Here is a 57671-nt window from a genome sequence, read left to right as displayed (position 1 = left end):
ATCAAATTTTGATTTTCAATTATCTAAATCTACAAAATTAGCAGCAAATTTTAATGGTATTTATGGTGTAACCACCTCGCCACCACCAAATGCAAGAGAAGGCTTATTTTCTGGTACCTCTCAATATTCTGGTGACTCTCCAATACTTCAATATGAAGACGGTGTATATGGAACTCGTGATGCGCGATTTAGAACTTCAAACCCTTACTTTGAGCTTAATTTTAATGGTGTAGAATCAAATCCGGTTACAACTATAAATATGGATTATGTTTTAACACAAGAATTGGAAGTGATTACTAAAGGCTTACAGTTTACTGGACGTTTAGCGTATGATAATACCTTTAGAACCCGAGGAAAAGAAGTAAATGATAGTGGAAATACAACCAAAATAATTGGTAAGGATTACTATCTTTTAGGAGGTTCTTATGATTTTGATTTAGGAGAATATACCGTTCTAGAAGATGGTAGAACAGTAAGTGACTTTACAGCATTTGAAGACCCAGCTAATGCGGGAGTTGCAGGGTTTGGTTTTATAAAAGAACCTAATACATATGATGCTGAGACTGTTCGTGGAGGTAGTTTTATTGGCCAAGCTCAACGTAATTTGTATTATGAAGCAGCCTTAAGATATAATAGGTCTTTTGATAAACATAGTTTTACAGGATTGGCCATGTTCAGTCGTCAATTTCGTGAAAGAGGTAGTAATTTTCCTGAAAAGAGAGAAGATTGGGTTGGACGTGTAACCTATGATTTTGACAGTAAATATTTTATAGAAGTAAACGGTTCTTATAATGGTTCAGAAAAGTTTGGTCCTGGTTTTAGATTTGATTTTTTCTCATCGGGAGCTGTAGGTTGGATGATATCTGAAGAAAACTTTTTAAAAGATGTAGATTGGTTAGATCGATTAAAAGTAAGATATTCCTATGGTACCGTAGGTAATGATAGAGTTGATACAGGCAGTACTTGGCCGTATTTAACTCTGTATGAATTTTGGGGATGGGGTGGTAATAATTTAGATGAAGGTTATTATGGTTATCCTGATGGGTATACCGTTAATGACCCAAATAGAAGGTATGAGGAAGGAAACCCTGGAAACCCTAATTTACGTTGGGAAATAGCTGTTAAGCAAAACCTTGGATTCGATTTTGCAGCTTTTAATAATAAACTGAACTTGACTGTTGAGCTTTTTAAAGAAGAAAGAGAAGATATGCTTCTTGGAGCAAATGAAAGACAAAATACTGTGCCACCACTTTTTGGTAGACCAGCGCCTGCTGCAAATGTTGGGCGAGCAAAATCTCACGGTGCAGAAGTTTTAATAACCTATAGAAATACAATAAATAACGAACTTAATTATTGGGTCTCTGCCAATTGGGCTGTAGCTAGAAGTGAAGTAATATTTAGAGAATCTACAGAATTAACATTACCACATCAACGACCAGAAGGATTTCCTATAGATCAAACATTTTCTCCTTTAAGAGCAGGTTTTATAAACAGCTGGGATGATTTGTATAGTTATACTGGAGGGCCTAATGATGTTGCTAATGAAAACATATTACCAGGAGATATAGCTTTAATAGACTTTAATTCTGATGGAAGATATGATGGGGCTTATGATAATCCAGCTTATGGTTACCCAACATATCCACAAAACAACTTTGGTTTTTCATTTGGTGGTGATTTTAAGGGCTTTGATTTAACTATTCTTTTTGCGGGTGCTTACAATGCAACACGTCGCGTACAGCCTTCTGTGTTTTTAGCAGACAATTTATTTCTTCCTGATTTTTTAATTGGTGAGACATGGTCTCCTGAATACAATAACAGTAATCCAGGTTTCCCGGCACTTTCGTTAGATTCTAAATTGTACACACCTACTGGTGAGTTTCATGAAAAAGATGGGTCTTTTATAAGATTACAATCTGCACAAATAGGATATTCATTACCTCAAAAATGGGTTAAACCTTTAGGGATGTCAAACTTTAAGTTTTATGTAAATGGAAGAAATTTATTCCTCATTACTAATATGCCTGATGATGGTGTTGGTTTAGATAGACCAGGAAAAAACTATCCTACTAGAAGGCAAGTAAATATAGGTTTGAATGCTCAGTTTTAAAAAAAAGAAATGATAAAAAAATTAAAATATTAAATAAAATGAAACAGGTTATAAATATACCACGTTTAGCTTTAGGGCTAATGCTTTTAATTTTTGGTTGTGAGGAATATTTAGACATTCCTCCAGAAGCGGCAATTACTGAAGATCAAATTTTTGGAGAATATTTGAATTTTCAAGGGTTTCAAGATATCTTGTTGAGAAACATAGTAGATTATAACAGGCATGGTGCTAGGGCATCACACTCTGTTGGAGGAGAAGCACTATCACCAGAAGGGCAAAGTGTAGATCAAGCAAACAGAGGTAATTATGGGTATATTGTAGAAAACCGAGGTATTTACCCTGCGGCAGAATCTCAATTATTTCTAGGTGGGCTTTATCTAAGATTTTTTGAAAACATACGTGTTGCAAATATGTGTTTAATGCAATTGGAGTCTGAGCGTGAAACTCAATTAACACAGGAACAAAAAAACTGGATAAAGGGGCAGGCTTTATTTTTTAGAGGGTATTATTATTATGAGATTATAAGAGGTTTTGGATCAATGCCTTATATTGATGAAGTGATTTCTTCTGAAAATCAGAATATGCAACGTTATTGGACTTACGAGAAAGATGGTAAGACTTACAGAAATACACAAGCCTGTTTTGAAAGAATTGCTGAAGATTTTCAAGAAGCTTCTACATTATTACCTAGTGTTTGGCCTACACCTAATCAAAATTACGGTCGTCCTACAAGTGTTGTGTGTCTTGGTTTTAAAGCTAAAACGCTACAATTTTCTGCAAGCCCTTTATTTAATGAAGAAGCTACAGGGTCATTATCTTATAACACCGAACTACTAGATAGGTCTGCACAGGCTTGTATAGAGACTATTAATTTAGCAAAAAGTATTATTGGGCGCCAGCCAGAAGGGATGCCAGTTGTAAATGCTGATGGTTTAACACCTTGGGAAAACTACAGACAAGTTTTTACAACTTCAAACGGCGTACAACCTGGAACTCAAGAAGTATTATTTAGCAGACCTTTTCAAGTAACTGGACCTAACCCGGTAAGTCAATCGGCTGCTAGAAGTCATAGTATTAGACAATTAACAGGGCAGCAAGCAGCTTCTGGTTCTCAAATGTATCTCGATAAATTTGAAATGAGTGACGGTTCACGATATAGTTTAGATTATGATGATGACCCATTAAGAAGGTGGGATGATAGAGACAAACGATTCCGTTTTACATTTTATGTTCACAATGATAGAATAGATAATGTAACGCTTAACCTTTCTGATGCTAAGATGAAGGAAGATGATACAAAGAATAGTAATGCGATGCGGAAATATTTAGATGAGGGTGTGACTAGAACAAACCCTAAACAAGCATCTTATTCTACGCCACTTTTACGTTTATCAGATATTTACTTGACTTATGCAGAGGCTGTATATGAAAGCACAGGAAGTTATACGGCATCAGCACTAGGATCAAGTATGAGCGCAGAAGATGCTGTAAATATAGTAAGACGTAGAGCTGGTCAGCCAGATGTAGCAACAGTCCTACCTTTTTACGCTGGAAATCCGCTACCTAGAAGTTGTGAGTTATCTACAGATTCTCCATTTAGGTTGTTATATCGTAATGAAAGAAATGTAGAATTAGCTTATGAGGGTGTGTACTGGTTTGATATTAGACGATGGAAAAGAGCTGGATTAAAAGACGGTATTCAAATTCAATCTTTAAGATTTGACCTTGCTAGTGGTAACACTAATACTATTGACGATAATTCTGTAAGACGTGAAGATAATCAACCTTATGTGTTTAAAAATCAACATTATTTGTTGCCTTTTCCTGTTTCTATAACAAGGTTTTCTCTTGATTTCCCACAAAACCCAGGATGGTAAACTTAACTAAATAAACCAATTAACTAATATTATGATTAAAAAAATAATTAGTAAAATTATCTATACATTACTGTTTTTTGTATTATCACATGGGGTATATGCACAAGATAGTATTGCGGTTAAACAGGTAGAAATACCGCTTTACGATAAAGAAATAAAACAAGCCTTTAATACTATTACACAACGGCAAAAAGCAGGTTCTGTAGTTATTATAGATGTACAACAGGAACTTAAACGAGATCAGGTCAACTCAGTAGGTGAGGCTATAAACGGTAAAGTTCCCGGTGTTTTTGGAGGAACCAATATCTGGGGTAATGGAGGTGCTACAATTTTAGTAGATGGAGTTCGTCAAAGCTCATTCTATATAAATAGTATGAATATGCTAGAAGTTGATAGTATTGTAATTTACAAAGATGCCTTATCAACTTCCATGTTTGGAGCTCAGGCAGATAATGGTATCATTGTGGTAACAACCAACCGAGGAAAAGCAGGTACGCATGAGGTAAGAGTGTCAGCGCAATATCGATATTCTGAGCCAAGAGCATTGCCAAACTATTTGAATGCTGCAGATTATATGAGCCGTTTCAATGAGGCATTATTTAATGATGGTCAATATGCAGATCCCGATGATTTTGTGCCTAGATACTCTCAGGAAGCTATTAACGCTACTAGAAGTGGTGAAAATCCAGCGCGGTATCCTGATAATGATTTTTATTCAGATAGATACATAAAAGAGAGTACAAGAGACATAAACATATTTGCAGATGTAAGGGGTGGAAGCGAGAATGTACGCTATTATGCCAATACAGAATGGACAAATAATAATGGATGGCTTAATACACCACAATCAGACAATACAAATCGTTTGAACTTTAGAGGTAATCTTGATTTTAAAGTGAATGATTATATAGAAATGAGTGTAAATACCACAGGTAGATTTCAATTCAACACAAGGCCTCAGGCTAATAGTATTTGGGGATTTGCTAGTAATGAATTGCCAAATAATTATCCAGTGTTATGGGATCCAAATTTAATTAACGATGATGTACTTAGAGAGAGTATTCTTGGTAGGGCTAAACTAGTTGATGGTCAATTATTAGGTGGTAACTCAACATTTTTAGATAACGTTTATGGTGAGTTTACACGTAATGGAAAGAGAAAACTTATGGATCGTGAGGTGCAATTTGGTATTAAACTTGATATTGATTTAAGAGGGATTACTCCAGGGCTTTCTGGTAAATTTTATGGTGGAATGAATTTTTTCAACAGTATTTTTACGCGTCAAGATCCTCAATATAAAGTGTACCAGCCTATATTTAGTGCTGAAGGCAATGTTGTTGACGTTTCGGAATTTAATCAGGATGTGGAAGCTAACAGGTTTAATATTGATGAAAATAATTCTGAATTTTTTAGACAAACAACGTATTATGGAACTTTAAATTATGACAGGACTTTTGGTAAACACGCTATTTCTGCAACAGGTCTAGTAAATACAGATATTGTGTCTGTTGAAGAAAATTTACAAAATCAGGTGTTTTTTAATACAGCATTAACAACAAATTATATGTTTGATAAAAAATATATAGTTGAACTAAGTTTAGTAGGAGTAGGAAGCAGACGTCTTAGTGAGAATAAGCGCATAGAACCGGCGTTTTCTGCTGGATCTGCTTGGGTGATATCTGAAGAAAATTTCATGCCAAAAACGTCATTTATTGACTACTTAAAAATTAGAACATCCTATGGTGTTTCTAAAAATGATAATTGGACAAACTTTCAAGATGATTATTTTTTATATAAAAATACGTTTAGACAGGGTGGAAGCCTTACATATTTTAATGGGGCTGGTAGGAATAATGAAACCACTTTAACTACCGCTGCAAATGATATAGTATTGCAGAAAAGAAGGGATTTTACTTTAGGAATGGATGGTTTATTTTTTGATAAAGCTATGAGTTTACAATTGGGCTATTTTAATAGTGAATCTTTGGACAATCTTACGCAGATGAATTTTAGTACTCCAGAACTTTTAGGTTATGATAATAGAATAATCGAAAATTTTAACAGTACGCAAACCCAAGGTATAGAGCTAGGGTTAAGTTACCAGTTTAAACCTACTTCTGATGTAACTATGACTGTAGGTGGAAACATGCTTTACATTAATCCTCAATGGACAAAGAGAGAAGAGCCATTTTATCAAGGTGTTGACAGAGCACTTCTGAGAGAAGGAACAGCTTCAGATGCCGTGTGGGGTTTAAAATCTGATGGGCTTTATGCTGAAAATGATTTTACCAGAAGTATTAATGGAAACCTTGTACTAGTAGATGGACTACCTAAACCTGATTTTGGAGATATACAACCCGGAGATATAAAGTATTTGGATCAAAACGATGATGGTATTATTAATAATCTTGATCAACGTATTATTGGTCACGGACTTCGTACACAGTACAGTTTATATGTAGATTTTCATTTTCAGAATTTCGAGTTTTATATGCTCGGAATTGGAACTAGTGGCGATAGCAATTTCCGCAGTGGATCTTATTTCCGTGTAGATGGTAATTCAAAATATTCAAACCAAGCTAATTTAGCTTATGGTCCAAATAATAAAAATGTAAATGCTTTGCATCCAAGACTATCTACTAATAATATTGACAATAATAATAGGGATTCAGATTTTTGGATTTTTAAAAACGATACTTTTACTATACCTACAATGCAACTTACTTATAAGTTTGAAGGTTTAAAGGAAACGTCGGCACTTAGAAATTCAAGAGTTTTTGTAAGAGCAAATAATGTTTTGATTTTAGGAGCAAATAAGGAGTACACCGAAATTAGTATTGGAGGTGCTCCAAGAACTAGTAGTCTTACATTGGGTTTAGTAGCCTCATTTTAATCAATTAAACTAAAAACAGAATGAAAAATAAAAAATATTTGATATTAATCTTAACAGTAATACTTGGGGTGTTCAATTCTTGTGATGTTTTAGAACCTGAGGATGAAAATATATTTTCTATAGAAGATGTTAGGAACACTGTAACGTTTGTAGAAGGACTTTTGATAAATGCATATCGTAAAGTGCCAGCGTCTCATGATAATTTTACATTGGCTTACGCCTCTGATGATGCTGTAAATAATGACCCTGGTAGTGGTGTAAAAGCTGTGGTGCAAGGTGGTTGGACTTCGGTTGCAAATCCTTTTAGTGTATGGAATAGTTCTTATGAAAGCATATTTTACATCCATTCATTTTTAGAGGAAATGGAAGGGATTGATTGGTTTCCAAGAAACGAAACTACTTCGGCACTTTTTGATGAGAAATTAAGAGGCGAAGCTTATGCTTTAAGAGCTTGGAATTATTTTCATCTATTGCAAGCACATGCTGGCCGTGGTAAGAATGGTCAGTTACTTGGTGTGCCCATAGTAGACAGAGTATTAGAAAATTCTCCGGAATATGAAATACCACGTGCAACCTTCAACGAAACTATAAAATTTATTATCGATGATTGTGACCGTGCTATTGAAGCACTACCCGGTAGATGGCTACCTACTGGTGATGCAGATGCAGACCAAGCTATTGGGGAAAGAAATACCAATAGGATTAATGGTCATGTTGCTAGATTAATAAAAACTAAGGCTTTATTATATGCTGCTAGCCCAGCCTATTCAGATGGCACCTATACTTATCAAATGGCTGCAGAAGCTGCTGTTGGTCTTATGGATGATAATAATGGAATTTCAAGTAGTGATTTTGGTAGAACCAAAACTAAATTTTATAACGAAGCAGTAGTCCCTGGAACAAATAACGTTCATGCAGATGTCATGTGGTATTCTTTTCGTCAAACAGGAGAAAATGGCTGGGAACGTACTAATTTTCCACCTTCGCAATTTGGTAGAGGTTTAACCAATCCTACACAAGAATTAGTAAACGCATTTCCTCTTGTAGATGGTACACCAACACCTGCGGATAAAATTAATTCTAATGACCCTTATTCTGGTAGAGATCCCAGATTATCTGAATACATTATGTATCAAGGTTCTCAATACAGAAATGAACCATTAAATACAGTTGTGGGATCTCAAGATGCTCTTGGAAGTCAAAATTTAGATGCTACTAAAACAGGCTATTATTTAAAGAAGTTTATGAACGTAAAGGTTGTGAATTTAGCTCCTGGAATTAATTCTTCAGGTATTCGGTATTATACCTACGCGCGTTATACTGATGCACTACTTATGTTTGCTGAAGCTGCTAATGAAGTTGGTGGACCAGATGCTATTATTGGAGGTTACAGTGCGCGGGCAGTTATTAATGCTATTCGTGATAGAGCAGGTATCACGTCTACAGCATATGTTAATGGTTTAAGTACAGCAGAAATGACGAACTTGATTCGTAATGAGCGCAGACTTGAATTGTGTTTTGAAAAACAACGTTTCTGGGATATACGTAGATGGAATTTAACGTCCCTTATGAAAAATCCAGTAAGTGGTGTAATTGTTACAAATAACGGAGGCGAATTAGATTATGAATATATTGAAGTTGAAGGTAGAAATTTCTCAGATTTTCAAATTTATGGACCAATTCCATTTAATGAAACACTTAAGTATGACATTGTTCAAAATCAAGGATGGCAATAATTAACATATGAATAAGAAAACTATTAAAATAAAAACTATTAAAATGAAAAAATATATATAATACTGGGCTTAATTATAGCCATAGTAAGCTGCACTAATACTGATATTGAATTTGATGATTTCGAATTTCAATCTGTGTATTTCCCTTTCCAAACACCTATAAGAACAATTATGCTTGGTGATGAGGTAATAGGTGATAATTCTATTGATATAGAACGTGCTTTTAGTATAGGTGCTACTATGGGCGGTGCTTATAAAAACACTGCAGATATAGAGATAGATGTTGAGTTAGCTTCAGATTTAGCCCTTAATATAACAGACGGTGATGATAATCTTCTTGAAATATTACCTCCAAGTTATTATAATGCAACATTCGATAAAATAACAATTCCAGCAGGTAGTTTTATTGGGAAAATGCGGGTTGATTTAACAGATGCTTTTTTTGCAGATCCTTTAACAACTGGCTTGCATTATGTAATTCCTGTTAAAATGACTGCGGTAAAAAGAGCAGATTCAATTCTTCAAGGATTTCCTGCTGGTGGTGTGGTTAATCCAGATCGACGTGTTAGTTCAGATTGGCTTTCGGGCCAAGAGCCAAAAGATTATGTGCTTTTTGGTGTTAAATATATAAATCCAACTCATGGTGCTTATTTGTATCGTGGAAGAAGTGTTAACATAACTGATCCTACTGCACCAAAAGATACCATTAGCTATAGTACACGTTTTCTTGATGATAATATTGGAATAAAGTTAAGTACGGCTTCTTTAACTCAAAGTAAAACTGATAAAGTTGCTGGTGGTGGTCGATATGAGGAAAGAAGGGGTGAACAGTATTCTATGGTTTTAACTTTTGATGAAGCTAATAATGATGTTACAGTGAGATCATTTGATGGTACAACAGATATAATTAGCGGAACAGGTATTTATTATTCAAAAGCTGATCAAAGAGCTGAGAGTTACAATGGTAAAAGACACAGAACTATTTATCTTGACTATACTTTTGAAGATCGTGGTCAATCTTATCAAGTTAATGACTCATTGGTGTTTCTAGATACTGATATTAAATTCGAAAAATTTTCAGTTAAAGTCACTCAATAATTAGTCAATTTTCGGTATTCTAAAAAAATAAAAATAAATAAAAATACATGAAAAATTTGAAATTAAAATTTTATTATTTTCTAATGATTGTTCCTCTTTTGGTAATCAATACGTCGTGCGATAAACCTAACGGTGTGGAAAGTGCAATGTTCGTTGCACCTGGTTATGTTCTTGAAGATGATACCGTTTACGATCCAGAGGACAGCGTATACAAATCTTATAATGGTTTAGTTATGGCTGGCTACCAAGGTTGGTTTGCGGCTGAAGGCGATGACTCTAATAGAGGATGGTATCACTATCGAAATGGCGCATGTGGTGGTTTTACAAACTCATGTAGTTCAATAGATATGTGGCCAGATATGACTGAATATGAAAATAAATATATAACGCCTTATAAAAATCCTGATGGTTCGGATACGTTTCTTTTTAGTTCTTTTGATGAACAAACTGTTGATACACATTTTAGATGGATGCAAGAAAACAATATCGATGGTGTACACATGCAACGGTTTTTAGCTGAAGTAATTGATAATGAAAATGGTAAACGTCATTTTGATAGGGTGTTACGACATGCTTTAAAAGCAGCAAAAAAGTATGGGAGAGCAATTAGTGTCATGTATGATTTAAGTGGAAGCAATAGTGATAGGATTCCTTTATTACAAGAGGATTGGAATGAATTAGTACGTAAATTTAGACTAAATAATAATATTGAAAATCCAACCTATTTATGGCATAACGGTAAACCTATGATGTCTATATGGGGTGTTGGTTTTGATGGAGATAGAGATTATAGTACTGAAGATGTTGATAAACTTGTAGATAATTTAAAAGGACCTAATGATGATAAGGTTTCTATCATGCTTGGTGTACCATACTATTGGAGAGAACAAACTAATGATACTGAGCCTGGTCCAGAATTACACGATATAATCAGAAAAGTAGATATGATTATGCCTTGGGCTGTAGGACGTTACAATTCACCTACTAGTTACAGAAATGTAAGTAAAGTGGCTGGAGACGTACAATGGGCTGCAGAGAACGATGTAGATTATGTGCCTTTAGTTTTTCCTGGTTTTTCATGGGGGAACTTAAAGAGAGAGCCTAATTATTTTAATTCAATCCCAAGATTAGAAGGTGAGTTCTTATGGGCACAAGTTGATGGAGCTAAGGCTGGTGGTGCTCAGAGCTTATATATGGCCATGTTTGATGAAGTTGATGAAGGAACTGCCATTTTTAAGGTTAAAAGAGAGAATGAAGTACCCGTAGTTGAAGGTAATGATGGCTATAAATTTGTAGGCATTGAAGAAGGTTTAAAATCTGATTATTATTTGTGGTTAACTGGTCAAGCAGCTAATTGGTTTCATGGTGATGATTCTTATAATAGCACGAAACCAATACGTAATTAATTTGAATAACATAATTTTAAATACAAGTAAGCCCATTTTCTTGCTTGTATTTATTTTTTTGTTTTGTAAATATAAAGTAAAAGATGAAAAAAAGTTGGAGAAATACGATATTTATAGGAACGGCCCTTGTATTAGGCTTAATGGCCTATTCGGTTACTGCTAAAAAAGAGAATAAAGTGGATCCTGTCGATTATGTAAATCCTTATATAGGAAACATAAGTCACTTGTTAGTGCCCACATTTCCAACCATGCATTTACCAAATAGTATGTTGCGTGTATATCCAGAACGTCGAGATTTTACAGCAGATTTATTAAATGGATTACCTTTAATAATTACAAGCCATCGTGGAAGTTCAGCCTTTAATCTTAGTCCTTTTCAAGGAGAAGAAGCAGATTTAAAACCCGTAATAGATTATAGTTATGACAATGAAAAATTAACTCCTTATTCCTATAAAGTTTATTTAGATGAACAACAAACCACCGTTAATTTTGGTTTGTCACATCAATCGGCGATGTATGAAATTGATTTTGCTAAGGATGAAGATGCTTACTTGATTGTCAATTCCAGAAATGGATTTATGGCATGGGATGGTTCTGCATTATCAGGATTTCAACTTATAGAAAATGACACAAAAGTTTACTTGTATATGGTTTTGGAAGAGCAGCCAGAAACAGTCTCTGCACTTAAAGATAGTTTGTTAAATGGTGAAACAAGTACTGAAGGAACAGATGCCTGCGTCGTTTTAAAATTTCCTAAAAACATTAAAAAATTAAATATCCGTTATGGTATTTCATTTATTGATGAAAATCAAGCCAAGCGCAATTTAGAACGAGAAGTTAAAGCTCAAAACATAAAGTCACTACAAACTTCGGCACGTCAAATCTGGAATGATGCTCTAAATAAGATTGAAGTTGAAGGTGGTGATTACTCAGATAAGTCTGTGTTTTACACATCACTATATCGCACTTACGAAAGACCCGTTTGTCTTTCAGAGGATGGCAGATATTACAGTGCTTTTGATAATAGCGTTCATGAAGATAATGGCCGTCCATTCTACACAGATGATTGGATTTGGGATTCGTACAGAGCACACCACCCTTTAAGAGTTTTGATTGACCCTAAGACCGAAGAAAATGTTATAAATTCATTTATAACTATGGCTGAACAAATGGATCATTTTTGGATGCCTACATTTCCAGAGGTAACAGGCGATAGCCGCAGAATGAATTCCAACCACGGTGTGGCTTCTGTGATTGATGCCTATAAAAAAGGATTGCGAAACTTTGATTTAGAAAAAGCATACGAAGCTTGTAAAAATGCTATAACTCAAAAAACCTTGGCGCCTTGGTCTGGAAAACCGGCAGGAGAGCTGGATGCATTTTATAAAGAAAAAGGTTATTTTCCTGCGTTACATGAAGGCGAAGAAGAAACCGTGCCAGAAGTGCATGTTTTTGAAAGCAGACAGCCTGTGGCAGTAACTTTGGGAACGTCTTATGACGAATGGTGCCTATCCCAAATAGCAAAAGAATTGGGAAAAAATCAAGAATATCAACATTTTCTTAAGAATTCTTTTAATTACCAAAACTTATTCAATCCAGAAACTGAATTTTTCCATCCTAAAGATGATCAAGGCAATTTCATAGAACCCTTTGATTATAAATTTTCAGGTGGCATGGGTGCCCGCAAATTTTATAGCGAAAATAATGGCTGGACTTACCGTTGGGATGTGCAACATAACATAAAGGATTTAATAAATCTAATGGGTGGAAATGCCTCTTTTTTGGACAATTTAAATAGTATGTTTATTGAACCTTTGGGTAGGAGTAAATACGCTTTTTATGCACAATTGCCGGACCAAACCGGAAACGTAGGGCAGTTTACTATGGCAAATGAGCCTTCGTTACACATTCCTTATTTATATAATTATGCAGGACAGCCGTGGAAAACTCAGAAACGGATTCGTACGTTATTAGATCAATGGTTTAGAGATGATTTAATGGGCGTGCCAGGAGATGAAGATGGGGGTGGAATGACAGCTTTTGTAGTGTTTTCTCAATTAGGATTTTATCCAGTAACACCAGGTATACCAATGTATAATATTGGTAGCCCTGTTTTTGAAAAATCTATAGTGCATTTAGAGAATGGAAGTGATTTTACAATAAGCACAAGAAATTATGCTCCAGAAAATAAGTATATACAATCTGCTAGATTGAATGGGGAAGTTTGGGATAAGCCATGGTTTTCACATAATGATATTGCTAATGGAGGAACTTTGGAATTGATAATGGGGAATAAGGCTAATAAAAATTGGGGTAGTGCGATTAGTAGTGCTCCTCCATCAATAGATTAAAATTTTTAATTAAATATTGATTATAAAACATAAGTGAATCAAATATTATATTCACGAGTGATTTTTTTTATTTGTTTAGATTAGTTTTAGTTTATAAATTGAGTTCAATTAATCATAAGAAAAAAGTAATGATTGGAAGTAAATTAAAATATTAAGAAGATATTTTAGTTGTATTGATGTTAAGCTATTAATAGTCAATAGTATGAAAGTATGATTCAGCGTTATGTAAATTAAGTGAATTTAAGTAGGAGAATAGTCTATAGTATATTTATTCTACAATTTCAAAAGAAAAAGGTTTAGTCGAACTTTATAAATTAAATAAAATGAATTTAAAAACAAATGCGCTAATACTGTTGGTTTTTTTAATTACTTCATGTGTTTCAGTAAAAACTATCAAGGAGAATAACAAGCCAAAAAATGTAATTTTATTGATTAGTGATGGAACAGGATTGTCTCAGATTTCATCTGCATTTTATTTTAAAGATACAAAAGCAAACTACGCTAGATTTGATAACATTGGACTCATAAATACATCATCTTCAAAACAAGATGTTACAGACTCGGCAGCAGGAGCAACAGCTTTTGCTTGTGGCGAGAAAACATTTAACGGTGCCATTGGAGTTTCTAATGATTCTTTAGCTTTAAAGAATTTAGTTGAAATAGCTCATGATAATAATATTAAAACAGGCCTCATTGCAACCTCTTCTATAATTCACGCCACACCTGCTAGTTTTTTTGCGCATCAACCAAGTAGACAAATGAATAAAGAAATAGCGGGAGATCTCGTAAAATCAAGTGTTGATTTTTTTGCAGCTGGGGGAACAAATTTTTTTAGTAATGATTTAATAAAAGGATTAGAAGCTAAAGATTTTTATATAAATAAAAACGGTTTGGATGATTTTAATAGTATTAAAAATTACAAAAAAGCAGGTTATTTACTAGCACCTAACGAAATGCCAAAAATGTCGGAAGGAAGAGGTGATTTTCTTTCAAAAGCTACTAATTTGGCTATTGATTTTTTAGGAAAAGATAATAAAGGTTTTTTTATCATGGCAGAAGGTTCTCAGATTGATTGGGGTGGTCATCAAAATGATGGCCCTTATTTAGTTTCTGAATTAATAGATTTTGATAATACTATTGGGAAGGTTTTGGATTTTGCACAAAAAGATGGAAATACCTTAGTTATTGTAACTTCAGATCATGAAACAGGAGGGTTTACACTTTCAGGAAAAGAGAAAACAAAAAAAGATGGATCAAAATATAGAGATTATACAGAAGTAGGTATGTCTTTTTCAAATGGCGGTCACTCAGCAACATTAATTCCTGTTTTTGCTTTTGGCCCTGGGGCTGAGCAATTCATAGGGGTTTATGAAAATAATGAGATATTCGATAAAATATTAAAAGTTACTAATTGGAAAACAAAGAATTAGCTTATATGAATGGCAAGTTTTTAGTTGGTTTGTTGTGTTTGCTGTTAACAGCTTTGTCTTGTTTTAAAAAGGAACAGGAGCCATTTACTTTTGTACAACTTTGTGATACCCAACTGGGTATGGGTGGTTATGAACATGATATCAAGTCATTTAAACAAGCGGTAAGCCAAATAAATGAATTAGAACCTGATTTTGCTGTGATTTGTGGAGATTTGGTCCACCATGCTTCAGATAGTTCTTATGCTGATTTTAAAAGTATTTTAAAAGGTTTTAATATACCTTGTTACCTAGCTCCAGGAAATCATGACGTGGGGAATACTCCAAATGATATTACATTAGCTTACTATAGGGATGTAATAGGTAAAGATTATTTCACTTTTAAAAATAGGGATATAACATTTATGGTTACCAACACTCAGTTATGGAAAGTTAATGTAACTCATGAATCTGAAAAACATCATGAGTGGTTTAAGCATACTTTAGATAGTTTAGGAAAGAAGGATGCTTCCATTTTTGTAATTGGGCATTATCCCATATTTTTAAAAACGCCTGACGAGAAAGAGGTTTATTTTAATTTACCATTAAATACTCGCAAAGAAATTTTGAGTCTTCTTAAAAAGAATAAGGTTAAGGCATACTTGTCAGGGCATAAACATGAAACGGTAATTAATCAATTTGGAAATATACAATTGGTTAGTGGCGAAACTACAAGTAAAAATTTTGATAAGCGGCCATTAGGGTTTCGGTTGTGGAATGTGACTTCTGATAGTGTTTCTCATAATTTTGTGGCATTGAAGGAAAAGGAATAGTAAATGAAGATAACAAATACTTAAGGGTAAATTTTTAAAAATGACTTTATACCATTTTTTGATTAAAATTACTGTAAAAAAAATGATGATTTTTTTCTTTATAGAAAACAGAAAAATAAAGCATAGCCGCAGTTACGGTTTCTTTTATGTTGAAATAGAAAGTAAAAAAGGGTATTTTGTTACGGTCATTTTAAATAAGATGTGGTATTATATCGAGGGGTTTTATCATTTTATTTAAAGATTTAATAAACTTGCGGTTAAACGAAATTGTGTTGTACTAAAACTTATAAATTTTCTACTTATTTTTTCTGTTTTGTAATTCTTTTGAGATGTGTTTGTTGATATGAGTCCTTTAGATTTGAAATTTGATTAGTATTTAATATTAAACTAATTTTAAGTTTGTTTTAATCAACTCTCTAATTATGACTTTAAAAGAGGCGTAGGTTTAAATTTTTTATAGGACGACAAGACGTGTTAAAAATATCAGAATAAATTAGAAAACAAATTCTATAATACGGGATTTTACTATTATTTCTTCTATTTTAATTTTTTTCATTGAAAATTATTTCAGACCCTTAAAATTATTTTTTTATTAATGAAATATTAAGCTTCTCGGTTTAATTAGCATAAAAATTAAAATACTTAATCCATTTTTTTTAATGAAGAAAATTATAATTATTGCAGTCCTATCTTTTTATGCTACAACAACGTCTTTTGCTCAGGAAGATTTTACAAAATACGTTGATCCTGCTATTGGAAATGTAGCCCGGTTTTTAGTGCCAACTTTCCCCACTATGCAACTTCCAAATCAAATGTTGCGCATGTTTCCCGCTAAATCAGATTACATTTCAGATGAGGTAGCGGCATTTCCACTTCAAATAGTGGGGCATCGAAATCGCCCTGGTTTATTTCAAATGAAAGTTTCATTAGGTACAATAACTGATGATTCTTGGAATAAGAAAATGAATATAGATCATGACTTAGAGATATACCATCCTTGGTTATATAGTACCTATTTAATTGATGATGATATCAGGGTTAGTTTTACCCCTGCCAATAAATCGGCTATATACAAAATCGAATTCCCTGAACGTGCAGATAAAAATATATTAATAAAAGGGTCTAATGACATGACGGCTTTTTTAAACAACGAAAATGCTTTTGCTTTTACTGAAAAAGTAAAGTATACCACTAGGGGAACAAGTCCAGTAACTCGTGTTATGTCAGTTTACGTGTATGCAATAATTACAGACTCTAATAATAAAGTAATAAAAGGCACTATAGGAAATACTTCTAACAGTAAGTTTTCTATATCCTTTCCAAAAGAGGCACCTTCAGAAGTTCATATTAAATATGCCGTTTCTTATATAAGTCATGAGCAGGCTAAAATAAATTTTGAAAAGGAATTAGCATCTAAAGGATTTGATGATGTAGTGGTATTTGGCAAAAAAGCATGGGAAAAAGTGATTAATCAAATAGAAGTTGAAGGCGGTGCAGAGGCGCAGAAACGTACTTTTTATACGGCATTATATCGCACGTATGAGCGTATGATTAATATCAACGAATACGGAAAATATTATAGTGGCTATGATGGAAAAGTTCATGAAAGCAATCGCCCATTTTATACAGATGATTGGGTGTGGGATACCTATCGGGCAGCCCATCCATTGCGTACCATTTTAACTCCCGAAATGCAAAATGATATGCTAAATTCATACACCTTAATGTACGAACAAAGCGGATGGATGCCAACGTTTCCACAAGTGCACGGCAACCACATGTGCATGAACTCATACCATTCGGGATCCTTGTTTATTGATGGTTATAGAAAAGGTTTAAAAGATTACGATGTTAAAAAAGCTTATGAAGGCATTAAAAAAAACATGACTCAAGCTACTTTTATTCCATGGCGCCAAGGCACTCCTAAACTGGAGATTGATGATTTTTATCACGAGCATGGTTATTTTCCGGCGCTTCATCCCGGAGAAAAAGAGACCATAGCCATGATGGATGATTTTGAAAAACGTCAAGCCGTAGCGGTAACATTAGGGATTAGTTACGATTTCTGGGCATTGGGTGAATTGGCAAAAGAATTAGGAAAACAGGACGATTATAATAAATTTTCAATAAAAGGAAACGATTATAAAAAATTATGGCATAACGAACATAGATTATTTATGCCAAAAGACGACAAGGGTAATTGGATTGATATTGATCCAAAATCTGCAGGGGGGGCAGGATATAGAGATTATTATGATGAAAATAACGGTTGGACCTATGCTTGGGATGTACAGCAAGATATTGATGGATTAATAACACTGCTCGGTGGAAAAAAAGAAGCTGAAAACAGATTAGACCAATTGTTTAGAGAACCACTAGGAATGAAAAGAAATTTGTTTTATGTAAACGGCTCAAATTCTACGGGTCTTGTTGGTCAATTTTCCATGGGTAATGAACCTTCGTTTCATATTCCATATTTGTACAACTATTTTGGAGCGCCATGGAAAACCCAAAAGCGCACCCGATTTTTGCTGGATGTATGGTTTAAGGATACTATTTTTGGAATTCCAGGAGATGAAGATGGTGGCGGCATGACGGCCTTTGTTGTTTTTACCTCAATGGGATTGTACCCTACAACCCCTGGCTTACCTTTTTATGATATTACAAGTCCCGTATTTGAAAAAACGACTATTAATCTTGAAAATGGTAAGAAGTTTGTCATACATGCTAAAGGCGCTAGCAGAACTAAAAAATACATTCAGAAAGCATTTATTAATGGACAAGAAATTACAAGTCCGTTTATTACACACAAACAAATTATGGACGGCGGTACATTAAAACTTGTTTTAGACGAATTACCAAATAAAGCGTGGGGGAAGAATGCGAAAATACCAAAGTTTTAATAAACAAATTAATAAGAATTTAATCCAACTCTGAGTACGCGATAAAAACAAAAAAGTGTCGCATTGAGCGCAATTGAAAATGCTTATAAAAACGATGTTTACAATGTCTTCGACTGCGCTCAGACTGACGATACATTATCAAATTTTTGTCATTCACTAAAATAAAACTATAAAAAATAAAAATTAGAATGAAAATTAAACTAGTTACCAAACTAACAACTTTGCTACTTGTTCTTGTGTTGGCAAGCTGCAAAAATGCTTCGAAAACGGATTCGAAAGATTTAACTACTAAAAAAGAAGTGACCGCGTTGGACAAACCCAATATATTATTCATATATATGGATGATATGGGCTATGGCGATCCACAATGTTATAACCCCGAATCTTTAATCCCAACACCAAACATTGACAAGCTCGCCAAACAGGGTATGAGATTTACAGATGCGCATACCGCTGCACCAATTTGCGGACCAAGCAGATATGGTTTGTTAACGGGGCGTTATCCTTGGAGAAGAGGACCAAATGGACATGGAAATGGAGGAAAGTTTGACGATGTTGGTATAGAATCTGGTCGGCTTACATTGGCTTCTTTACTTAAAAAAAATGGTTATAATACAGCACAATTGGGTAAATGGGGACTTAGCCATAACTATTCTGACGCTGTTAAACCTGGCAAGAAACCAGGAACAAAAGAGGCCTATGATTTTCCTAACAAAAAACTTTCGGGGCCTCAATTATTTGGTTTCGATTACACATGGACAGACACTCATTTATATCCTAAAATAGGGCATGATACCATTCGAGGGATGGATCCCATAAGTGATAGCAAACTTGTTTTTGAAAACAGTCTGCCCCTAAACCCCTCTCTTGAAGTAGAAAACCCTTATAATTTATTACCTAACAGTGGTAATAAGGTTATTGAATACATGGAAGTTTATGTCGGAAAAAAAGAGAATCCAAAATTCAATCAAGATAAAAGCAAGCCGTTTTTTATCTATTGGGATTCTGTTGGTCCGCACGCACCTTATGTTCCTTTAGAACAATTTCAAGGCAAATCTAAGGTAGGGCGCTATGGCGATTATGTTTATGAAATTGACTATTTTATTGGTAAAATGCTTGACAAACTAGAAGAATTAAAGCTTGCGGATAATACGATTGTTATTTTTTCTTCTGATAACGGACCCGATAAATATACTTATGAGCGCATTAAGGATTTTAAACATTACAGTTTGGGTAAATGGCGTGGTGTAAAACGCGATGCCTGGGAAGGCGGCAACCGTACACCATTTATTGTCCGCTGGCCAGGTAATGTAGAAGCCAACACGGTAAATAACACAACATTTTGCTTAACGGATATGATGGCCACTTTTGCTGAAATTGTAGGCGATACAATTCCTGAAAATGTTGGTGAAGATAGTTTTAGCATGCTTTCTTTGTTAAAACCAACTACTAACGAATTTAACCGTCCTCCTATTATTTATCATAACACAAAAAGAAAAATGGGTATTCGTGCGGATGATTGGGTATATATGGATGCCCCATCTGGTGCCGTAGAGGAAGACCCCGAATGGTTTAAAAAAGAACGTGGTGTTATACCACACAATCAAGAGGTGGAATTATTTAATTTAAGTGAAGACCCCCAACAGACTAAAAACGTAGCTATAGAATACCCAGAAAAAGTAAAAGAGCTCAAGAAAACGTTAGATGACATGATTGAAAAAGGGAATAGCCATTAATTATTTTGAATGAGATGAGATGCTGAAACAATCCCGATAATTATCGGGACAATATGACGTCAAAATGATTCATTATTACTAATTACGGTCATTCAAAAAAAATATTGAATGAATAACCAAAATAAGTGCCATCTTAATTTTAAATTAAATCATCAAAGAAAATATGCAATTAGAAAATTCGAAAAGAAGTATTAAAACCCTTTTTATTTTGGGTGGATTAGTTTTGTTACTTATGCCTAATGTTGTTGGTTCACAAACCAAACATGCCATATCAAGTAAGTACTTGAGCTATAAAGGGTTGGTAATGGCGGGTTATCAAGGTTGGTTTAATTGTGAAGGCGATGGAGCAGACCGGGGGTGGACACATTATAGCAAAAATGGCAAATTTGAAGATGGAAGCTGTACCATTGATTATTGGCCAGAAATGGACGAATATAAAGTAAAGTATAAAACACCTTTTAAATTCCCCGACGGATCTCCTGCGTATGTTTTCAGTTCTTATGATGAAAGTACCGTGGATCTACATTTCAAATGGATGAAAGAATATGGCGTGAGCGGTGTATTTATGCAACGTTTCTTTTCAGTATTAACAGATGAAAAACGTAAAAACCATAGTGATAAAGTATTGGCTTCTGCTATTAAAGCAGCCAATAAATACGGTGTTGCCATAGCGTTGATGTACGACCTTGGAAGTATGGACGATTCTAAATACCAGTTGGTTATTGAAGATTGGAAACATCTGGTTGACGATTTAAAACTGACCAATCAAGGTGCCGAAACCACCTATCTCTTTCACAATAAAAAACCCTTAGTTGCTTTTTGGGGCATTGGTGCAGGAACACGGGAATCTGGACATATTCCAGAAATATTTGACATCATGGACTTTTTTAAGAACGATCCGGTTTATGGAGGTTGTTCCATTCATTTGGGCATTCCTTCACGTTGGAGAACATTGGGCTCAGATACTGATGGCGACCCACGATTACATGAGGTTATAGAGCAAGCCGATGTGGTGCATCCTTGGCTTGTTGGAAGATATAATGAGAAGAGTTATGAAGCATACCGTCAAAATGAAATTATAGAGGATGTTAAATGGAGTAAAGCCCATGATAAATTCTATGCGCCAACAGTTTTTCCAGGTTTCTCGTGGTATAACATGAAACCGAATGAGGTATCCGATAAAATACCGAGAAATAAAGGGGCTTTTTATTGGAAACAAATTGCAGGTGCTATTGAAAGTGGAGCAGAAATGCTGTATGTCGCCATGTTTGACGAAATTGATGAAGGCACCGCCATTATTAAAATTTCGCATACAGTTCCTGTTGGAACAAGCATTTTTGTACCTAATGATAAGGAAGTGCCAACAGACCATTATCTCTGGTTAAGTGGTATGGCAGGAAAAATGTTGCGTGGGGAAATCCCTTTTTCTAAAGAAATGCCTGTTAGAGAAAATAATTAATGCGTGTTCATTAAATTTAAATAATCCATGTCTTTTAATAAATTATTCAAAATAGGTGCACTGTTAGTATTGGTTTTAGTATTTGGTTGTAAAGAGACAAACAATGTAACTGCAAAAAAATCAACTAAGAAGCCAAACATATTATTTATAATGACAGATGATCATGCATTATCTGCCATAAGTGCTTATCAAGGCTTTTTATCTAATTTAGCCCCCACTCCTAATATTGACCGTATTGCAAATGAAGGCATCCGTTTCAATAACATGTTTTGCACCAATTCTATTTGTGGTCCTTCAAGAGCTTCTATCCTTACAGGAAAATACAGCCACGTTAATGGCTTTTTTAAGAATGAAGGCGGAGGGGATTTTGATAGTTCACAGCAAACTTTTCCAAAGTTATTGCAACAGGCAGGATATGAAACTGCCGTTATTGGCAAATGGCATTTAGGAACATCACCTAAAGGGTTTGATTATTACAAGGTTTTATTTAATAAAGAAGGACAAGGCTCGTATTACGATCCTGTTTTTAGACTGACAGGAGATAGTTTAATTACAGCAAAAGGGAAGTATTCTACAACAGTAATAAAAGAAGATGCATTAAATTGGATAAAAAAGAAAGAAGCAAGGAGAAGCCATTTATGCTCATGTATCAGTTCAAAGCACCACACAGACCATGGGAACCTGGACCGGGATATGAAAATTATCTAGATAGCTTGACCATTCCACATCCCACTACTTTTAATGATGATTACGAAGGCAGGAATGCTGCAAAAGAGGCGTGGATGCGGATAGACGGGCATATGAATAGAAAAGATGTTAAAATAGAAGCACCACAAAGTTTATCTGAAGAAGAACTTATAGCATGGAATAGTTTTGGAAATAATGATGGCGAGTTTTGGACTCCTGATAAAAATATGACTGACGTAGAACGAAAAGAATGGAAGTATCAGCGCTATATTAAAGATTATTTACGCTGTGTGAAGGCTGTAGATGATGCTGTTGGGGAAATGCTTAATTATCTTGATGAAAGTGGTTTAGCTGAAAACACCATCGTTATTTATACCTCCGATCAAGGCTTTTATTTAGGAGAACACGGTTGGTTTGATAAACGCTTTATGTATGAAGAATCATTTCATATGCCTTTGTTAATGCGTTACCCAAAACATATAACCCCAGGCTCGGTTAATAATGATTTAGTACTAAATATAGATTATGCACCAACTTTACTGGAAGCTGCAGGCGTCAGCATTCCCGATGACATACAGGGTAAAAGTTTATTGCCAATATTTAAAAACAATAAAGAGCCATTTAGAGACGCTGTTTATTATCATTATTATGAATACCCATATTGGCATCATGTACAGCCACATTATGGTATAAGAACAGATAGATATAAATTGATTCACTATTATTATGATATGGATGAATGGGAATTATTTGATTTGAAGGAAGATCCTAATGAATTAAATAATATTTATGATAATACCCAAAACCAAGATCTTATAGAGCAATTAAAAATAAGAATAAAGGAACTCATGCATGAATACAAAATAAACAAAAGCATGGATGAGCTTAAAGAAATGACAGAAATTCAAATACCCAGATTATATAAAAAAGAACCTGCTAATTAATTATTTTATAAAAATACTATGAAACAACAAACATTTATAATTTTAACATTAAGCCTAATCTTATTTTTAGGATGTTCATCCTCATCAAAAACGAAAAACCCATTTAAAGCTGATGCTCAATCAACAGAAAAACCAAATATTATTATTTTTGCTGTTGATGATATGAATGATTTTATTAATCCTTTGGGTTACAATCAAGCCATAACACCTAATATGGATAGGTTAGCTGCGGCAGGTGTAACATTTACAAATGCACATGCACCAGCATCATACTGTGCACCTTCTAGAACGGCTATTTGGACTGGACTTCAATCTACATCAACAGGTTGTTACACAACTGAAGTTTACTTTTATGATTTCCCCAATTTAGTACCTATGCATGAATCTTTTCAACAAGCAGGTTACAAAACCTATGGTGCTGGAAAGCTATTTCATCATAGGGCAGGTTATATAGATTTAGATGGATGGAATGAATATTATGCGAGAAATGAAGAAATCAGGAATATAGGATTTGAAACAGGTTATCATGGTGATGATTTACCACGACCGACCCCATACCCCTATAGCCCCTACTACACAAAAACAAATAAAGAAATGACTGGCGGTAAATTTTTAGAATTTGGGCCCATTACCGAAAAAGATGTTCCTAATATGATGGGGGTAAAACGCACCAAGTGGATTTGTGATTTATTGGCTAAAAAACATGAAACGCCATTTTTCTTAGGCTTAGGATTATACACACCACATTTTCCAAATTATGCCCCTCAAAAATACTTTGATATGTATGATTTAGACAAAATTCAAGTTCCTGAGTTGTTTAAAGATGATTTAAATGACATTCCAGAACCAATGAAATCTAAAATGACTAACCGAAGCAAGATTCAGAAAACTTTGGATGAAATTGGGGCAACCAAAGAAGCTGTCAGAGGATATTTAGCAGCAGTGTCCTATGCGGACGGATTGTTAGGAGAAGTTTTAGATGCTTTAGAGAAAAGTGCTTACAATGACAATACAATTGTAGTATTTTGGAGCGACCAAGGTTATCACTTGGGCGAAAAAGGTAATTGGGGAAAGCATACATTATGGAGTGAAACTTCTAGAGTACCCTTTATTATTGCAGGTAATAATTTACCAAAAGGTAAACGCGTAGATACTACTGTTGGACTTATTGATATATACCCTACACTTTCAGAATTATGTAATCTTCCTAAGCAGCACAACATGGATGGCGAATCTATCGTCCCTCTTCTTACAGGAAAGGTTGAAAAAGATAGAGATTTGTTTATCCCATATCATGAAAGAGGTAGTTATTCTGTAATTAATTCAAATTATAGATACATATATTATAAAGAAGGGGGAGAAGAGTTTTACAATAGAAAAGAAGATTATGGCGAACATTACAATTTGATTAATGATGAAAAGAATAGAGTGATCATTAATGAAATGAAAAAAGCAGTCCCTAAAGAATTTAGAAAAGCTGCAACATCAAAAAATAGTTTAAAACTAGTTTTTGATGATGGCGGAACTTACCATTGGGAAAGTAAGAAGGGTGAAAAACCTCAAATGACATTGTGATAAATAATTATTTAAAGGAATATAATTTTATGATGAGAAATATTTTATTTCTATTGTTTATTGTATGCAATACAATAGATGCTCAAGTAATACAACGCCCTAATATTCTTTTCATCATGTCAGACGATCATACTGGCCAAGCTTGGGTTGTTTACGGAGGTATTTTACAAGATTATGTACACACGCCAAACATTAAACGTTTAGCTAATGAAGGTATTGTATTGGATAACTGTTTTGTGTCGAATTCTATATGTACTCCTAGCAGAGCCACGATTTTAACAGGGCAGTATAGCCATATTAATGGTTTAAAAACTTTAGGAAATGGTTTGGATCCTAGTTATAGCAACATTGCTAAAGAATTGCAAAAAGGAGGTTATCAAACTTCAGTAATTGGTAAATGGCATTTAAAACAAGAACCATCTGGTTTTGATTACTATTGTGTTTTACCTGGTCAAGGACGATATCATGACCCTGTTTTAAAAACAAAAGAAAACTGGAAAGATTTCAACAAAGGCGGTAAAATATATAAAGGATACAGTTCGGATATTATTGCAGATATGACTATGGATTGGATAGATAATCGAGATAAATCTAAACCATTTATGGTGATGTGTCATTTGAAAGCAACCCACGAACCTTACGATTACCCAGAGCGTTTTAGCCATTTGTATAGAAATGATACAATACCTGTTCCCGAAACTTTTTATGATAACGGACCGGAAACTGCGGGACGTTCCTTAATTGGTCAATCTATAGATAATTTAGGAGAACGTTATGTATTCTCCACCAACAACCTAGACAAGCGTAGTGACTATATGCAATACCCAGAATTACCGTTTTCATTAGATGGTTTAAGTGCAGAAGACGCTAGGATGAAAACGTATCAAAAGTTTGTTAAAGACTTTATGCGTTGTGGAGCAGCTGCAGATGATAATATTGGGAAATTATTGGGTTACGCAGAAAAATCAGGTTTAGCTGAAAATACGATTGTTATTTACACGGCAGATCAAGGTTATTTCTTGGGAGAACATGGATGGTTTGATAAACGTTTGATTTTCGAAGAATCAATGCACATGCCTTTCGTAATTCGGTATCCAAAAGAAATTAAAGCAGCATCAAGAAATAGTGATTTAATAGAAAATGTAGACTTTTCTGCTTTGTTTGCAGACTATGCTAACATACCCTATCCAGATAATATGCAAGGGCGCAGTTTGAGGGAGAACTTAAAAGGGAACACACCTACAGATTGGAGGCCCTATAGCTATTATCGTTATTGGCAACACGAACCGGACAGACCTGGTCATTTCGGAATCAGGGGTAAGCGCTATAAATTGGCCTTTTACTATGGTAAAGGTTTGAAAGGTAAAAATCATGAAGAACCTAATGAAAATACAAAATTTTGGGATTTTTATGATTTAGAAAAGGATACTAATGAGCTTCACAATGCTTATAAAGATTCAGAATATCAAGATATAATAAATAAGATGAAAGACGATCTTATCAAAAAGCGAGAATCCTTAGGTGATACAGATAAGGAAGACACTCAAATTCTTGACATAATGTCTAACTACTGGAATTCTTAATTTGTTTACATATGAAATATAATTTAGTTCTTTTAATAGGTATGGTGTTTTTTTTAAATACCGTTAATGCGCAAGATGAAAATAAAAAACCGATACGTTTGGCAGTTGTGGGTATGAGCCATGGCCATATCCCGTTTATTTTAAAACGACCGAATAAACGGGACTTCAATTTGGTAGGTTTTTATGAAACCAATGATTCATTAATATTCAAATTGTCAGAACAATTTAATCTAAATTCTAAATTAATTTATAAGGATTTAGAAAAAATGTTAGATGAGGTTAAGCCAGAAGCGGTAGTTGCTTTTGGCTCTGTATACGACCATCTTATGGCAGTAGAGGCTTGTGCACCTCGTGGTATACACGTGATGGTCGAGAAACCTTTGGCGGTTAATATGGAACATGCCAAAAAAATGGCTCTTTTAGCGAAAAAGCATAACATTCATTTATTGACTGATTATGAAACATCTTGGTATCCATCACTTGCTAAATCCTTCAGTTTAGTGTTAGAAGAAAATTTTGTAGGACAGCTGAAACGAGTAATTATAAATACTGGGCATAAGGGGCCCAAAGAAATTGGCTGTGATAAATATTTTTTAGAATGGTTAACAGATCCCAAATTAAACGGTGGCGGAGCGATCGTAGATTTCGGTTGCTATGGAGCTAATATAGTTACAGCATTAACAAAAGGAGAAAAACCAATATCAGTAAGTGCCGTTACTAGACAATTGAAACCCAAAGTTTATCCGAATGTTGATGATGACGCTACTATTGTCATTTCCTATCCCAGTTTTCAATGTGTAATTCAAGCTTCTTGGAATTGGACTTTCAGTAGAAAAGATATAGAGATATATGGTAAGGAAGGATATATTAAGTTGGATAAGAATCAAATAACGACTAGAAAATCAGAAAATCAATCAGAAGAAACAAAATCAATTAAAGAAATTAATGTAGATAATTATACCGATCCTTTTACATATTTCGGAGATGTAATTAATAAAAATATAAAAATGGAGCCTTTCAGTCTTTATTCAATTGATAATAACATAAGAGTAGTAGAAATTTTAGATTTGGCAAGAAAATCAGCTCAAGAAGGGAAGGCCATACCATTCAAATAGAAAATATAAACTATAGAGATTATGAAGAGCGACATCGATAATGATCAATATTAATTTATTCAGGGGTATATGATTTTGCTTTAAATAAGCTTAATAACCATAATTTTATAAATTCAATGAATGGGTTAAGAAATTGAGGATGAAATTATAATTTGTATATATAATTCGTTTGAGTTATTAACATAACTTTTGTATCTTGTTCTAGTAAATATAGTACTATGAAAGAATTTAAAGGACAAAATATACTAAACTTTGTAAAAGAATTGCCAGACGATGATGCATGTAAAGCTTATTTAGTAAAAATAAAATGGCAAGATGGTTTTAAGTGCGTGAAATGTGTCAGCGAAAAGGGTTGTCTAAAGCAAGATTACAAATACCATTGTTATGGCTGTCAACATGTGGAAGGTTCCACGGCAAACACCTTATTTCATAATGTTAAGTTTGGTTTACAAAAAGCATTTTGTATTGTTTTTGAAATGAGTACAAGTAGTAAAAGCTTATCAAGTGTTCAAGTAGGAAAGCGCTATGGAATAAGTCAAACAACCTCTTGGTTTTATATGCAAAAAGTACGAACAGCGTTGGAAATCAGTCAGAAATATCCTTTATCAGAACTAGTACATGTAGATGAGTTTACCGTTGGAGGAAAAGAAGAAGGTAAGCAAGGTAGAAGTTATGACTCTAAAAAGAAAAAAGCATTTATAGCAGTTGAGTTAACATATAAACAAAGAGTTAAGCGAGTCTATATAAAATCAATAGATGACTACTCTTGTAAATCTTTAACACCAATTTTTGAAGAGCATATTAATACAACTGCAAAAATATTTACGGATAAATGGAGAGGTTATGAACCATTAAAAAAAGTGTACGATATTACTCAAGTTAAAAGTAACAAAGGGAAGAGTTTTAAAACGTTACATATTATAATTCATCAAACAAAATCATGGTTAAGAACAATGCCAACACATGTTAGTAAAAAGCATATTCAAAAATATTTTGATGAGTTTTGTTACAGAATTAATCGCTTACAATCTAAAGAGTCATATTCAATAATCTAATCATCAAGATGGTAAACAATAAACCGCTATACCACAAACAGATTATACAGTAGCTAAATTAATAACTCAATAAAATTGAATAAAAAAATTGGTTTAAATTAATGAATTTAGGCAAATAATTAAATGTAAAAAGTTTAAAACAGTTCAGTATTGAAGAAAGGTGGATACTGGATAACAATCGTACTTAATCTTTCAAATTTAAATAAAGAAAAAACTCAAAAAAAATGAAAAAGTTTAAATTATCATATTGGTTAGTATTGGCAGTGTTCTCCATGTTAGTTACTAATACAACTTCCTGTAGTAGTAGCTCAGATGAACCAGAAAGCCCTATTCTGGTCATTCCTGATGAAGAGCAAGAACCAGAGGGACCAACTGTTTTCGATGAGGCAAATAGTGTGTACAAAGCTTATACAGGGTTAGTCATGGCAGGATACCAAGGTTGGTTTTCAGCAGAAGGAGATGATTCCAATTGGGGCTGGAATCATTATAAAAACACACAATATGGAGGTTTTACAAGCTCTTGTAGCTCGATTTATATGTAGCCGGACATGATGGAATATCAAAAAAAATATATCACGCCATACAAGAATGCTGATGGCTCAGATACCTATCTGTATAGCCCGTTTGATGAACAATCTGTTGATTTAAATTTTAAATGGATGAAAGATCACGGCATCGATGGCGTTCATATGCAGCGTTTTTTATCAACAATATCAAGCGAAAGTGGAAAACGGCATATAAATAAAGTACTAGAAAACGCATTAAAAGCCGCTAAAAAGTATGGTAGAGCCATCGGTGTGATGCACGACTTGAGCGGAAGTTCTAGTGCTAGGGTTGCTAGTTTAGAAGCTGATTGGAATGAATTGGTAAGAACATTCAGACTAAACAACAATATAGAAAACCCAACCTATTTGTGGCATAACCGTAAACCTATGATGTCTATCTGGGGTGCTGGGTTTAGTGGTCATAGTAGAGAATATACTACTGAAGATGTCAATCAATTAGTAGATAAGCTAAAAGGTCCGGAAAACAAAGTATCTATCATGGTAGGGGTGCCTTATCGCTGGAGGACTTTGACAAATGATGCCGAAAACAACCCCGCTTTACATGATTTAATTAGAAAAGCGGACGTCATTATGCCGTGGGCAGTAGGGCGTTATAGTTCTCCTAGTAGTTATGATCCTAGTTACGTGGCGCAAGATGTTATTTGGGCAAACAATAATAATGTGGATTATGTGCCATTGGTATTTCCAGGGTTTACTTGGGGGAATTTAAAAAGAGACCCTACTAAATTCAATCAAATACCAAGATTGAAAGGCGAATTTTTATGGAAACAAGTAGCACAAGCTAAAGCAAGAGGTGCCAAAAGTTTGTATGTCGCCATGTTTGATGAGGTAGATGAAAGTACCGCAATCTTTAAAGTAAAAAGAGAAAATGAACTACCCGTAGTAGAAGGTAATGAGGGTTCCAAATTTGTTGGATTAGAAGAAGGCTTAGAGTCTGATTATTATCTCTGGTTAACAGGAAAAGCAGGAGAAATGTTACGTGGTAAAATTCCTTTTTCAACAACGATGCCAATAAGAGAGAATTAGAGACTATTATAAAACTAAAATATAAAACTTTAAAAATAGAAAAATGAATAAAAATAGTATCCAATCAATCGTTCTAATACCAATCGTTGTTTTTTTCTTAACAGGATTAAATAGTTTCGCACAACAAAACAAAAAAAACCTTCCAAATGTAATTGTATTTGTTGCAGATGATTTTGGTTATGGTTCAACCAATGTTTACGGTGCACCAGAATCTTTAATTAAAACTCCAAACATTAACAAATTGGCCGAAGAAGGGATTCGGTTTACAAATGCATTTACTACGGGTTCAGTATGTACACCAACACGATATGCACTTATGACTGGTGAATATTCTTGGAGAACAAGTCTTAAAAAAGGAGTGGTAGATTCAAATGACCCAGCATTGATAGATGTAAATAAAAAAAGCCTTTCAAAATACATGCAATCTTTGGGCTATAAAACAGCGCAGGCGGGTAAATGGCATCTCGGATTTAAAGAAGAGAAGTTCGAAAACCTTTTAGGTGATATATATCCAGGACCTAACGATTATGGTTTTGATTATAGTTTTGCTTTACCTAATAATTTAGATGATGTGCATAAAGTATATATTGAGAATAATAAAATCTACGGCTTGCGTTCTGATAAAATTTGTGCTTATGGCATGTCATTCTACGGAAAACAATATACAGGCTATGATGCACCGCAAAGAGTTACGGAGCAAGTGACAGATGATTTGACAAAGAAATCAATAGCATGGATGGAAAGCCTTGACGGTAGCAAACCCTTCTTTTTGTACTATGCCGCTGCCGCCGTGCATCATCCTATTGTACCTAGCCCGCTAATGCGAGGCAAAAGCAATGCAGGGGCTTATGGCGATTTTATTCAAGATATTGATAGATCTTTAGGCGATTTGATAGCGTACTTGGAAGCTAAGGGCATTAGGGAAAACACGCTCATTATTTTTGCCAGTGATAATGGAGGCGATATTCCTGAAAGGAAAGGCATGATAATGCCAGAGAATTTTGCAGTAAACAAAGGCTTAAAAATCAATGGCGATTTAAAAGGCGATAAGCACACCATTTGGGATGGCGGTTTTAAAATTCCTTTTATAGTTAATTATCCTAAAGAAATAAAAGCAAATCAAACTGCAAATGCCACTGTGTCAACAATTGATATTTATGCTTTTCTTGCAGATTATATAGGCAATAATATAGGTTTAACTAAACAAGATGCTCCAGATAGTTATAGTTTTAAAACGGTAGTTGAAAATACTTCTACTAATTACCAGCGTCCGCCATTGGTTCATAGAGATGCTCAAGGACGAAAAGCCGTTCGTTTTGGATCATGGAAATACATAGAAACTAAAAACGAGAATTCAAAAAACCCAACCGATAAAAAGCAGCTTTTTGACTTGACTCAGGATGAGGCTGAATCAAATAATATAGTTTCTAAAGAATTGGAAAAGACAAAAGATGCCGAAGAATATCTTAAACAGGTTATGGCACATGCTTCTAAAAGTATTTGGAAAAAATAATAAAAATTATAATTCAATTAATCCATAAAAAATGAAATTTAATCTATCGATCATAGCAATTGCAATATTATCTTTCTACGTAACCAATAGCTTTGCCCAAACCAGTAAAAGACCCAATATTATTTTCATCATGACTGATGATCAGAGTGCTATAGTGCCGAAAAAAGAAGATGGCAAGAAGGTTCATCTTGAAGGTGAGACGGTACAATCACATCCATTTGGCTTTAATGGCGATTCTGAGGTGCATACCCCAATTATTGACGCATTGGCAAATCAGGGCATGATTTTTAATAACGCATTTGTTTCAAGTTCCGTTTGTTCTCCAAGTCGATATACCATGTTAACTGGTAGGTACGCGAGTAGATCTGAAGGCCCTTCATTTATGAAACTACATCCATACGGAAAAACGACACGAGTTGAGAATAACACCGAATTGGAAATGAATCGCGAAAATTTACCGCGTTTGTTGCAAAAAGTAGGATATAAAACAGGTTTTGTTGGGAAAAGTCATATAATTGATCATGATCTTTTAAATCAAAAATGGGACTCAGATAGAGAAGGTCTACTAAGCTATGAGCAAGATGCCGATCCAAAAGACCCAGAAATAAATGCAGCTATGAAACACAATCATAATTTTTGGGCTGGTCAAATTAAAAAATATGGGTTTGACTATGCGAATGGTGTATATGCCGCAAATTTACGAGAATTGTATAACGATTCTTTAAATGTGCATAATATAGAATGGAAAAATAAGGCTGCATTAGAATTTATTGATAATTTTAGTGACGAACCTTTTTTTCTTTATTACAGCGAAATGGTACCGCATGGACCAGCGCCATGGATTAAGAAAAACGGAAAGTATCTATATAGTTTAGATGCCAATCCAAAAATGACTGGCGCAGGATATCTCGATATGAAATTTGAAAATATGCCTTCAAGAAAAGAAATTTTAGATGAAGTTATGGCGGCAGGGAAAGATCCAGATCATGCTTGGTTACGTTGGTTCGATCATGCAGTTGGTGCCGTTGTTAAAAAATTAAAAGAAAAAGGAATTTATGAAAACACCATTATTGTGGTAACATCTGATCATGGAAATTATAATTTGGGAAAAACGACCATTTATGAAGGTGGTATAAAAGTCCCTTTAATGATCCATTGGCCAAATGGTATTAAAACAAAATCAAGCTATGATGAACTAGTTCAAAACATTGATTTTACACCTACATTTTTGGATTTAGCAGGTGTTAATTTAAAAAAGATTGATGCCGTAGATGGGGTAAGTTTAAAAAAGGTTTTTCAGGGAAATAAAAAGGCTGTTCATGATTATCTATATTTTGAATTAGGTTATGCTCGAGGAATAAGAACTAAAGATTGGAAATATATTACCCTGCGCTACGATGAAAAAGCACAAAAACAAATAGATAATGGCGTCATTTTTAAAGGATGGAATGGCCATGTACATGCGTTGCCTTATTACACACGTAATAGTCATTTAGGATATCATGCAGCTAAGTTGAACCCATTTTACTTTGATGCAAATCAATTATTTGATTTAAGAAATGACCCAGATGAAACGATAAATATTTTTGACTTAAATTCAAAAAAAGCGGAGGCGATGAAAAAGCTTTTAATTAAGAGCCTAAAATCTTTTCCTAATAGGCCTTATGGAGAATTTGTGAATTATTAGCAAAGCATAGCTTAGATTTGTAGTTTATCAACTATTTGAGTTCAACTCATAAGAGAAATACAATGTTTTTAGGTTGTTGCCTATTTCTAACTAGAAATGATAGTAGAATCTGATGTAAAAAAGGTTTCGTTTTTATTTAGATATTTAAGGACCAAAAAGGGTTGTCCAATAAAAGTAAAAATAACTTTTATTGGACAACCCTTTTTGTATTTTAAAAAGTTGCCTACTTAATAATCAATTGATGTATGCTAACTTGATTGTTATTCTGTTTTAAGTGAATAAAATAAATACCAGATTTAAATGGTGCAATATCAAGATTAGCAGCATTGTTTTTAGGGTTTATCGACAACACCTTTTGACCTAAAATACTATAAAGTGAAACGTTTTCAATATTTTTGTTTGACTGAATGTATACTAAATTGCTTGCAGGGTTAGGATATACCTTTGTACTAGCTTTATTAATCTTTGAAGTTGAAAGTGTATTCGATTTATAAGTAATAAAAAGCTTAGGAGCTCTTGAAGAAGAACCATCATGAGATCTAGCCTCTCTACTTCCAGTACCACTAATAATAAATGACATGGAGTTTAAAGCTTGCCAATCTTGTAAATCAACAATTTCTTGAACAATAGCTTTTAAATCAGGTGTTTTTTGATCGGCGCTAGCATCATCAATATTTGACCAAACTGGAATATTTGTCCAATCCACTGCTTCAGTGGTTGTAGGTCTTTGTGATATATTAAAAGCGGTATCTGAAAATGTCTCGCTATTAGGAACCTTTTCTCCTTTTATAGAAACAGATGTAGGATCCTCATTAGAAGTGATTCCTTTTACAGTAAACTGAATGTAAGCGCTTAAAATTTCAACATTTTTTGGAATGTCTATACTATTAAATCTGATGCCTACTATTTGTTTTGTACTATGGTCTTGACCTAATTCTAAATCTGAACTAGTTAAACCAATACTTCCATTACCTTCATTTTCTTCAGCATCATCATTATTATCACTTACTTCATACTCAAGAGGAGCAATATCTGGAGTACCAGCACAATTACAGTTCCCATCTTCTACATCATCAGAAGTTTCTGGATTACCATCATCACATGGTGTACCAGCAGCATCACAACTAGTGCCTGAAGTATTATAATTAATAAAAAGCCAAGGAGCTCTGGATGTAGACCCGTTGTAAGATCTAGCTGTTCTACTACCTGTACCAGTAATAATAAATGACATAGAGTTTGAAGCTTTCCAATCTTGTAAATTAACAATTTCCTGCACAATAGCTTTTAAATCTGGTGTTCTTTGATCAGTTGTGGCAGCGTCAATAGTTGTCCATTCAGGAATATTTGTCCAGTCAACAAATTCAGTCGTTGTAGGCCTCTGGGATATATTAAAAGTGGTCTCTGTAAAAACCATACTATTGGGAGTATTTTCACCTTTTATGGAAACAGTTGTAGCTTCAGAATTAGTTCCTTTTACTGTAAATTGTATGTAAGCGCTTAAAATGTTAGCGTCTTTTGGAATTAAAATCTCATTAAATCTAATACCTACGGTTTGGTTAAATTTATCTTCATGCGTATCATAAACCAATTCTAAATCTGAGCTACCTATATCAATATTGCCACCAGTTTCAGATTCCTCTGCATCATCATCTCCAGCACTTACTTGATAGGTAAGACTAGCAGAACTAGGAATCCCTATACAATTACAGTTCCCATCTTCTTCATCATTAATAGTTTGTGAGTCTCCATCATCACAGGCTGTACCAGCTGCTACACAATCAGGAACGCCGTAACAATTACAGTATCCGTCCTCTAAATCATTAATAGTTTGGGAGTTACCATCATCACAAGCTGTGCCAGCATCTGGACAAACGGTTGTGTTCTTGTTTATTAAAACCACTTCACCTGTTGAAGGAGAGAATACCTGCAAATTCACTGGTAAACTAAAAGGGTCATTATTGCTAACTTCATCAACAGAACTCGCATTGCTATTAACTAATATGGTTCTAAGTTCAATTTTATTTTCATCAACAAAAATAAGTTTAACTTGATTGAATGCCCCGCCGTTTCTCGTCCAGCTTTTGGAGTCATCATAAGGTCTTAAAGGTGCTCCCCAGCATCCTTCGCCAGTATAAATAGTTCCTTTGTTATTTTCTACTATAAAACCATCTTCGCTACCACTTCCAGATGAAGGCATAACAGGATATGTGGTTTTAGCGACGTGAGAATCACAATCAACCACGAGTCTAACTCCTTTGTCATAAAAAAGTTGTGCCCACGCATCGTATCCACTATTTCCTTCAGATTTTCCGCTGGTGTGTGGACGCATAGGTTTATGATATTGTGCTGTTTTCCAGATTAAACTTGTTGAAGCGGCTAAATCATTTTGTAACCAAGTCAATTGGTCTCCTAAAACAGAAATTTCTGAGTTTAGTGTATAAGTTCTAATTAGGTTATTACCAAATGTTACGGCGTAATAAGAATTGACGTTGGGTGTATCAAATAAATTATAAACAACCGAGCTGTTTTCATGATTTCCACGAGCAGGAATTATTGGAAAAATCCGTCCGTCAGGTGCAATAGTTAATTGCCAGTCATCAAACCAATCTTGCCATTGACTATCATTGTCACTTGAAGTCATATCGCCTCCAAATAATACAGCATTTGGTTTTAGTTTATGAACCAATCTGTTAGCATTTTGTCTTGGTGTTCTATTGTTACGAGAATCGCCACCTGCAACAAAAGATAAACGACTATTATCGCTAGGTGAGGTTTTAAACCATAATCTTTGGCTTACGCCTTGATCGTCCTTTATAATAAAATAATAAGCAGAATTAGGAGTAAGTCCTGTGATTCGTGCAAAATGATTATTCATCCCTCTGTAATTTATGGTTCTATCCGCAGTTTTAGATAAACCATATAAAGTATGGTCAGTACCATGATCAACAGTATCATAATGTACAGTAGGATTTAATCCTGAAATTTGATTCCAGCCAACTGTAATTGTTGTTGATGGATCATCTATAATCATGATTCTATATTTATCTGTGTCAGCATGACCACTCATAATACAAAAGAAAGTGATGCATGTAATTAGTAATTTAGTTTTCATTTTTTAAGGTTTTAATAGTTTTTGTGTTTGATATTAGATAGAAAATAGTAAGGGGTATTAAGCCATGTGGTAAACGGTATATTACCAAATAGGTATAGTTATGAAAAGATTTTAATATAAAGTCTGGGTTAAATCCTGATACTAGTCTTGCCAGCGCAGTTAATATTCCCCAGGTAATAAAATATATCAATACATATTTAGCAAGCTTAGGAACAAATAGTAGTATAGAAAATAAAACATCTAAAATTCCAGCAATATGCAAAAACAATTTTGCTTGTGTTTCACTTACGCCTAGGATCTTTATGGTCATATCAATAAAGTGACCGGGAAGATAAAATATACCCATTGCGAAAATACCATGAGCAATAAATGTAAAAGCAACCGCTATTTTAAGCCAAAATGTAAGTTGCTTTTCATTAATTTTTGAGATATCATTATTTAGGAAGAAGATTAAACAAATAGCAATTTGAATACTCAGTTCTAAAAATTGTATGACACCATAACTGAAGTCTTTAACCATACAAATACCTAGGAATATCAATATGAAAAGGCTTACGGAAGCAACTGACTTTTTAAAAGTATTAGAGGATATACGATTCCAAAATAAGCAGGTAAAGGCAGAAGTTACCAGAAGGAAACTACATAGATTAGTAAAGTTTGTTATCCAAGTGCTAACATTCAAATTGGTTGCGTAGTCATACCACGAGTAATTACTCAGGCCCTCAACAATTGGAGTTAGTAAAGCCTCGTCCCAAAAAACAGAACGAAATGGAGCTCCAAAAAAATAAAATTGATAAGCTCTTCCTATAAAAACGAGAAAAGCACAAAGCTTTAATAAAAATAAAATTATTTGTTTTTGGGACATTAGTTTTAAAAAACATAAAGATTACTAACAAATATATCTTGACCACTTAAAAAGTTAATAATTACGAATTAATTATGGGTTAAAAACAATTAATACAATAGAATAAATTAATATTTTTATTTCCATTGTCTATCTTTTGATTATCTATAATATTACCCCCTTACCTTTTAAGCGACTAATCATTTTAGAAAAACACATAATCAGTTGGTATTAAACTTTTTCCATTTTAATACTATTACCTATCATTCAAAACATAAGTTTATAAAAAATGAAATATTATTGGAATAGTATCAATACAATTATACAAACTGATAATTTGATTTTTAACCTAAATAGACTTTGTTACTCTTAATAAAAAAGAAACGGGAGTGTTTTATAAATTAAACCCCTGTGAATAAAAATACAAAGGTTTAATATTTTCAAATATAATTTAATAAAACTAGTTTGAAACTTTAAGGTAAATTGTTATTTATTCAACAACCAATTTACGTGTATTGACTTGACTGTTATTTTGTTTTACATGAATAAAATAAACACCAGATTTTAATTGTGAAATATTGAGGTTTGTAACACTTTTGTTTGGTTTGACAGATAATACCTTGTGGCCTAAAATACTATAAAGAGAAATATTTTCTATAGTTTTATCAGATTGAATGTTTACTAATTGACTGGCAGGGTTAGGATATATTTTGATTTTAGCCTTATTAAAATCGGAAGTTGAAAGTAAGCCACTCGCATCATAATTAATAATAAGTGTAGCAGGTTGTTTTGAATCTGAACCTCCACGTTCAAGAGACTTTGCCTCTCTACTACCTTCACCAGAAATTAAAAACGTCATGGAGTTTAAAGCCGCCCAATCTTCTAGATTAACTATTTCTTGAACAATTTCTACTAAATCTGGAGTTTTCTGATCCTCACCAGCATCGTCATTATTTTGCCAAACTGGAACTTCATCCCAAAAAGCTTTTGCTGTAGTAGCTGGTCTTTCTGAAAGATTATTGATAGCACCAGCAAACGGCACACTATTGCCAACTTTTTCACCTACTATTTCTACATTTGTAGGGTCTCTTTCAGAAGTGGTTCCTTTTACAGCAAACTGAATGTAAGCACTTGATATAGTAGCATTTTTTGGAATTTGTATAAAATTAAACCTAATACCTACCATTTGTGCTGTACTGCCATCTTGACCCAGCTCTAAGTCAGAGCTAGAAAAACCAATAGTTCCATCGGATAGATTTTCCTCTACATCATCATTTCCATCAGTTATTTTGTATTCAGCAGTACCAGTAACTGAAATGCCTGCGCAACCACAATTGCCATCCTCGATGTCATAAAAAGTTGCTGGATTACCATCGTCACAAGGTGTTCCTACTTGAAGAGCAACTTCGTCAGGGGCACACTGAGCATTGGAGTAAAACGCGCACAATAAAGCACTACATGTAAAAAGTAATTTAATTTTCATAATGTTTAATTCTTTTAAAGGGTTATTAATATTTACAACAAATATATCTTGACCACTTAAAAAGTTAATAATTACGAATTAATTATGGGTTAAAAACAATTAATACAATAGAATAAATTAATATTTTTATTTCCATTGTCTATCTTTTGATTATCTATAATATTACCCCCTTACCTTTTAAGCGACTAATCATTTTAGAAAAACACATAATCAGTTGGTATTAAACTTTTTCCATTTTAATACTATTACCTATCATTCAAAACATAAGTTTATAAAAAATGAAATATTATTGGAATAGTATCAATACAATTATACAAACTGATAATTTGATTTTTAACCTAAATAGACTTTGTTACTCTTAATAAAAAAGAAACGGGAGTGTTTTATAAATTAAACCCCTGTGAATAAAAATACAAAGGTTTAATATTTTCAAATATAATTTAATAAAACTAGTTTGAAACTTTAAGGTAAATTGTTATTTATTCAACAACCAATTTACGTGTATTGACTTGACTGTTATTTTGTTTTACATGAATAAAATAAACACCAGATTTTAATTGTGAAATATTGAGGTTTGTAACACTTTTGTTTGGTTTGACAGATAATACCTTGTGGCCTAAAATACTATAAAGAGAAATATTTTCTATAGTTTTATCAGATTGAATGTTTACTAATTGACTGGCAGGGTTAGGATATATTTTGATTTTAGCCTTATTAAAATCGGAAGTTGAAAGTAAGCCACTCGCATCATAATTAATAATAAGTGTAGCAGGTTGTTTTGAATCTGAACCTCCACGTTCAAGAGACTTTGCCTCTCTACTACCTTCACCAGAAATTAAAAACGTCATGGAGTTTAAAGCCGCCCAATCTTCTAGATTAACTATTTCTTGAACAATTTCTACTAAATCTGGAGTTTTCTGATCCTCACCAGCATCGTCATTATTTTGCCAAACTGGAACTTCATCCCAAAAAGCTTTTGCTGTAGTAGCTGGTCTTTCTGAAAGATTATTGATAGCACCAGCAAACGGCACACTATTGCCAACTTTTTCACCTACTATTTCTACATTTGTAGGGTCTCTTTCAGAAGTGGTTCCTTTTACAGCAAACTGAATGTAAGCACTTGATATAGTAGCATTTTTTGGAATTTGTATAAAATTAAACCTAATACCTACCATTTGTGCTGTACTGCCATCTTGACCCAGCTCTAAGTCAGAGCTAGAAAAACCAATAGTTCCATCGGATAGATTTTCCTCTACATCATCATTTCCATCAGTTATTTTGTATTCAGCAGTACCAGTAACTGAAATGCCTGCGCAACCACAATTGCCATCCTCGATGTCATAAAAAGTTGCTGGATTACCATCGTCACAAGGTGTTCCTACTTGAAGAGCAACTTCGTCAGGGGCACACTGAGCATTGGAGTAAAACGCGCACAATAAAGCACTACATGTAAAAAGTAATTTAATTTTCATAATGTTTAATTCTTTTAAAGGGTTATTAATATTTATAACAAATGTATTTCAATGACTTAAAAAAAAATTAATTAAAAAATAAAAGGAAATTAATAAATGAACAATATCAATAAAGTTTCTATAGTTAGTCTAGCCTTAACGTCTAAGAAAGCATATGCTCTTGTTGTATCTCATGCAGTTTTAAGTATTTTAAAAAAAGAGTCATTGTTTATAATGAGTCTGATGTATATTAAATACCATGTCCTAGATATTTAAAACGTAGTTTTTGTAGAATAACATAATAGTAATAGGAGTAATAAATTATAGACTGCGATCTACTTAAAAGGTAAAACCTGCAGAGATATGAGAAAATCATTAGGAAAATATGTTAAAATTATTCTCATCATTCTTTAACTAAAAATTATATCACCAAGTGCTAGAAATAAACTTAAACTTATCTAAGTTTTTGTAATGCTGTCTGTAAACACTTAAAGGAATAATAAGTACGAATAATTGTTAATCTTTTATTCAAGTTTTCATATTTGTAAATAATTAAGATTTTTTTTGCGAAATGATTAATTATAGATTTATGTCTTGTTTGCAAATTAAAATGTGTGTTCTATTAATATCCGCCCTCACGTCCCTTAAAAATGGATTAATAAGTCGTATTAATTATATATTAATTTCTAATTAATTGAATATTGATGAATAATTAATGTTCGTTTCTAAATTTGGTTTGAGAATTAAAGTAAGTAAAAGTAAGTGTCTTAATTAGGAAGAGATGGCTTAAGCTTTATAATTTAATCTAAACCTTGTTATTAATGAAAATAAAGAAATTTCTAAAGCTTGTTAGTTTGAGTTTGGTTTTAACCTTTTTTGGTTGTGTTAAACAAAAAGTAGTAAGCGTAAACGATAATACATTATATGTTAACCCTTTTATTGGTACAGGTGGTCACGGCCATACGTTTCCTGGGGTAACTGTTCCAAATGGCATGGTTCAATTAAGTCCAGATACAAGAACATCAGGCTGGGATGCTTGCGGAGGGTATCATCATACCGATACTTCTATTCGGGGCTTTAGTCACACGCATTTAAGCGGTACTGGTATTGGTGATTTAGGGGATTTTCTGTTTATGCCTTTTACAGGAAAAGCAAAGATAAATCCGGGTACACCTGAAGATCCAGATTCTGGTTACAGAAGTCGTTTTAACCATAAAAGCGAAACGGCTATTCCGGGCTATTATTCGGTAAATTTACTAGATTACAATATAAAAGCAGAGTTAACAGCAAGCAATAGAGTTGGGTTTCACAGATATGAATTCCAAAAAGAAGGAAAACGCGGTTTAATTATTGATATGGATCATACTATTCACGACAGACATGTGAAGCATAGTACTATTAAAATAATTGGCGATACGGAAATTAGCGGATATAAACACATAGATGGCTGGGCTAAAAACCGCCATATTTATTTTCATGCTAAATTTAATCAGCCTTTTACTGTAACGTTTTTTAAAGAGGGCAAAGCTCAAGAGGCTAGTTCAGAAATAGAAGGTATAAAATTAGTAGCTGTTTTAAATTTTAAAGAAGAAAACGCTGATACTTTAATGGCTAAAGTAGGAGTTTCTTCCGTAGATTTTGATGGTGCGAAAAAGAACTTAGAGCAGGAAATATCGCATTGGGATTTTGATAAAGTAAAGCAAGATGCTCATGTAGTTTGGGAAAATCAGTTAGATAAAATTCAGGTTGAAGGTGGTTCAAAAGATGAAAAATCTATTTTTTATACAGGGCTATATCATTCAGCAATGAGCCCTTATACCTTTAATGATGTTGATGGTAGATATAGAGGTATGGATCAGCAAATACATACATCAGAAGAAGATACTTATACAGTCTTTTCTTTATGGGATACTTTTAGAGCATTTCATCCCTTGTTGAATATTATTGAGCCAGAAAAAAACAATGCGTATGTAAATACGCTATTGAAAAAATATGAGCATGGTGGTATTTTACCAAAATGGGAACTTAATGCAAATTATACAGGAACCATGATTGGATACCATGCAGTGCCTGTAATTGTTGATGCTTATATGAAAGGCATTAGAGGCTTTGATGCTAAAAAGGCCTATGAAGCTATTGTGCATTCTTCAACCTATGATACTCTAGGAATCGATTTTCCTTCAGAAAGGATTAAATATAAACTAGCAACATTAGGAAAAAAATATAATGAAGAATTGGGTTATATTCCTTCAGATCTGGAAAATGAATCTGTTTCAAAAGCTTTGGAGTACGCTTATAACGATTGGTGTATCGCTCAAATGGCTAAAGCTTTAGGTAAAGATGAGGATTATGAGATATTTATGGAACGTTCTAAGCGTTACAAAAAATATTTCGATCCTGAAACGGGGTTTATGAGAGGTGTTAAAAGCGATGGGACTTTTAGAGAACCTTTTGACCCAAAGTATTCTGAACATCGAGAGGATGATTATGTAGAAGGAAATGCTTGGCAATGGACTTGGTTTGTGCCTCATGATGTTAAAGGATTAGTCGATTTAATGGGGGGTAAAGAAAAATTTACAGCAAAATTAGATGAGTTGTTTACAACAAGTTCAGAGCTTAAAGGTACTAATCCCTCAAGTGATATTTCTGGATTGATAGGGCAGTATGCACATGGAAATGAGCCAAGTCATCATATCACACACATGTATAATTATGTTGGAGAGGCTTGGAAAACTCAAAAATTGACGGATAGCATCATGTCTAGTCTTTATTTTAATAATCCCAATGGTTTATCTGGAAATGAAGATTGCGGACAAATGTCTGCTTGGTATGTTTTAAACGCTATGGGGTTTTATTCTTTTAGCCCAGGAAATACAACCTACTCTATTGGTCGTCCAATTTTTGATAATGTAGTCATCAATTTATCCAACGGTAAACAATTTACAATAGAAACAAAAAATAACAGTACTAAAAATAAATTCATACAATCCTTAAAACTTAACGGGAAAACCATGACAGAACCTTTCTTCGACCATAGTGATATATGGAACGGAGGCACTTTGGAATTTGAAATGGGTGCTGATGAAAATAGACAACTTTTTAATTAATTATATTTTACATAAAATGAATTTAAAACATGCTTTAATATTAGGATTGACTGTGTTTTTTACGATACAATCAAGCGGACAAAACAAACATGCAAAAACCAGTAATTATCCGAGTTACAAAGGTTTGGTTATGGCGGGCTATCAAGGTTGGTTTAGAACTCCAGAAGATGGCTCTGGGTCTAAATGGGGACACTATGGTGCTGATGGTAAATTTGATAAAGATCATAACACTATTGATTTTTGGCCAGATGTATCTGAGTATGAAAAAACTTATGAAACAAAATTTAAATTTCCTGACGGAACAAAAGCAAGAGTCTTTAGTTCTGTTGATAAAAGCACTACAGATTTACATTTCAAATGGATGAAAGAGTATGGTGTGGATGGTGTTTTTATGCAGCGCTTTTTTGGTGTGGCAAGAAATCATGACGACCCAAATAAATCTCAAGATATTATATTAAAAAATGCAGTTAACGCAGCCGAAGAAAATAATCGTGCTATTGCGGTTATGTATGACCTGTCCGGGATGAGGGCTGATGGTGAAGATTGTTCTGCAGTTATTGAAGACTGGAAAAAATTAGTGGATAATTTAAAAGTCACCCAAAGTATAAATTATCTCCACCATAACGGCAAACCTCTGGTTACCATTTGGGGCATCGGTTTTCCTGACAGGTCTTATAATATTAGAGAAATTGGCATTAACCGTCTAATTGATTTCCTTAAAAATGATCCCATATATGGGGGTTGTTCTGTGATGTTAGGCGTGCCAACCTATTTTAGAGAATTAGATAAAGATTGCCTTCCAGATCCTTATTTACATGATGTTATAAGAACAGCAGATATTGTGCTACCATGGATGGTACAACGATTTACACCGTTATTACATCAAGATGAGATAAGATACAGAGACCATGTTATGGCTGATATTAAATGGTGTCAAGATAATAAAGTGGACTATGTGCCTTTAGTTTATGCGGGGTTTAGTTGGCATAACCTATCTAAAAGAAATCCAGGGTTAGCAAGACATACAACATACGGAGCCATACCTAGAGTTGGTGGTAAGTTTTATTGGGACTTGATTTATAATGCTATTTCAGCAGGAGCGGAGATGTTATATGTGGGCATGTTTGATGAGGTTGATGAAGGAACAGCTATCATCCCTGTTTTAAATAATCCACCCAATAGTGATGATGTTCATTTTGTAGGGAATGATGATGTTGCTCCAGATCATTATTTATTTCTCACAGGAAAGGCAGGTCAAATGTTACGTAAAGAAATCCCTTTAAGTTATAAAATCCCTTCAAAAGAATAAGTATTCAGATATGTTAAGGTTTAAAAAGTAATTAGAAAATGAAAAAGAGCTTTATAACAAAAAAAAAGATTCTCAAGAGTATAATAACCTTGCTTTCAATACTGAATATTTAGTTATAGTTGCACAAATGAAAGCAGGCTTAAAGTACTAAAACAAATAGGCATAACATTTTATACGTGTTCTTGTAAAATGTTATGGCTCAATTTTATTAAAAATATGATCAAAAATAAAAAACCACAATTCAGTTCTTTATTTGTTTTATTTCTGTTTACGATAGGATTAACAAAATCAGTTGCTCAGATTAAAATGAGTGCAGGAAATAACTTTGAAAATGTAGCATATAAAAAAATAGGTAAAGGCGAATGCTCTATAACCAATGGAATACTTATTAGCAGAGACGCTTACGCAAGTTTTGGCAATGCTGATTGGAAAAATTACCGTGTATCCTTTGAAGCGAAAGTGCCCAGTACCGAAGAGCAAGTTCAAATATGGGCAAGTTTTAGGGAGCAGGGTAGGAATGAACGTTATATTATTGGGATTAAAGGCGGTTTGCAAAATGACATAGAAATAGGTAGAATGGGCCTTATGGGCGATGATGCCTTTTTGGGAATTAGAAACCTTGATTTTTCTCCAGCTTTAGATACATGGTACAAAATAAGTATTGAAGTATGTAAAAATAGGATTCGTGTTTTTTTAAATAATGAAGATAAACCGCGTATTGACGTCATTGATGAGAATGCCCACTTATTACCTGCTGGGAAAATAGGCTTGGGAGGCAGTTGGATTCAAACTGAATTTAAAAATCTGAAAGTAACAGAATTACCAGAAAATTATCTTGAAGACATAGCAGTAGACGAATACAGTTATTATTCAAGTAAAGAAGAAAAAGAAATTCAACGTAAAAAGGAAAGAGGTTTGTATAAACCTATAGTAGTTTCTAATATTAATACTACTAGGACTGAAATATCCCTGGATGGCAATTGGTTATTTAAACCGGGTCATGAAATTGAAAATAGGGATGCGGCATTTTCTGTAACCGTTAATGATAAAGATTGGCATATTTTGGAAGTACCAAATTTCTGGAACCCGTCCAGAATATGGTTGCACGGCGAAACATTTATGAAACAAAATTTTCCTAAAGGCGTGTCTGATACCTATTACCAAAAAGAGACAGACCGTTGTGAAAATTACACATTTGATTATAAGGAAACCAAAATAGGGTGGTACCGCCAATGGATGGAGTTACCTGAAACTATCCACGGAAAACACCTAGAACTTTCTTTTGATGCGGTTTCCAAAGTGGCAGAAGTGTATGTTAATGGAACAAAAGCAGGAAGCCATATTGGAATGTTCGGAGAGTTCATTGTGGATATAACAGCATTGACTAAGCCAGGAAAAAATTTGTTTGCTGTAAAGGTTCTGCGTGATTATGTCAAGGATATTAAAAATGCTGAAGAGATTGCAACTATAGCCGTTACTGTGGAAGTGACTAACCAAATGTTAAAAGATTTGCCTCATGGGTTTTTCCGTGGGAATCCTTCTGGGATTTGGCAACCCGTAAAATTAGTCATTACAGAACCTATTAAAATTGAAGATGTATATATCAAACCATCGCTTACAGGTGCTGATTTTCAGGTTACCATAAAAAATTATAATTCAAGCAAAGCGAAATTGAATATCAATACTAACATTTCAGATACTAAAACAGATGCGCTTTTAGTTTCAGAAACATCACTAAATAAAGTAGAATTGAAAGCAGGAGAGGAAAAAGTGTTTTCATTTAAGATTGCTGGGTTACAGCCAAAATTATGGACACCTACAACTCCCAATCTTTATGACTTTAATTTCTCTGTTTCTGAAAATAAAACCAATACTATTTTTGATACAGAATCTATTCGTTCAGGTTTTAGAACCTTTGAAACTCGAGGCGATTATTTCTACCTTAATGGAAATAAATATTGGTTACGGGCAGCTAACCACACACCACATGCTCTTGGCATAAATGATGCAGCGCTTGCCAATAAAACCATGCAGCTGTATCATGACGGTAATATTGCTGTAACCAGAAGTCATACTATTCCTTATAGTGAAGTTTGGATGGAGGCTGCCGATAAAAATGGTGTAGGAGTTAGTATGGAAGGTACATGGCCGTGGTTGATGATTGGCGTTGGCGAAAATTCTATTCCAAAAAAAGAGCTTTTAAGTATTTGGAAACAGGAGTGGTTGGATTTAATGAAGAAGTATCGGAATCATCCGTCATTATTTTATTGGACTATAAATAACGAGATGAATTTTACCCATAATAAAGATGATGTAGAACGTATTGAAACTAAAATGGGTATTGTATCTGATGTTGTTAAAGACATGCGGACTTTAGATCCCACAAGACCCATATGTTTTGATTCTGGATATACCAGAAAACAAGTAAAACATGAACATGATGATGCTTTTTTTGAGAACTATGATGATGGCGATATTGATGATGGTCACAACTATTCTGGCTGGTACCACAGTTCTTTATTTGATAATTTTTCAGGAAAAGAGTTTATGGAAAGAAAAACGGAGGGAAGGCCTTTAATAAGTCAAGAGTGGTCTACCGGCTATCCAAACACCGAAACGGGGCATCATACGCGGTCTTATTTATGGCAACATCAAAATACACAAACACATGTAGGAAATCAAGCATATCCCTTTGGAGACCCAAAATATAGTTTAGAAAATAACGCATTTTTATCCTCAGAGTTAGCCGAAGCCGTTCGTAGATCACACAACAAACTAGCGGGGTTACATAATTTTTCAAGTATTACTTGGTTTCGTAATGTGTATGATGCGCAACGTGTAGAACCTTATCCAACGTACTACCGAATGAAAAACGCCTTAAATCCAGTTTTGGTAAGTGCCGAACTTTGGGGAAGACATTTTTATACTGGAGAAAAATTACCAACACGTTTCTGCATTGTAAATGATAAAGTAGATGGTACAACATTGAAACCTTCAACTTTAGTTTGGGAAATCACTTATAAAGATGGCAGGGTTGTGGGCACAGGAAACTATCAAATTCCAGAAGTGGCCCATTATTCAAGACATTGGTTAACTCCAGAAATTATAATTCCAGATACTTTTAAAGGCGATAGATTGGACGGAAAACTAAAATTATCTTTAGTACAACATGGTAAAGAAGTCTCCAGAAATGAATATGATTTAGTGTTTGCAAAGATATCTTATGTCAAAACAAATGACTTAAAATCCAAAAAGATTACAGTGGTAGATTTTTCTGGAAAAACAAAACCAGTACTGGACTTACTGAATATTACCTATTCTGAAATGCCTGATATTTCTAGCATGTTTAACCAAAAGGCAGATTTATATATTATTTCAGGGATTGAAACCATTTCCAATCTCACGGAAAATGAGCAGGGATTAATAACCGACAAGCTACATAAAGGTGCTAAGATTTTTATGCTGAACACAGGAAAAAAAATAATGGATATTTTTCCTAATCACATTAGTAATTATTTAGAGAAAACACTAGAAACAGCGCATATCGATATTCCGGAATCGGATATATTCAATGATATTAAACATATGGATTTTCGTTATTTCAATAATAATAAAAGCGAAAAACCTTTGGTTTATCATGGGCTTATGCAAGTTTACAAAAAGGATGATATTACGTCTTTGGTCTCAGGATGTGAACATAAATATGCGAGAGGTAGTGACCAACGCGCACAGTTGAGTACCATGAAAGGGTTTCCAATGATTGCTGTTGATGATGGAGGAACAGCAGTGCTTTCAGAAATGAGGTTGGATAAAGGGCTGTATGACCCTATAGCTGCAAAAATATTGAACAATATCATTATGGATTTAATTGAATAGTCTAATTTTTTATAATTATGAAACTCCATAACGAGAATTCGATACCCAAGTGAATGATTATATGTAAGCTACATTTGACGATTGAAAAACCAGCCTGCGGCAGGCAGGCAATAAATTTAAACACATGAAAGGCAGTTTTAAAATAGTTTGTCAGTTACTTATCATATCAATGCTAATTGTAGGATGTAAGAAGGTTGAAAGCAACCCAAAAACCGAACAAAAACCAAATGTTCTTATCATATTAACAGATGATATGGGCTATGGAGATATTTCATCCTTCGGACAGAAACATTATAAAACACCCAACATAGATAACATTGCTATGCAAGGTGTTAGTTGTACAAGTTTTTATGTACCCACTCCTTACTGTGCACCATCTAGAGCTACTTTGCTAACTGGACGATTTCCGTTACGTCATGGTCTAATCAGGAACCCAACGCCAGATGCAGGTGAGATGATTGATAATGTAGGACTTGACCCTAATGAAATTACTATTGCAGAAGTTTTTAGGGAATCGGGGTATGCCACCAAAGCCATTGGCAAATGGCACTTAGGACATAAATCGAAATTTTTCCCAGTAGAACAAGGGTTTGACGAATATTATGGAATTCTTTATTCAAATGATATGAGACCCATACAAATTATACAAAACAGAGATACGGTCCAATATCCAGTGGATCAAAGACAACTAACAAAAGATTATACAGAAAAAGCTATTGATTTTATTAAAAGAGAAAAAGATAATCCGTTCCTACTTTATTTAGCACACGCCATGCCGCACAAGCCTTTGGCTGCATCGGAAAATTTTTATACACCCGAAACACCAAACGATTTATATGCAGATGTGATACGAGAATTGGATTGGTCTGTTGGAGAAGTCATGAATACCTTGAAAACACTGAATATATTGGACAATACAATAGTGATTTTTATGTCGGACAATGGGCCTTGGTACGGCGGAAGTACAGGTGGTTTTAAAGGGATGAAAGCCACCACTTGGGAAGGCGGGATCAGAGTACCATTTATGATGCGTTATCCAAAGGTGTTTCCTGAAAATCAAAAATCGGATTTACCGGTTTGGTCTCCTGATATTTTTCCAACCCTTTGCGCTTTAACAAATATTGAAATTCCAAAAGGTCATGTATTAGATGGGCAAGATATAACCACGATTCTTCAAGGAGAGAGCAATATACATTCTCCTGTTTTTAGCATGCATAATGAGCATATTATGTCGGTAAGAAAAGGCGATTATAAACTCTTCATAAAAAAACCGAGATATCGGAAAGAGGTTGATTTAAGTGTTTGGTCAGATCCAAGAGGGCCAGACGGCACCACTATTATTGCTCAAATGGAAGGACAGGCAACCCCAGCAGATTATCCTGGAGTAACTCCAGAAGAACCAAAAAATAAAATACAACTGTTCAACTTAAAAGAGGATCCTACAGAGTCGGTTGATTTAGCGCCATCGCATCCAGAATTGGTAGAAGAACTGATGAAAGTATATGAAAGTTTTAAATTAAGCTTAGAATAAAGTTAATAAAGAATAATCAATATTTTTTCAGTTTAACCTAGAATAAAAAAAACACACGTAATGAAAAGAATATTTGTATTACTTACCGTTTTTTTGATAGTAACAGCATGCAATAATGCTAAAAAAAATGAGCAAAAGCAAGACATACCAAAAACAGATAAGAATGTGCTTTTCATTGTTATTGACGATTTAAATAACACCCTAGGTACTTATGGACATCCAATTGTAAAAACACCAAATATTGATAATCTGGCCGGTATGGGAGTTCAGTACAATAACGCCTATTGTAATTTTGCCGTTTGTGGACCTAGTCGTAGTTCATTCTTAACGGGTTTACGCCCAGAAACTATTAATGTAATTGATAATAACACGCCTTTACAACCACTATTGGGAGACAAAGTAACGTTGCCATATTTATTTAAGCAAAATGGTTTTGAGACCATTGGTTTGGGTAAAATATTTCACAGAATGGGAGAGTATGACGATACTAAAGCTTGGGATGCCTATTATAATTTTGAAACCACTAAATTGGGTAAACAAGGCGAAAAAAGAAATCTTACGGATGGGGAATTGAAATGGTGCTGGTGGCAAGCAAGAGAAGGAACTGATGACGACCAAGAAGATGGGCAAATTGCTAAGAAAGCCGTTGAGATTATTAAAACGAAACGTGATAAGCCTTTCTTTTTGGCAGTAGGACTAAAAAAACCCCATGATCCATTTGTTGCTCCCAAAAAGTATTTCGATATGTACCCGTTAGAGGCCTGTGATCCTCCTTTGTTACCAGAAGGATGGGAACCACCCTATAGCCACACCTTGCCCAACGAAACATCGATTTTTAATAATTTTTCAGACCAAGATAAGCGTGAGTTCCTGCGCTCTTATTATGCCTGCACCAGTTTTATGGATGCTCAGGTTGGTAGATTATTAGATGCACTTAAAACTTCAGGGCAATTGGAAAATACACTCGTTGTGTTTTTTGGAGATCATGGCTATCATTTAGGCGAGCATAATTGGTGGAATAAAGTAACTGTTTTTGAAAAGGGTACAAATGCTCCTTTCATAATGGCTGGAAATTCGGTGGGTAAAAAAGGTGTAAAATCTACAACAATGTTTGAGTTTATAGATATTTACCCAACACTAGCAGAACTTATGGATTTAAAAAATGTTCCAGAATATTTAGAAGGACAAAGTTTTGCAGCTAGTGTTGATGATCCAGAAAAACCATTTAAGACTGAAGTTAAAGCTGTAACAAGAAGAGGGGATATGTTAGGAAGGATGGTAAAAAACAAGGATTGGAGATATGTAGAATGGGATTTTGGAAAAAAAGGTAGAGAACTTTACAATCAGCAAAATGATCCCCTTGAATATAATAATCTAGCAAAAGATGCATCGCATAAAGATGTTGTTGATGAAATGAAAGCACTTCTATATAAAAAAGATTGAGTCTTAAATTAAATATCATTTTGATTATGGGTAAAAAATTCAAAAAGTTAGTATTTGTTTCAATAGTTTGTTTGTCAGTTTTAAGCGATTCGTTACATGCTCAAGAGAAGCCTAATACAGCGGGGAGTCTAATTTCTATCATGACATATAATTTAAAGTTTGCAAGTCCAACATATAAACCATTATGGGAAGTTAGACGAGATATGCAAATTGATTTGATTAATAAATACAATCCAGATATTATTGGTACTCAAGAAGGGCTTAAGGAACAAATTGATTATTTGGCAGATCATTTGCCAGAGTATGTAGTGGTAGGCGAAGGTCGTCAAGGTGGCGATGATGATGAGCATATGGCTATCTTTTATAAACGGGATAAATTTAGACTTAGAGAACTAAATAGTTTTGCATTATCTAGTACACCAGAACGTATTGGAAGTGGTCCTAATGTAAATCCTAGATTGATGACTTGGGCACGCTTTGCATTTATTAATACTCCTAAAACAGGACAAGAAAGCGCATATCCAGCAGATTATAGAGGGCATTGGGAAAACAATCAAGAATTTTACGTTTTTAACACTCATTTTTTTAATGGTAGAGAACCTCAAGGACGATTAAGCGCATCAAAATTAATTATGGAAAGGATTGAAAAGCTTAACCATTTTGGAAGCTGGGAGCAAGAGCGTCCTATTTTTTTATTAGGCGATTTTAACTGTCATCCAAAGAGTGCACCGCACAAAGTATTTGTAGGCGAAGGAAATAGCGAAAATTCAGATTTGTTCAAAGATACTAATGTGAATGGGGACCCTAAGGAGATAGATTGGATTCTTTACAAAGGATCTGTTGAAGTTTTAAAATATGAAGAAGTCAATTATAATGTTGATGGTGTATATCCATCAGATCATAAACCAATTTTTGTTAAATTTTTGATAAATATATAGAAATACGTCATGAAGCTAACTGTTAAATTGAACGTTTTCATAAATTAATAGTAGCTTAAATAATTCTAAATCCAAGTTTTAACCAAATTAGAGTAAGATGTTAGCAAAACAAAAAAGTAAAACCTTAACGTTTTTATTCATACTGTTTTTCTTTTGTTCGATAGGAATGACAGCACAAAATAGCAATGAGACCATTAATTTTACTACATCTCAAAAAAGTGGTTTAATAAGTAAGTCATTTAAAAATGTGTCTCCTATTGGTGGATGTGTTGCCACATACAATCTAGTAATTCCAAAGATTAAAAAAGGCGTTATAAATGAAGGCTACTTAAATAATTGGGTTTCTGGTTATGAAACATTTCCGAAACCTTTCAATAGTTTTGACCAATTTAAAGATAGACAATCAAGTGAGATTCCTGTTGATTATTTTAAAAATGCGACAGGTAACGGATACTTTATGTTATTGGAATTAGAGGATGGTAATTTTTTAAGCATTCTTCCTTTGGTATCTAAGAATATGATGGCTTTTATTAATATGGATGGTGGAAAACCACATTTAAAATTAGCGACGTTTGGAACGCAAGCGTATTCTGGTACTGTGCCTTTATTGAGTTATGCCTATGCTAACGATCCTTACACCGCCACACAAAAAAGCTGGGAACTAGCACTTCAATCTGAGTTTTGTAAAGATAATGTGCAATTACGTTCCAATAAAACGTATCCAGAAATGTACGAATATCTTGGGTGGTGTACATGGGAAGCATACGAGGGAGGCATCACTGAAGAGATTGTGATCAATAGCATTAATACTATTAAAAAAAGCGAGGTTCCTGTGCGTTGGCTTATTGTGGATGATGGCTATTTGGATCAGGAAACAAAAGGGGCGACACGCCCTCAGCTTTTAAGTTTTGACACCAATTCTAAATTTCCTAATGGGTGGGAAAATATTACGTCTTTAAAAGAAGATGATAATGTGAAATGGATGGGCATTTGGAGAAATATGAGTGGTGGTATGTATGGCGTAAGCAAGAATCATACAATGACAGCCTTGAATGATTATTTAGAACCTAGCATCATTAGCAATACAACAAACAATCAAAAAAGTACAGAGTGGGTTGAAACCATGGTTGTTAAGCCAGGAACAAAAGCTTCAGAACAATTCTATAATGCGATGACTGCCAATACAAAAGTATCTGGTTTTGATTTTCAAAAAGTAGATTTTCAAACCTTTAATTTTTGGATGTATGCCAATAGCGATAATGCGGTAGAGAAAGCACATCAAAATAATCAAGCCCTTGAAAAAGCATGTAAAGACAATAACATTGAACTTTTAAATTGTATTTCTCAATCAAATGTAAATGTGTTTAACACAAAATACAGTGCCATTTCAAGAGCAAGTGTAGATATAAAACTTCATTTGCCAAAAGAAAACATGAGAAGAACGCGCCAGTCATTTGCTAATAATATGTGGTGGGGAGATATTATTTATGGCGACTTAGATATGTATCACACAAGTAATAAGGAGACTGCTCAATATTTAACAATTGCTAGAGCTATTTCTGGAGGTCCCATTTATATTTCAGATAAACCTACTGAATTTGATAAAGATGTAATTGATCCACTTATTTTTGATGATGGTAAAATAATACGAACTTTAGCTCCTGCTGTTCCTCTACATGAAAGTTTGTTCTCAAATACAAATGATACTGCTTACAGGGTTATAGCTCCTGGAAGAGAAAAAAGCTGCACAATTGCCGCATTTAATTTTTCTAATGAAAGTATAATAAAAGCTTCCATAAATGCAGATGACTATCAATACGCATCAGCTAAAGAGCAGCCATTTAATGGATTGTGGGTCATGCCCAATGAGGGTTTGGTTTTATACGACTATGAAAAGAAAGCAGGAGATAGATTAACCAATAGCCATCACTTTGAGGTTGAAAACATGAAAGGAAAAATCTTCACTTTATCTCCTATAATTAAAGGTTGGGCTGTTATTGGACGGTCGGATAAATATATCTCAGGCTGTACTTATAGAATAGAAAAACAAACAAAAAGAAAACTTACGTTGATTTTAGATGAGTCAGGACCAATTGTAGTTTACTCTGCAACACAAAAACCTCAAACCTCACATGGAATTGTCAAATCTATAGGAAAAGGATTTTACAGTATCGAACTCTCTACTGGAGAAAAAAATAAAAAATTAACGTTGTATAAGGATTAGAAATTTTTGTGAAGGAATATAAATATGATTTCTACTTAAAATAGATGCAAAGAATGAGACATAATAGAAATATCAGGTATGTAATATTTCAAGTATTTATACTTCAAATGGTATTATTTTTTGGTTGTACACCAAACGATAATGTAGTGCGTATTTATACGGAATCGGATAGCCCACAAATTCAATTTACGATTGATGAATTAGCAATTGTTTTCAAAGAGAAACATGTTAATTTAGTATTCTCAAACTCAGAAGATGCAGATATTCAATTTACGCTTCAGCCAGAAAATAGAGAAATAAAAACGGAAGGCTTCCGTATCAACAAAGATGATGATAGGATCAATATTATGGCTTCAGATGAAGCAGGAGCTATGTATGGTGGATTAGAAGTAGCAGAACAAATAAAAATATCTGGATTGAAAGGCGTTACTGAACAAGTTCAAAATCCGTATATGGAACGCCGAGGGACTAAATTCAATATTCCGTTGGATGTTCGTACGCCAAGTTATACAGATGTTAGTGATGTAGCACAGAAAAATATTGCAGAGATGTGGAATTTTGATTTCTGGAAAGAATACATCGATAATTTGGCCAAATACCGATATAATTATTTTTCCTTATGGAGCCTGCATCCTTTTCCATCCATGTTGAAAGTACCAGGGTATGAAGATGTAGCGCTTGATGACGTTCAGCGCTCTACAGTAAAATGGAAAGAAAATTACAGTACAGATGGTCATGGCTTTTGTGCTCCAGAAATATTAGCTAATCCAGAGATATTGATTAAAATTTCGATGGACGAAAAGATTAAATTCTGGCAAAAAGTAATGCTGTATGCTAAAAATAGAAACATTGATTTTTACGTGGTAACATGGAATATATTTGTGCATGGCGCAAAAGATAAATATGGTATTACTGATGACATTGACAACCCGATAACCAAAGATTATTTTAGAAAAAGCATAAAACAGATGTTTGTTACCTATCCTGATTTGGGTGGTGTTGGATTGACAACTGGCGAAAACATGTATGGTCATTCTACAAAAGAGAAAGAAGATTGGGCGTTTGATACTTATGCGCAAGGTGTACTCGATGCTGCAGCCGAAATGCCCGATAGAAAAATCACTTTTATTCATCGTCAACATCAAACAGGAACTAAGGAAATCGCTGAAAAATTCAAACCATTAATCGATAATAAAAACATTGAATTTATATTCAGTTTTAAATATGCAAAAGCCCATGTGATGAGTGCGACTAAACAGCCCTATCATGAGGGCTTTGTAAACGATATTGGAAACTTAAAAACCATTTGGACCTTACGTAACGATGATACTTTTTATTACAGATGGGGGGCTCCTGATTTTGTTCGTGAATTCATTAAAAAAATTCCTATAGAAGTTTCAAGAGGCTATTATTATGGATCCGATCAGTGGGTATGGGGACGTGAGTTTACCATGAAAAACCCGGATAAGCCGAGAGAAATTGAAATTGTAAAACACTGGTACAATTGGATGATGTGGGGACGACTTGGCTATAACCCAGAACTATCCAATGAAAGATTTGCTCAGCTACTACAAGCCCGATTTCCAGAAAGTAATGGCGAAAAACTATTTACGGCATGGCAAGAAGCATCCATGATTTATCCCACCACAACGGGGTTTCATTGGGGCCACTTGATTTTCAGTGGTACATTGAAGGCTGCAAGGGACGCCCAAGATTTACGAATACAGAGACAGGGTTTCATGATGTAAATCGCTTCATCAATTTAGCTCCACATAAATATTCTGGTTTTCAGTTTATTCCAGATTTCGTAAAAATGACTTTAGAAGGCGGTACAACATCACTTAAAACACCGTTGGAAGTGGCTGAAAAACTTCATAAACATGCCGATATGGCTATGGAATTGCTAGAAATTTTGGAAGCAAATGGAAATAAAGAGATGGAAGTAACCTTACATGATATTAAGACCATGGCATCTTTAGGTAAATATTATGCATTCAAAATTGCAGGGTCTACACAGTTGGCATTATATCGAGAAAGCAAAGACAAAAAATATCAAGAGGCTGCTATTACAGAATTGGAAAATGCATTGGATGCATGGAAACAATATACTAAAAATGGACTTGAGCAAAACATCAATCCTATTTGGACCAATCGTGTTGGATATGTGGATTGGGTTAAAACCACGGAATGGGTCGCTCAGGATATTGAAATTGCAAAGTCAGGATAGTATGTTAAGTATATTGTTTTGTAATAAATATTTTAAATAAAATAAGTCAATTAATTATTATAAATCAAAATGAATTTTAATATGAAAAAAAGAAGCTTTATTATTTCTAAAGGTTTAATCCTATTCGGGTTTTTATTTTTTACCAAGGGCTTTGCACAAGAACGTGCAGAGAACCCTTTTATCAAACACATGTACACTGCTGATCCTTCTGCCCATGTTTGGGATGATGGCAGATTGTATGTATATCCGTCGCATGATGTTGAACCAGCACGTGGCTGCGACCTTATGGATGGTTATCATGTTTTTTCTACCGATGATATGGTCACTTGGAAAGACCATGGAGAGATATTACATTCCAGAGATGTAAAATGGGGCAGACCAGAAGGTGGTTTTATGTGGGCACCAGATTGTGCTTATAAAAACGGTAAATACTATTTTTATTATCCGCACCCCAGTGGAAGCGACTGGAACAATACATGGAAAATTGGAGTTGCAGTAAGCAAGTACCCTGATAAAGGATTTAAAGATAAAGGTTACATGAAAGGTGTGGGCGGATTTGCCATGATT

Annotated in this window: 35 protein-coding genes and 1 pseudogene (2 of these 36 only partly in view); 32 read left to right on the top strand and 4 right to left on the bottom strand. The window is 34.1% G+C overall.

The window, feature by feature from the left end; genetic code table 11:
* The 22 genes and pseudogenes from BST83_RS11615 to BST83_RS11515 form a co-directional block, all read left to right on the top strand.
* Positions 1 to 2110: the 3' portion of a SusC/RagA family TonB-linked outer membrane protein gene (locus tag BST83_RS11615; RefSeq protein ID WP_170062781.1), read on the top strand. 1115 nt of this gene lie to the left of the window's left edge; the window shows 2110 of its 3225 coding nt (coding positions 1116-3225); the start codon falls outside the window, past its left edge; its stop codon occupies positions 2108 to 2110.
* Between the two features lie 38 nt (positions 2111 to 2148).
* The gene (locus BST83_RS11610) at positions 2149 to 3987 is read left to right on the top strand and encodes a RagB/SusD family nutrient uptake outer membrane protein (RefSeq protein WP_104809936.1); all 1839 of its coding nucleotides are present in this window, start codon (positions 2149 to 2151) and stop codon (positions 3985 to 3987) included.
* A 31-nt stretch (positions 3988 to 4018) separates the two neighbouring features.
* Complete coding sequence (locus BST83_RS11605) at positions 4019 to 6880, top strand: TonB-dependent receptor plug domain-containing protein (RefSeq protein ID WP_104809935.1); 2862 nt, start codon at positions 4019 to 4021, stop codon at positions 6878 to 6880.
* Between the two features lie 20 nt (positions 6881 to 6900).
* Entirely contained in the window at positions 6901 to 8616 is a 1716-nt protein-coding gene (locus BST83_RS11600) for a RagB/SusD family nutrient uptake outer membrane protein (RefSeq protein WP_104809934.1), read from the top strand.
* A 135-nt stretch (positions 8617 to 8751) separates the two neighbouring features.
* Positions 8752 to 9714, top strand: a complete 963-nt coding sequence (locus BST83_RS11595) for a BT_3987 domain-containing protein (protein WP_205853578.1) — start codon at positions 8752 to 8754, stop codon at positions 9712 to 9714.
* Between the two features lie 47 nt (positions 9715 to 9761).
* Positions 9762 to 11120 carry a glycoside hydrolase family 99 protein gene (locus BST83_RS11590; protein ID WP_104809932.1) on the top strand — a complete coding sequence of 453 codons (1359 nt, stop codon included), beginning with the start codon at positions 9762 to 9764 and terminating at the stop codon, positions 11118 to 11120.
* A gap of 83 nt (positions 11121 to 11203) precedes the next feature.
* A complete protein-coding gene (locus BST83_RS11585) occupies positions 11204 to 13471 on the top strand; it encodes a GH92 family glycosyl hydrolase (RefSeq protein WP_104809931.1) in 2268 nt (755 codons plus the stop codon).
* Positions 13472 to 13794: 323 nt separating this feature from the next.
* Entirely contained in the window at positions 13795 to 14901 is a 1107-nt protein-coding gene (locus BST83_RS11580) for an alkaline phosphatase (RefSeq protein ID WP_104809930.1), read from the top strand.
* Complete coding sequence (locus tag BST83_RS11575) at positions 14883 to 15710, top strand: metallophosphoesterase (protein ID WP_104809929.1); 828 nt, start codon at positions 14883 to 14885, stop codon at positions 15708 to 15710. The genes BST83_RS11580 and BST83_RS11575 overlap by 19 nt, the downstream gene beginning before the upstream one ends.
* A gap of 659 nt (positions 15711 to 16369) precedes the next feature.
* A complete protein-coding gene (locus BST83_RS11570; protein ID WP_104809928.1) occupies positions 16370 to 18613 on the top strand; it encodes a GH92 family glycosyl hydrolase in 2244 nt (747 codons plus the stop codon).
* A 188-nt stretch (positions 18614 to 18801) separates the two neighbouring features.
* On the top strand, positions 18802 to 20349 hold the full coding sequence (locus tag BST83_RS11565) for a sulfatase family protein (RefSeq protein ID WP_104809927.1): 1548 nt from the start codon (positions 18802 to 18804) through the stop codon (positions 20347 to 20349).
* Between the two features lie 163 nt (positions 20350 to 20512).
* Positions 20513 to 21808 carry a glycoside hydrolase family 99 protein gene (locus BST83_RS11560; protein ID WP_104809926.1) on the top strand — a complete coding sequence of 432 codons (1296 nt, stop codon included), beginning with the start codon at positions 20513 to 20515 and terminating at the stop codon, positions 21806 to 21808.
* Between the two features lie 27 nt (positions 21809 to 21835).
* Positions 21836 to 22516 carry a sulfatase-like hydrolase/transferase gene (locus tag BST83_RS20685; RefSeq protein WP_240614734.1) on the top strand — a complete coding sequence of 227 codons (681 nt, stop codon included), beginning with the start codon at positions 21836 to 21838 and terminating at the stop codon, positions 22514 to 22516.
* Positions 22453 to 23439, top strand: coding sequence for a sulfatase/phosphatase domain-containing protein (locus tag BST83_RS11555; protein ID WP_240614733.1), 987 nt, complete (start codon positions 22453 to 22455; stop codon positions 23437 to 23439). The genes BST83_RS20685 and BST83_RS11555 overlap by 64 nt, the downstream gene beginning before the upstream one ends.
* Before the next feature lie 18 nt (positions 23440 to 23457).
* Complete coding sequence (locus BST83_RS11550; RefSeq protein ID WP_104809925.1) at positions 23458 to 25014, top strand: sulfatase; 1557 nt, start codon at positions 23458 to 23460, stop codon at positions 25012 to 25014.
* A 29-nt stretch (positions 25015 to 25043) separates the two neighbouring features.
* A complete protein-coding gene (locus BST83_RS11545; protein WP_104809924.1) occupies positions 25044 to 26597 on the top strand; it encodes a sulfatase family protein in 1554 nt (517 codons plus the stop codon).
* Between the two features lie 11 nt (positions 26598 to 26608).
* Positions 26609 to 27712: a Gfo/Idh/MocA family protein gene (locus tag BST83_RS11540; RefSeq protein ID WP_104809923.1), complete on the top strand. Its 1104-nt coding sequence runs from the start codon at positions 26609 to 26611 to the stop codon at positions 27710 to 27712.
* 218 nt (positions 27713 to 27930) lie between these two features.
* A pseudogene (locus BST83_RS11535) lies at positions 27931 to 28820 on the top strand (IS1595 family transposase).
* Positions 28821 to 29024: 204 nt separating this feature from the next.
* Positions 29025 to 29309 carry a hypothetical protein gene (locus BST83_RS11530; protein ID WP_146092163.1) on the top strand — a complete coding sequence of 95 codons (285 nt, stop codon included), beginning with the start codon at positions 29025 to 29027 and terminating at the stop codon, positions 29307 to 29309.
* Positions 29310 to 29426: 117 nt separating this feature from the next.
* Complete coding sequence (locus BST83_RS11525) at positions 29427 to 30359, top strand: glycoside hydrolase family 99 protein (protein ID WP_146092162.1); 933 nt, start codon at positions 29427 to 29429, stop codon at positions 30357 to 30359.
* Between the two features lie 43 nt (positions 30360 to 30402).
* The gene (locus tag BST83_RS11520) at positions 30403 to 31872 is read left to right on the top strand and encodes a sulfatase family protein (RefSeq protein ID WP_104809919.1); all 1470 of its coding nucleotides are present in this window, start codon (positions 30403 to 30405) and stop codon (positions 31870 to 31872) included.
* Between the two features lie 31 nt (positions 31873 to 31903).
* Positions 31904 to 33559 carry a sulfatase family protein gene (locus BST83_RS11515; protein ID WP_104809918.1) on the top strand — a complete coding sequence of 552 codons (1656 nt, stop codon included), beginning with the start codon at positions 31904 to 31906 and terminating at the stop codon, positions 33557 to 33559.
* A 223-nt stretch (positions 33560 to 33782) separates the two neighbouring features.
* Here the strand turns inward: BST83_RS11515 and BST83_RS11510 are convergent, their stop codons facing one another.
* From BST83_RS11510 to BST83_RS11495, 4 genes are all read right to left on the bottom strand, one after another.
* On the bottom strand, positions 33783 to 36671 hold the full coding sequence (locus tag BST83_RS11510; RefSeq protein WP_104809917.1) for a T9SS type A sorting domain-containing protein: 2889 nt from the start codon (positions 36669 to 36671) through the stop codon (positions 33783 to 33785).
* Complete coding sequence (locus tag BST83_RS11505; protein ID WP_104809916.1) at positions 36661 to 37536, bottom strand: hypothetical protein; 876 nt, start codon at positions 37534 to 37536, stop codon at positions 36661 to 36663. Before BST83_RS11505 ends, BST83_RS11510 begins: the two co-directional genes overlap by 11 nt.
* A 469-nt stretch (positions 37537 to 38005) precedes the next feature.
* Positions 38006 to 38998 carry a T9SS type A sorting domain-containing protein gene (locus BST83_RS11500; protein ID WP_104809915.1) on the bottom strand — a complete coding sequence of 331 codons (993 nt, stop codon included), beginning with the start codon at positions 38996 to 38998 and terminating at the stop codon, positions 38006 to 38008.
* Positions 38999 to 39477: 479 nt separating this feature from the next.
* Positions 39478 to 40470 (bottom strand): T9SS type A sorting domain-containing protein, encoded by a 993-nt coding sequence (locus BST83_RS11495; protein WP_104809915.1) that lies wholly within the window; start codon positions 40468 to 40470, stop codon positions 39478 to 39480.
* 800 nt (positions 40471 to 41270) lie between these two features.
* On the opposite strand from BST83_RS11495, the gene BST83_RS11490 reads away from it, so the two are divergent.
* From BST83_RS11490 to BST83_RS11445, 10 genes are all read left to right on the top strand, one after another.
* Positions 41271 to 43556: a GH92 family glycosyl hydrolase gene (locus BST83_RS11490; RefSeq protein WP_104809914.1), complete on the top strand. Its 2286-nt coding sequence runs from the start codon at positions 41271 to 41273 to the stop codon at positions 43554 to 43556.
* On the top strand, positions 43531 to 44865 hold the full coding sequence (locus BST83_RS11485; protein WP_240614732.1) for a glycoside hydrolase family 99 protein: 1335 nt from the start codon (positions 43531 to 43533) through the stop codon (positions 44863 to 44865). Before BST83_RS11490 ends, BST83_RS11485 begins: the two co-directional genes overlap by 26 nt.
* 459 nt (positions 44866 to 45324) lie before the next feature.
* On the top strand, positions 45325 to 48741 hold the full coding sequence (locus tag BST83_RS11480; RefSeq protein WP_205853577.1) for a glycoside hydrolase family 2 protein: 3417 nt from the start codon (positions 45325 to 45327) through the stop codon (positions 48739 to 48741).
* A gap of 124 nt (positions 48742 to 48865) precedes the next feature.
* Positions 48866 to 50272 (top strand): sulfatase family protein, encoded by a 1407-nt coding sequence (locus tag BST83_RS11475; RefSeq protein ID WP_104809912.1) that lies wholly within the window; start codon positions 48866 to 48868, stop codon positions 50270 to 50272.
* Positions 50273 to 50332: 60 nt separating this feature from the next.
* A complete protein-coding gene (locus tag BST83_RS11470) occupies positions 50333 to 51715 on the top strand; it encodes a sulfatase (RefSeq protein WP_104809911.1) in 1383 nt (460 codons plus the stop codon).
* 26 nt (positions 51716 to 51741) lie between these two features.
* Positions 51742 to 52653, top strand: a complete 912-nt coding sequence (locus BST83_RS11465; protein ID WP_104809910.1) for an endonuclease/exonuclease/phosphatase family protein — start codon at positions 51742 to 51744, stop codon at positions 52651 to 52653.
* A 166-nt stretch (positions 52654 to 52819) separates the two neighbouring features.
* Positions 52820 to 54877, top strand: coding sequence for a Sip1-related alpha-galactosidase (locus BST83_RS11460; protein ID WP_170062780.1), 2058 nt, complete (start codon positions 52820 to 52822; stop codon positions 54875 to 54877).
* Between the two features lie 53 nt (positions 54878 to 54930).
* Positions 54931 to 56625, top strand: a complete 1695-nt coding sequence (locus BST83_RS11455; protein WP_146092160.1) for a beta-N-acetylhexosaminidase family protein — start codon at positions 54931 to 54933, stop codon at positions 56623 to 56625.
* Between the two features lie 65 nt (positions 56626 to 56690).
* Positions 56691 to 57104: a hypothetical protein gene (locus tag BST83_RS11450; RefSeq protein WP_104809907.1), complete on the top strand. Its 414-nt coding sequence runs from the start codon at positions 56691 to 56693 to the stop codon at positions 57102 to 57104.
* 81 nt (positions 57105 to 57185) lie between these two features.
* A protein-coding gene (locus tag BST83_RS11445) for a family 43 glycosylhydrolase (protein WP_104810853.1) crosses the window boundary here: on the top strand, positions 57186 to 57671 show its 5' portion. Its footprint extends 453 nt past the window's final position; 486 of the gene's 939 nt are visible here — the first part of the coding sequence; its start codon is at positions 57186 to 57188; the stop codon falls past the right edge of the window.

The organism is Polaribacter filamentus (assembly GCF_002943715.1).
Taxonomy (GTDB): domain Bacteria; phylum Bacteroidota; class Bacteroidia; order Flavobacteriales; family Flavobacteriaceae; genus Polaribacter; species Polaribacter filamentus.
Note: the sequence above shows the minus strand (reverse complement) of the source record. Positions and strands in the feature narration are given on the sequence as shown.

What these genes read in the sequence shown, in the direction of transcription:
- BST83_RS11610 (WP_104809936.1), top strand. Translation starts at nt 2,149, where the DNA reads ATGAAACAGGTTATAAATATACCACGTTTAGCTTTAGGGCTAATGCTT.
- BST83_RS11605 (WP_104809935.1), top strand. Translation starts at nt 4,019, where the DNA reads ATGATTAAAAAAATAATTAGTAAAATTATCTATACATTACTGTTTTTT.
- BST83_RS11600 (WP_104809934.1), top strand. Translation starts at nt 6,901, where the DNA reads ATGAAAAATAAAAAATATTTGATATTAATCTTAACAGTAATACTTGGG.
- BST83_RS11590 (WP_104809932.1), top strand. Translation starts at nt 9,762, where the DNA reads ATGAAAAATTTGAAATTAAAATTTTATTATTTTCTAATGATTGTTCCT.
- BST83_RS11585 (WP_104809931.1), top strand. Translation starts at nt 11,204, where the DNA reads ATGAAAAAAAGTTGGAGAAATACGATATTTATAGGAACGGCCCTTGTA.
- BST83_RS11580 (WP_104809930.1), top strand. Translation starts at nt 13,795, where the DNA reads ATGAATTTAAAAACAAATGCGCTAATACTGTTGGTTTTTTTAATTACT.
- BST83_RS11570 (WP_104809928.1), top strand. Translation starts at nt 16,370, where the DNA reads ATGAAGAAAATTATAATTATTGCAGTCCTATCTTTTTATGCTACAACA.
- BST83_RS11565 (WP_104809927.1), top strand. Translation starts at nt 18,802, where the DNA reads ATGAAAATTAAACTAGTTACCAAACTAACAACTTTGCTACTTGTTCTT.
- BST83_RS11560 (WP_104809926.1), top strand. Translation starts at nt 20,513, where the DNA reads ATGCAATTAGAAAATTCGAAAAGAAGTATTAAAACCCTTTTTATTTTG.
- BST83_RS20685 (WP_240614734.1), top strand. Translation starts at nt 21,836, where the DNA reads ATGTCTTTTAATAAATTATTCAAAATAGGTGCACTGTTAGTATTGGTT.
- BST83_RS11555 (WP_240614733.1), top strand. Translation starts at nt 22,453, where the DNA reads ATGTATCAGTTCAAAGCACCACACAGACCATGGGAACCTGGACCGGGA.
- BST83_RS11550 (WP_104809925.1), top strand. Translation starts at nt 23,458, where the DNA reads ATGAAACAACAAACATTTATAATTTTAACATTAAGCCTAATCTTATTT.
- BST83_RS11545 (WP_104809924.1), top strand. Translation starts at nt 25,044, where the DNA reads ATGATGAGAAATATTTTATTTCTATTGTTTATTGTATGCAATACAATA.
- BST83_RS11540 (WP_104809923.1), top strand. Translation starts at nt 26,609, where the DNA reads ATGAAATATAATTTAGTTCTTTTAATAGGTATGGTGTTTTTTTTAAAT.
- BST83_RS11525 (WP_146092162.1), top strand. Translation starts at nt 29,427, where the DNA reads ATGAAAGATCACGGCATCGATGGCGTTCATATGCAGCGTTTTTTATCA.
- BST83_RS11520 (WP_104809919.1), top strand. Translation starts at nt 30,403, where the DNA reads ATGAATAAAAATAGTATCCAATCAATCGTTCTAATACCAATCGTTGTT.
- BST83_RS11515 (WP_104809918.1), top strand. Translation starts at nt 31,904, where the DNA reads ATGAAATTTAATCTATCGATCATAGCAATTGCAATATTATCTTTCTAC.
- BST83_RS11510 (WP_104809917.1), bottom strand. Translation starts at nt 36,671, where the DNA reads ATGAAAACTAAATTACTAATTACATGCATCACTTTCTTTTGTATTATG.
- BST83_RS11505 (WP_104809916.1), bottom strand. Translation starts at nt 37,536, where the DNA reads ATGTCCCAAAAACAAATAATTTTATTTTTATTAAAGCTTTGTGCTTTT.
- BST83_RS11500 (WP_104809915.1), bottom strand. Translation starts at nt 38,998, where the DNA reads ATGAAAATTAAATTACTTTTTACATGTAGTGCTTTATTGTGCGCGTTT.
- BST83_RS11495 (WP_104809915.1), bottom strand. Translation starts at nt 40,470, where the DNA reads ATGAAAATTAAATTACTTTTTACATGTAGTGCTTTATTGTGCGCGTTT.
- BST83_RS11490 (WP_104809914.1), top strand. Translation starts at nt 41,271, where the DNA reads ATGAAAATAAAGAAATTTCTAAAGCTTGTTAGTTTGAGTTTGGTTTTA.
- BST83_RS11485 (WP_240614732.1), top strand. Translation starts at nt 43,531, where the DNA reads ATGAAAATAGACAACTTTTTAATTAATTATATTTTACATAAAATGAAT.
- BST83_RS11475 (WP_104809912.1), top strand. Translation starts at nt 48,866, where the DNA reads ATGAAAGGCAGTTTTAAAATAGTTTGTCAGTTACTTATCATATCAATG.
- BST83_RS11470 (WP_104809911.1), top strand. Translation starts at nt 50,333, where the DNA reads ATGAAAAGAATATTTGTATTACTTACCGTTTTTTTGATAGTAACAGCA.
- BST83_RS11465 (WP_104809910.1), top strand. Translation starts at nt 51,742, where the DNA reads ATGGGTAAAAAATTCAAAAAGTTAGTATTTGTTTCAATAGTTTGTTTG.
- BST83_RS11460 (WP_170062780.1), top strand. Translation starts at nt 52,820, where the DNA reads ATGACAGCACAAAATAGCAATGAGACCATTAATTTTACTACATCTCAA.
- BST83_RS11455 (WP_146092160.1), top strand. Translation starts at nt 54,931, where the DNA reads ATGAGACATAATAGAAATATCAGGTATGTAATATTTCAAGTATTTATA.
- BST83_RS11450 (WP_104809907.1), top strand. Translation starts at nt 56,691, where the DNA reads ATGACTTTAGAAGGCGGTACAACATCACTTAAAACACCGTTGGAAGTG.